Here is a 57,671-nt window from a genome sequence, read left to right as displayed (position 1 = left end):
AATACAATTTTTGAAGCCTTTTCTAGACAAAAGCTGCAACCATTAATTATTGGTGAATGCTCTGATATGCATGTATTAATGGAGATGGTTAAGGGGGGAATGGGGGTAACCATCGTACCAAAATCTGTATTAGAGGTCTATGGGAACAGTGGTCTCTACTCTACACCAATTAGGGATGCCAATTTAATCTCTTCTTTAGGCGTCATTTGGCTTGAAAATCATTTTGTCTCCGCCTCTGCTAAAAATTTTATAAAGTTAGTAAATGAATACCTATAGACATCCAAAAAAAGGAACTTAGGGCCGCTTCATAATCATATTCTTACTAAAAAAAACAGGATCACTAAAATAATCAGTGATCCTTCGAATTGATCTATTATCAAATACTTGCTTCTGCCGAATGCTGTGGACCCGAGCACTTTTAGATTTTAAGATTAATAAACTTTGGGCTCTGATATTTTTTTACCTGAAACATATCTTTCTTTAATATTTCTATCATCACCAGTATAGATAAATTTTTGTAATCTTTCTTCTACCGTAAATGTTCTAAAAGCAGGGATATTACGATCGTCAATGACAAGAGCGTCAAACTCATAATCTTCTTCAAAACTTCCTACTTTTCCAAAGAATTTACCCCCGCCTTTTGTTGCCAGATAAAATAAATCCGCAGTGCTTAAAGGCTTATCAACTCTATTGCTTTCAATCCATTTGATATTTGCAGCCTGTGCACTACTGGTAATGACGTTCATCATTGATAAACTGTGCCCACCTGATATATCGCTTGCAAGTCCCACAGACACACCTCTTGAAACCAGTCTTCTTATTGGTGCAATACCACTTGATAAATTAAAGTTTGAATTAGGACTATGTGCAACATATAAATCTTTTTTTGCCATAAGTTCAATTTCATCCTCATCAACTAAAATGCAGTGTGCCATTATAGTAGGTACATCTCCAAATAAACCAGCGCCATTATATATTTCAGCGTAATTTTTATACTCAGGATGTAATGATCTTACAAAACTAATTTCACCATAATTCTCACATAAATGAGACTGTACAGGAACATTATATTTTTCAGCTAACTCTCCTAGCCCTTTCAGAAGTTCAAAGCTACAGCTAGGAACAAATCTAGGTGTAACAATTGGCTTTACCAATTCATATTTGTCGGCATATTCTTCTAAGATTTCTTCAGTGTCATTAAGCGAAGCTTCTGTCGTTTCCGTCAAATAATCTGGTGAATTTCTGTTCATATTCACCTTTCCAACATAGGCTCCAAGACCTGAATCTGCGAATAGATCCATCAATAATTTTGTTGTATTTTTATGAATTGTTGCGAAAACACAGGACCTGGTAGTACCGAACCTCCACAGTTCCCTTATTAAGGAAGAATATACCTTTCTAGCATAATGAACATCCGAATATTTCGATTCCTCCGGGAATGTATATGCTTCTAGCCATGGCATTAATTCTTTATCAAGACCTAATCCTAGGTTAGCAAACTGTGGTGCATGTAAATGAAGATCAACAAAACCAGGTATGATTAAAGAATCACCATAGTCTTCTATCCTTATATTCCTATATTTTTCTGTAAGTTCTTTATAAACACCTTTAATACTTTTTCCATGTACCACAATATATCCATCTTCCATTATTTCATATTTGCCGAATTCCTTAGTAAAAATAATATTGCCTTTAACAGCAAAAATTTCTCCCATTAAAAATTCCCCTTTCTAAATTCCCCATTTAAACTTAAAAACGGGTGCTGAACATAAAAAGACTACAAGAATAAACTAAAGCTAATACAACTTAGCTTCAGATTATTCTTGTAGTCAGGTAGTTTACGGCAACCCGGTAGAGACAATTAGACCAAATTTCTAATTGTATACAAGAAAATAGATTTCTTCATTTCAAGAATCTGAGCCGCCTGGATAATTCAGGCGGCTTTTATTCCATTTATTTGAACATAAAATAAATAAGGAAGATCGCAAAGAATAGGTACATGATTGGATTAATTTCCTTGGTTCTTCCCTTCACAATCATGGTGATCGGGTAGAAAATAAAGCCAACGGCAATACCAGTTGCAATGCTGTAAGTAAGCGGCATAGTAATCATGGTTAAAAATGCAGGAACGGCAATTTCGAATTTTTTCCAGTCTATTTCTCCAAGCGATGATGCCATTAATATTCCGACGATAATCAATGCCGGTGCCGTAACAGGTGTTGTAATAACGGATAAAAGCGGGAAGAAAAAGAGTGAAAGAATAAAGCATCCAGCTGTGACCAATGAAGCAAATCCTGTCTTCGCTCCCGATGCTACCCCTGCAGATGATTCAATATAAGAAGTAGTTGTTGAAGTACCCAGCACCGCACCTGCCATTGTGGCAATGGAGTCTGCCAACAACGCTTTGCCGGCATTTGGAAGTTTGTTATCCTTCATTAAGCCCGCTTGGTTGGCAACTGCGACAAGGGTTCCTGCATTATCAAAGAAGTCAACGAATAAGAAAGTAAGAACAATCCCCAGCATGGCGGTTGACCAGAATGAAGGGTCGCCAAAGGCCGAAAATACGGCGCCAAAGGTTGGTTTAATATCTGGCACACCGCCAACCACATGATGCGGAAGGGAAATTTGCCCGAAAATCATTCCAACAACAGCTGTTATAATCATTCCGAAGAATACTGCTGCTTTAACTCCTCTAGTCATCATAATAACCGTAATGAGAATTCCAAAAATCGTTAAAAGTGCAGTCGGGCTGGTTATCTTCCCTAAACCGACCAGCGTAGCGTCATTTTTAACAATAATGCCCGATCCCTGCAAGCCGATAAAGGTAATAAATAAACCAATCCCCGCTCCAACAGCATGCTTTAATTCAACCGGAATCGCGTTGATGATTTTTTCACGAATGCCGGTAAGTGTTAAGAGAAAGAAGAACACACCAGAAATCAATACCGCACCTAGGGCGTGCTGCCAAGGAATGCCGCTTCCCAAAACAACGGTATAGGCAAAGAAAGCATTTAACCCCATCCCCGGTGCCAGCGCTAATGGGTACTTACCGAGCAGTCCCATCACAATCGAGCCAACAGCAGATGCAATTGCCGTAGCCACGAAGACAGCACCATAATCCATTCTTAACGCATCCGGAAAATCCTTAATACTTGCTAAGGAAAGTGTCAGTGGATTGACTACTAAAATATACGCCATCGCTAAAAAAGTGGTTAAGCCGCCAATGAATTCTTGACGATAACTAGTCCCCAATTTTTCAAACTCATAATAACTCTTCATCCCATTTCCCCCTGAAAATTTTTTTCTACTAAAAAAACTCCCCGGCAGCTACCAGTGCGTTTGACTATGGTTCTGTAAATATATTGGAGTGAGTCCCTTCCCATTTAACACTTTGCTCGTAGTCAAGCCCTTTAAGGCGGCTTGGTAGAAACTTTTGGGCCATATCCCCAATATTATACGTTTGATATCTTATCAATGAATCATGTCAGCATCAGGAAAAAGGACGAATATTTTTTGAATTATTTCGGGAAATGTTCTTATTTGCTCCCACTCAATTTTTTCCAGCAGCATGCTCGTATGGTCATACACTATCCGCTAGACGTGAGGGACTTCGTATCCATACGAGATGCAATTGTTTCAAGCACTTCCCAAGATAACACTTAGGATGGATATTTTATCAAATACTTGCTTCTGCCGAATGATCCGGCTTGAGATCTTCTAATATATCAATACTCTTTTGTTCCTCCCTTTTGTTTAAAAATAGATTGAGCCCAATAGCGGTAAAACTACCTATTACGATTCCGTTTTGGAAAATTAAGCGTAATCCCTCTGGTAATTTAGCAAATGCGTCAGGGACAACTGCTGCACCCAGACCAATTCCTACCGAAACAGCTATAATCAGTAGATTTTCATTTTTATGAAAATCGACCCGGGAAAGCATTTTGACCCCAGAAGAAATCACCATACCAAACATCGCAATCATTGCTCCTCCAAGAACAGGATTTGGAATGATGGTTGTAAGCGCTGCCACTTTTGGCACCAATCCTAATATCATCAGGATCACACCAGCGGCAATGACTACATTCAGTGTTTTAATTCTCGTTAGGGCAACCAACCCAACATTTTGGGAAAATGAGGTGTATGGAAAGGAGTTAAAGATTCCTCCAAGAACACCAGCCAAACCTTCCGCCCTCAGTCCTTTTTTGATGTCTTCCGATTCCAGTTTCCTATCGCAGACTTCCCCCAATGCCAGGAATACACCTGTGGATTCGATCATGCTTACAATGGCGACAAGAGTCATGGAAAGAATTGCGGTTACATGGAAAGTGGGAACCCCGAAGTAAAAGGGCTGCACCATGTGAAACCAGGAAGCCTCCCCAACTGGCGACAAATTCACCATTCCCAGACCCGCAGCTGCCAGAGTACCTATAATCATGGATAGCAGAACAGAAACTGCCTTTATGTAGCCTGAACTGTATCGGTTGATTACTATTATCAGGACTAGTGTCAATGCTGCCAGTAATAAATTTCGCGGATTCCCAAAATCAGGTGCCCCTGCTCCACCTGCAACGTTGTTCATCGCCACAGGAATAAGTGATATCCCAATGATCGTTACAACAGCTCCTGTTACGACAGGCGGAAAAAACCTCATTACCTTACTCATAAATTGAGCAAGTATCATAACTATGATCCCGGAGACGATAATGGCACCATAAATGGCGCTAATGCCTTGAAGTTTTCCAATGGCAATCATCGGCCCGACGGCAGTAAAAGTACACCCCAATATAACTGGAAGCTTGATTCCGAAATTCCTTCCTCCAACCACTTGAAGCAATGATGCAATTCCGCAGGTGAACAAGTCGATGGAGATAAGGTAAGCCAATTGCTCCGCGGTCATGCCCACTGCAGGTCCTACAATAAGGGGAACGATTACGGCCCCAGCATACATGGCCAATACATGCTGAAGACCTAAAGTTCCTAGTTTCCATGGAGTTAACTTTTCCACTAATTCTCCTCCCTTGGTAAAAAAATTTCTTTGATCATTGTGACCATTTCCATATCATAGGATTTTAATCCTAAAATTTTTTCTATTTGCGGCATTCCCCCTTTCAAAAAATATAGTTCCGTTTTTTACAAGTCCAAAAGATGCCGTCTAAAATAGCCCCTTCTTGAATGGACGAGGCAACAAACAAGCTTACGGTAAGGTTAAACAAAGGTTTGCGAAAAGCATTGTAGCAGTTATTGAGAAGGTATTTCTGAAATAGCTTTAGAAAGATTCATAGAAGCAAACAATAATTATAAACGTAGTCATCTAATGAAATTTTCCTTTATTTCAGTAAATGGTAGATGCAATGGTCCGGCGAGGATTCTTCATAAAGGATATAATTCTGGTAAATATATTTTTACAAGTTAAAGATAGTGGATATGTATTTATTTGAATATTAGCAATTTTTGTACACCCTTACCAATATTTAATTTGTATGTTTACTATATGACTAACCTAATAATTACTCTTTATTTGTTGTTTTTTTTAAAATCAGTTAATTATTCTTATCACTTTTTATTTTTGTTATAGTCAAACTATTCTAATTTTAGTATCAGGGCATTTACCGTTTGAGCAAAGGTCAATATGAGAGGAATAAAGTTAAATAGTGACCTGCAGAAATATTTAATTAGGTGGAAATAAGAACCCCCGATTCAAATAGGAGAAGCAGTTGAAAAGGTTATGAAGTTTGCCCGCTTTGGAGAATTGGAGGAAATAAAGCTTGAACAAGCTTATGGAAGATATTTATGCGAGGATTTAATCGCAGACCATGATGTACCTCATTTTGATCGTTCTGGGTATGACGGTTTTGCGATTTGTTCAAAGGATTCACTGATTCACTAGCAGCTAGCAGTCACGAACCTGTTGTTTTTGAAGTCATTGAAGAAATCGGTGCTGGTTATGTTGGAACAAAAAAAGTGAAACCATTTCAAGCAGTCCGTATTATGACAGGTGCACAAATGCCAGATCTTTGTGATACTGTTGTCTTACTTGAGTTAACAAGGGAATTTGAGCAAGACGAAAAAAAACACATGGCCATCGATCGTTCATATCAAGCGGGTGACAATGTAACTTTTAGTGGAGAAGATGTAAAAAAAGGAACTATACTAGGCACTTGCCTTTTTTTAGCTCGAAAATGATATTTCATTAAAAGAATGATTCAGCGGTTATGAGTCTCTCATAATTAACACTGCCACAAATTAAGAAAAAAAACAGTGTGAAAAATAGATGAGTTACTATTTTTTCACACTGTCTACATTATTAAAATCATATTACTCTTAATGTTTAGTAAGGAGTTTTTGCACCGAGATATCTAGTCTTCCAATAGGTAGATGTCATATCTGAGATTGTTACACCTGTTGAGGCTGCGCTGATAAATTTGTTGTTTCCTAAATAGATGCCTACATGGGATGGTCCGAGTTTATAGGTTTGAAAGAAAACAAGATCTCCTACGCTTGGCGAAGCCACTGGTGTGGTTGCATCCCATTGTGTTGCAGCAGTCCGTGGTAAGGAGATGCCGACTTTATTAAACACATATACAGTAAAGCCACTGCAATCGAAACCTGCTGGAGTGTTTCCTCCCCATTTATACGGCGAACCAAGATATTTCTTAGCCTCTTCGATCACTCCCTGAACGAGAGAAGCTGATGACGTTGCAGGTTTTTGAGCTGCTTCAGTAGCAGGTGCTGGCTTTTGAACCGGTGCTGCTGGTGTACTGGATGTTGCCGGTGCTTTTTCCTGCGCTGCTGGTGTGCTGGATGTTACCGGCGCTTTTTCCGTCGCTGCTGGTGCACTTGGTGTTACCGGCACTTTTTCTGTCGCTGCTGGTGCACTTGGTGTTACCGGCGCTTTTTCTGTCGCTGCTGGTGCACTTGGTGTTACCGGCGCTTTTTCTGTCGCTGCTGGTGCACTTGGTGTTACCGGTGCCTTTTCCTGCGCTGCTGGTGCACTTGGCGTTACCGGCGCTTTTTCCTGCGTAGCTGGTGTTCTGGATGTTGCCGGTGCTTGTCCGGTTGTTGCTCCAGAAGTTACTGCAGAATTCTCTTCAGCTTTTGGATTAGAAACTCCCTCAGTGGTACCCGTTTCCGGTACTCTTGATGTTGCCTCTGTGCTTTGTGATGATCCTGCATTTGAAGCGGCAGGAGCGCTCGGAGTTGATCCAGCACTTGAAGCTGATGCTATATTTCCAGTTGTAACTGATTCTGATTTCGCAACGGTCGCGGGATTTTCCACACCACTAACCTTTAACGTCTGTCCAGCATAAATCATGTCAGAGGATAACTGGTTTATTGCTTTAAGCTGGGACACTGATAGATTAAACCGGGCTCCGATGACTGAAAGAGAATCTCCTTTTTGAACTTTATAAGAAGAATCATTTGAATTTGTTGCTACAATTTTTAATGACTGTCCAATTCGAATAAAACTTGATGTCATGCCATTCAACCGTTTTAGTTCCTCTACGGTTGTACCATTATCCTTAGCAATTTTCCAAAGACTATCTCCTCGTTTGACTGTGTATGTAAGTGATAGTTTCTGATTGACATAGATGGTATCACTTGAAAGAGAATTCCATTCTTTTAATTGGTTAATAGATACATGATTCGAACTGGCAATTTTCCAAAGGCTGTCACCAGGACGAACCGTATATGCGGGTTCTTGTGCACTTGCTGTGGCCCCAAAAGCAGTAAGGACGAGCCCAGCTGTTGCAGCTGCTGTTACTAGATTTTTCTTCACTGTTTTACTTCCTACCTTTCATTATTTTGCTCCAATAAGACATAATAATGAAATGACCAACAAAATAACATCCACCAAAAGTGGTAGTTCGTTTTTAATCTACTAATATGCATACAAAATTGGTAGAATCTATACTTTTTATTACAAATAGTATTTTAATAATTTCGCAGGGAAAATAATGAAATCAAGGAAATTCTATGTCCGCAGTTTTCCGTCTGTAATATACTTGTAATCATTTTGTAATATTTAATCATATGACAAAATGTGACAACAACCGTTTTCATCAAAGTCAGCTTGTTATTCCTAGGAAGGGATGACTGGTATGGAATACTCTGATTTCTACCAAATTTATCCATACTAATCATTACAAACAAAAAAACTCTAATAGTATTTGATACTGTTAGAGCTTTTTCATCTTAATGTTCTACAGATAAGGATCCGGTTTTATTTTAAGTACTTATAAAATATTTTTTCTAACTGCATTGGAAGACATAATCATCGTAACTAACCTAATTTCTTTTATCTTTAATTGCTTTTCTCTAGAAGGAAGTCGTCTGGATTCAATTCAGGCCCTAACTCATTTTTTAGATATTCTTCATACAATTTATGTAGATATTGTTCTTTACCTAGTTTTGATAATTCACTGTTAACCCAGTCCTTCAATTCCTTATTGCCTTCTTTCACCGCAGGAGCCCAAGGGGTGGGTTCAATTTGTTCTGGAAGTACATGGAACTCTGGATTTTGACGTGCCCAGTAGTAAAGCACCACGTTATCTTGCAAGTATGCATCTGCACGGCCATCTTTTAATGCTTGAAAAGCCTCCGTGTTCATCTCAAATTTAGTTAGCTGAGCGCTTGGGATGTTTTTTGTCAAATATAAGTCCCCTAGTGATCCTTTAACCACCACAACCTTCTTACCAGCTAGGTCCTTCACCGACTTAATACCGCTGTCTTTTCTTGTTAATACTTGAGCTGCTGTTTGAAAGTGCGGGTCGGTAAAATCTACCACTTCCTCACGTTCTTTCGTTACCGACATTGTCGCAAGAATGATATCTACTTTATTGGATTGAAGATAAGGAACTCGATTGGGACCCGATACCGGAACCAACTCGATTTTGGACTCATCCCCTAGTAAATCCTTTGCAAAGCGCTTGGCCAGTTCGATTTCAAATCCAACTGTTTCACCTTTTTCGTTAACCGAACCAAATGGGGGAAAATCAGTCTTTACTCCGACGATTAATTTACCTCGATCCTTGATCTTTTGAATCTCACTGCTCGCTTCTGCCTTAGATGCTTCTTTTTTATTTCCATCGCCTGTCGTTTCGGTAGAACCGCAACCTGCTAACAAAATGAATACCATAATACTAAAGAATACTAATGTTCCAAATTTTTTCATCCTAATTCTCTCCCTCTCTCTACTTCTAAATAGAAAAATTGATCTAAAAATTGTTTTGCTCTCTTTGTTTTCGGTGATGAGAAGAATACCTCTGGCTCCCCTACTTCGCTAATTCTTCCCTGATCCATAAAGACAATTTTATCGGCAATAGCTCTCGCAAATCCCATCTCATGTGTAACCATTAGCATGGTCATGCCTTCTTCTGCTAAAGATAGGATCACTTCCAGAACTTCTTTCACCATTTCCGGGTCTAAAGCAGCCGTCACTTCATCAAATAACATGACTTCGGGATTCATACAAAGAGCCCGAACAATAGCAATCCGTTGCTGCTGTCCGCCGGAAAGCTGACTTGGATAGACATCTTTTTTCTCTAGGAGTCCCACTCTTTTTAATAATCGTTCTGCTTGAGCAATGGCTTCGGCCTTAGCCCGTTTTTGAACCTGAATGGGTCCCAACAAAATATTCTCCATGACGGTCATGTGGGGAAACAAGTGATAGCTTTGAAAGACCATTCCAATCCGCTGCCTCATTTCCTTCCAAGGTGCAGAGTTTGTCCCTAGCTCTAGATTATGAAAATGGACCGAACCTGATTGAAACTCTTCTATCCCGTTTAAGCAACGCAACAAGGTACTTTTTCCACAGCCACTTGGACCGATAATCACCACCACCTCCCCTTTCTTAACCTGAAGGTTGATATTTGTTAATACTTGATGTTTCCCAAAAGATTTTGTTAAATTATTTAATTTCAAAAGGGGTTCCTGCACACCATTTCCTCCTTTAGGCATAACGCCATTTCCTCTCTAACTTTTTTGACCATAAGGACAATGGGTAACATATTAAGAAATAAAGAATAAATAGAGTCGTATACATCAGGACTGATTGACCCGTTCGTTCAATGATCTGCTGCCCAACCTTGATCATTTCAATCACACCAATTAGTACAGACAAGGATGTTGATTTAATGATTCTTGTAAAAATGTTCATTACAGGCGGTACCATCCTTCTTAAAGCTTGCGGAATAAGAATGAACCGATATAGTTGATAGCTGCTTAAACCAATACTATTTCCTGCCTCCGTCTGCCCCTTGGGAAGGGACTGAACGGCTCCTCTTACAATTTCCCCCACCTCTGCAATTCCCCAAAGAGAAAGAGCCAGGACAGCAGCGAAAATACTCGAGACCTCTACTCCCCACAAAATGGGAAGTCCAAAGTAAAAGAAAAACATGAAGACAAGAACGGGAATAGCACGGAATATTTCAATATATCCCCGAGTTATGATTCTTAGCCACCGAAAAGGAATGGTTCGCAAAATCCCAAAAAGAAGCCCTCCTAAACTGCTAAACAATAAAGAATACACAGCAACTAATAGCGTTTGCTTAACACCTTGCCAAAGTAACGGGAGAGACTCCAGATACGCACTAAGCTCGAAGTTGTCCATAACTCATTTTCCTTTCCAAAATAGATAACAAGCCGGATAGAGGCAAAATGAGCAACAGGTAAAATGCTGCTAATAAGGTAAACATCTCAAACGTTTTATAATAAGTTGCAATTAAGTCCGTTGTCGTATAGAGAAGTTCAGGCACAGCAACGGCAGAAACAATAGAAGTTTCCTTCAATAAAAAAATACAATTCCCAACCAGGGCCGTAATAGATATATTGATTGTTTGAGGAAATAGGACAAAGCGAAATAACTGCCATTTTGATAAACCGATAGATAAACCCGACTCTACTTGACTCTTATGGATTGCTTCTAACCCTGAACGAAACACTTCCGTCATATATCCTCCACCAAGAAATGTCATAGCTAAAATAGCTGTCGATATCCCCGAAAGCTTTACTCCAAATGCAGGAAGAGCGAAGTAAAGAAAGAATAGTTGAATTAACAATGGGGTATTTCTAGCAAGTTCAACATACAGCTGGATACCTCTTTTTACCCATCGGTTCCCATAGAAATAAAACATCGTGCTTACACTTCCGACTAATATTGAAGTGAGAATGACAGTGAAACCAATTTTCAGGGTTACCCATGCTCCCTCTATAAAACGAGGCACTTGTTCTAGCATGAATGTCGTATCAAACATCAACTTAATTGTCACCCTTTCTTTTTAAATGAAGTAGTCAATGAACCGCAAAATAGTAAAATACGAATCTAAAAAACAGAAAAGGCCCTTCTTTGCCATAATAAATAGAATACATATCTACTCATTATGAGAAATAAGGGCCTTCAGTGGACTGATTGGCAAATTCTTATCCATATTTTTACACAAAGCGATTATATAACCAACTATTCCTACCTGTCAACTGTGATTTATAAAAAAAGAAATCTAACATAATCTAGCCTTCATTTAATGCCTTTTGTACAGCTGCATAAGCATGGATATAGGTCGTATCAAACAGAGGGACCCCTAGGACATCCTCGTCTTTTATTAATAATGTAATTTCCGTACAACCTAGAATAATCCCTTCGGCTCCTTGATTATTTAACTTTCTAATTACTTCTTTATACTTTTCTCTGGATGTATCGTGGATCTGTCCGATACATAATTCATTATAGATGATATCATTCATTACCATTTGATCTTCTTTTTCTGGAACTAAAATGTCCAGTCCATAATAATCTCTTAATCTTCCAAGATAAAAATCATTCGTCATCGTAACAGATGTCCCCAGGAAGCCCGCCTTCTTTATACCAGCCGCCACAATTTGCTTGGCCGTTTCATCAAGGATATGAAGAAATGGGACATGAACTGCATCCATTATTTGGTCCGCAACCTTGTGCATCGTATTAGAACAAAGCATGATAAAATCACAACCAGATTTCTCCAACAACTGGGCCTTCTCTGACAAAATGGCCCCAATTTTATCCCATTGCTCTTTTTCTTTATACTTTAGAATCTCTTCCCTATCTACACTATACAAAATTAATTCTACCTGAGCATATCTTCCTTTTTGAACTTTCGCCAACCTATTCATAATCCGATAATACTCTAATGTAGATTCCCAACTTAATCCACCGATCATGCCTATTTTCTTCATCATTTAGCCTCTCATCTATAATTCCGGGGACACTATAAGAAAATGCGTGTGGAATAATCGCATTACTTTCCAATCAAATGACTTGTTCCACGCCGCCCACTAACCATTAAAAATTGACAAAAATTTCTTGGCCGGGTTGTAGAGTTTCTACATCTTCAATTTCAACCGTTTCAGGATATTTGAGACCTAAACCTGTATTGAGACACACAACATGCTCATCTGCTTGTATCCAGCCTTGTTCACGTAAGCTCTTAGCAGCGGCAAAGGTTGCTGCTCCTTCTGGACAAATGAAGTTTCCTTCTAATGAGGCTACTAGCTTTTGCGCCTTTAATAATTCCTCTTCTGAAATGGCAATTGCACATCCTTCAGTTGCATAAATCCCTTCTAGGACTAAGAAATCACCTAAAGCTTTAGGGACATTGATACCAAATGCACATGTCTTCGAATTCTCAAAGAATTTGGATTCCTTTTCACCTTTTTTCCATGCTTCTACAATTGGTGCACAACCCTCTGCCTGAACGGCTACTAATCGAGGGAGTTTCCCCTCCACTATCCATCCTAATTGTTGTAACTCAAGAATGGCTTTATATATTCCAATGATACCTACTCCGCCACCCGTTGGATACAAAATAACATCTGGTACCTTCCATCCAAATTGTTCGACAATCTCGTAGCCCATCGTCTTTTTACCCTCAATACGATAGGGCTCTTTCAGTGTAGAAGCGTCATATACTCCATGGTTTTGAACTAAATTGCCAACGACCTTACCTGCATCACTAATCAAACCGTTGATTAAATGCAAGTCGCCGCCAGCAATATACACCTCTTTACGAGTAATTTGCGGGGCATCTAAAGGCATCACAATCGTAGCTTTAATATTTGCTTTTGCGGCATATAACGCCCAAGCTGCACCTGCGTTGCCATTTGTTGGCATAGCTAATTGTTTAACACCTAATTCTTTGGCCTTTGAAATACCAACACTGGCACCCCGAGTTTTAAAAGAACCTGTTGGAATGACACCTTCATCTTTTATGTATAAATTAGTTAACCCGTACTCCGCACCTAGAGATGGGAGTTTCTCAAACGGTGTCATTCCCTCGCCGAGCGTTACGACATTCTCCTCGTCATGAACAGGCAGCAACTCATGATAACGCCATAAGCTATTGGGGCGATTGGCAATTTCCTCACGTGACACATTTTCTTTTACTTTCTCTAAGTCATAGCGCACTAATAGCGGTGAACCACAGGTACATAATTGATTTATTTCTTTCTCATCGTACGTTTCGCCGCATTTTGGGCACTCTAAATGAGAAATATAGCTGAAAACGCTCATTTCTTCTCCTCCTAAAAATAAAAGACCACAATCCTTCACCTTTTAAAAGGTGAAGAATTGTAGTCTTTGGTAGTCCAATCGACAAATATATTATTAAACTAATTAATATAATAGTCTCACTTATCCGATAAGTCAACTATGAATTAAAAAAATCATAGTTGTTGCCGATAGGAATTATTACAGGAGTAAATCCGACAATTTCCCGCAAAATAATTAATAATAGAGGTTATTTTATTGATGATCAGGTTCTCAATTTACACTATTTAAAGTCTAACTCGATAAAAGTAAAGTTATAATTTATTATTGTAAATGTATTACGTTACTTACCTTTTTTTGCAAAAAAATAGGTGGTGATACGCTGGTGAGAATTTGTAATCACTAAACAGCATCCATGGTTATTTCCTGCAAAAAGTAAAACCATTAATAAAATGGAAGGAAGTTGGATTGTATGGGCGTTCAAAACATTTTTGTGAATTTGCCAGTTAAAAACCTGGAACGAACAATGGAGTTTTTTTCAAAGGTAGGTTTTGAGTTCAATCCCCAGTTCACCAATGAATCAGCCGCTTGCATGGTAATTGGCCAGAATATCTATGCCATGCTTTTAGTTGAGCAGTATTTTAAATCTTTTACAAAAAGGGAAATTCCCGATACGGAAAAAAATTCAGCAGCTATTGTCGCTTTGTCCGTTGAAAGCAGGCAAGAGGTGGATGAAATCGCAGACAAGGCATTGGCAGCCGGAGCAACACTTACAAACGATCCTCAGGACCATGGCTTCATGTACTCACGAAGCTTCGCCGACCTTGACGGCCATCTATGGGAAGTATTTTTCATGGAAGCATCCCATGTAGAAAATAGTTGATTTTCTAAATCAACCCTACAAAAAATATTAAGTACTTATAAACTAAAAGGCACAATTCCGTAACAAGAATTGTGCCTTTTAGTTATATTAAAGGTTAGTTTATTGAATAGTAGTGAAGAAAAACGTTTTTAGATATCTAGAAAACACTTGATCAAGGGTGGTATACATGCCCGGCACATCCTGTTCAAGGCATTATAGGTTATCCGCACCTGTTTAACCAAGCAGTTATTAAACATGTTGTCATCTTTTCTGTACCAGTCCAAGTGCCCACATCTGAAATTTAGCCTCCCGCTTACTTCTTCTTATGCACTCATCCCAACCCATGTTGAAGATCCTCATCAATCAGATACTCAAAGCAATCCAGCAAACTTCCGCCGGATATCACGCACTTTGTTTAGTGCTCTACTCACGACTCTTGTATAAATATCGTTCCTTTAGATAATAGCAGCGCTAAACGAAAAGAATAATTTTTTCTGTCAGGATGTGTTTGTTATAGTAAATATAGAACAGTTCTGTTATACTAAGTATAGAACAAAGAAGGATGGAGATGTTTGAATGGTGATCCTAGATCCCGAATCCAATATTCCGTTATATATGCAGCTTCGAACTCAAATAATTGAATCTATTGTACGCGGAAATTTATCAAAGGGTGATACACTACCTTCTGTTCGAGGGTTAGCTGGTGATTTAGGCATTAACATGCACACTGTCAATAAAAGCTATCATGAACTTGAGGCCAAGGGAATCATTGAAATTGTTCCAAAAAAAGGAGCAGTTATTATTGCAGATATAGAGAAAGGACCTTCAAAAACACAGCGTGAGGACATTACTGAAGAGTTAAGACCCGCCATAGCTGAAGCGCTCGTACATGGCATGAAGGAAGAAGATCTGTATCAGTTAATTTCAGATATTATTTTAAAAATGAAGGAGGTGTGATCAAATGGAATTTGCGATATTATTTATTACCATAATTTTCATAAGTGTGTTTCAAATTTTTATTCCATTTATCGCAAAACGGACAGTTGTTTTTGGGGTTTCAATCCCTTATGAGCAAATAAAGAATCCTAAAGTGATGAAGTACAAGAAGATTTATACCATTATTACATCAATTATGGCACTCATTGTTTTGGGGGGATTTTTCTTTTGGAATCAGGGACAGAACGTGAATGAGACGCAACTGGCTCTGGCAGGTATAATGATCCCATTTATTTTGCTGCTTGTTGGTTTAGCATTATATTTATATTTTCACTTTACAATATCAAAGTTAAAAAAGTCCCAAAATTGGTACCGGGAAGTGAAACAGGTTTATTATGCTGACCTGGCTATTCGTTCAAAGGATGAGATGCTTGCCCCCTTTGCTCATCTCATGCCCATCATCATTTCAGCAGGTTTGGTCATTTTAACAGTGAATGTATATGACCATTTGCCCAGCCAAATTCCAACACATTGGGGACCTAATGGTCAAGCAGATGTGTATAGTAATAAAAGCTGGATGACTGTGCTTGGCCTGCCCATCATTTTAATCATTATGCAACTAATGTTCTTTGCCATAAACCTTTTTACAAAGAAATCAGGCATTAAAATAAATCCCGGTAATGCTACGTCATCAAAATTACGTCAGCTTCGTCTTCGTAAATACACAAGCTGGTTCTTATTTGTTGTTAATATATTAATCTCTCTGCTTTTTGCCATTTTACAGCTAAATCTTATTTATGAAAACGTAGTTAATGAAACCTTTATGATGATTTTACCTTTAGGTTTCATGGTCATCACCCTGGCAGGGACAATTTGGTTAGCAGTGAAAGTTGGCAGCGTGGACTCAGACTTTGATGGCAAGCCAATCATTGAAAATACTAATAAAGTTGATGGAATAGATGAAGATAAATATTGGAAAGGCGGGCTATTCTATTACAACCGCAACGATCCTTCTGTATTTGTAGAGAAACGGTTTGGCATTGGCTATACATTAAATTTTGCTAATCCGATCGGATATTTAATTATCATTCTTCCAATTGTTTTGATTAGCATTCTTCCGTTCCTTTTCAATAAATAAAACTCCCACCCCATTTTGTGGAATAAAAAAAGAAATTATTAAGGAGGCAAAGAAATTGATCTCACAAATAAACTGGCTTTTGGTCGCTCCAATCATTGTCATTCAGGTTATCTTAATGATTATTGCGTTGGTCGATCTCTTTAAAACCGAGAAGATAAATGGACCAAAATGGCTGTGGGTACTTATTATTCTTTTTATCAATATTCTTGGTCCCATTTTGTATTTTATCATAGGAAAAAAGCATGCATAAACTATGCTCCTAAAAAGGTGTGAGAAAGATGAAGCTGATGGAAGTAAGTTCATTAACTAAGTCATTTGGCAAGCATGTGGCCGTTAACAATTTGTCTTTTTCAATCGAGGAAGGACACTGTGTAGCACTGCTCGGCCCAAATGGCGCAGGAAAGACGACAACGATGGAAATGCTCGCAAGCCTGCAAAAACCAACAAACGGATCGGTCTCGTTTTTAGGCGTTGAAAAAGGGGATTACCGGGAATCTATCGGCTACCTGCCCCAGCATCCGGTCTTTTTCTCTTGGATGAATGCCATGGAGTACCTCGTGTTTATGGGTGAACTTTCCGGACTGTCTAAGGCCAAGGCCTCGACGCGTGCTGATGAGTTACTTGAACTGTTGGGAATTGCCGATGCTAGAAAGCGCAAAATCGGCGGGTACTCAGGGGGGATGAAGCAGCGTCTTGGAATCGCACAGGCACTGATTCATGAACCAAAATTGCTAATGCTGGATGAACCGGTTTCAGCACTTGACCCGGTCGGACGCAGGGAAATGCTTGAATTGATGAAAATGCTGAAAGAAACAACGACGATTCTATTTTCGACTCATATCCTTCATGATGCTGAGGAGGTTTGTGATGATATCATTATGATCCATAAAGGTGAGCTAGCCATCACAGGCTCTCTTTCAGAACTGCGCCGAAGGCATCAGGAAGATGTCATTATCATTTCAGCGGATGGAAATCTGGATGAATGGCCCCGAAGCATCGAGAATTGGAATGTGGTCTCTAAAGTGATCGTAAATAATGCTACTATTAAAATTTATGTAAAAAATGCCGAAGTCGCAAGAAACCAGCTTTTAGTTGAAATAGCCGAAAGGCAGCTGCCAATCACGAGCTTCACAGTGGGGCAAACCAGCCTTGAGGATCTGTTCATGAAGGTGGTGGGAAAATGAACAAGTGGTTCGTTCTTTTTCGGAAAGAATGGCTGGAGATGAGCCGCAATTATAAAGTGATCTGGATTCCACTCGTTTTTGTGTTGTTTGGACTCCTGCAGCCGGTAACAAGTTACTATATGCCGGAAATCTTGAAAAATGCAAGTAACCTGCCGAAAGGGGCCGTCATTAAAATCCCGCTGCCTTCTAGCGGAGAGGTCCTCGCACAAACTTTAGGACAGTTTAACCAGATGGGGATTCTCGTTCTTGTTCTTGCCTTTATGGGCATAGTTTCCTCTGAACAGAGAAGCGGGATGATGAAAGCGATCCTGGTAAAACCTGTCGGCTATTCGTCGTATATCACCGCTAAATGGATGAGTGCGGTACTGCTTAGCGGCGGAGCAATCTTCCTTGGCATGCTGGCTTCATGGTATTATACAATACTATTAATTGGTGACTTCCCATTTATGAATATAGTTAAGGGGATCGGTCTCTATTTCATATGGATACTGTTTTTAATAACATTCACTGTTTGTCTTAGCAGCTTTTTGAAAAGCAGCGGGCTTGTGGCAGCATTTACACTGTTATTGAGTATTCTTTTGACACTTTTAACATCGCTTCTCAAGAAATGGATGGAATGGAGCCCAGCCCAGCTGACAAATGCCGCCACTTCCCTATTTACAGAAGGGAAGATAGAGGGCCCATTCTTACTCCCGCTTCTGATGACCGTCATTCTTACCGCCCTTTTCTTATATCTCGCAGCCACCCGTAAATCAAGTGTATAACGGCTCGGATAACCTTTTCAAAAAATAAACGGCTGCTCTAGGAAATGAAAGATTAAAAAATTAGGTTGTCCTCACATTTAGGGCAACCTTTCGCATCTCATTTACTTATGATCCGGTTCACCGTAATGTATCTAAATTAGGATTTATTTTAGAAATTAATAAAGACTTATTTACAGACAATCACTTCACGAGTAAATGACCCTTTTTTAACAATTGCGCGGTCAATCATAGAAAACCCCGCATTAATGAGGACTTCATCGATAAATTCAACCGTCACTACTACGACTTTCTTAGCAATCCTGCGTGCACATTGGAGGATTTCGAACTGCTCATCAGGCGATATGACAGAACACAAATTGTAGGGTAAATCGATAATCGCTACATCATATTGATTGGTGACATGTCGGATATCTGCCAATTTCACTTCTCCAGAAAGCCCAAAATGTGCGATATTCTCTCTAGCTCCATTAAGAATTAGAGGATTTCTATCGCTCCCAACTATATCAATTCCCATCGATAACGCCTCTACTAGTACGGTCCCAATCCCACAGCAAGGGTCAATGGCCTTTATCCCGCTTGGGTCTGGAATGGCAATATTGACAATCGCTCTTGCCACACGTGTGTTAAGCGCGGTGGAATAACTATGCGGTTTCTGTTGATGCCGAAACCAAACAGACTCACTTTCCATATATTCGCCGAAAACCCATCTTCCGTTTATATTCATAACACCAAATAATCGCTTCGGATGATGAAGATCAGCCTCACCTTGAATATATAATCCGATTTCCTTCTCAATTGCCCGTCGGTATTCAATGCCTTTCTCTTGATTTTTGGCCTGCCCGCCAGTTTTTACATAATACACTTTAAATGTTTCCCCAGTTACTTGTAGGGCTGCTACTTGTTCGATGAGATGTTGAAGACTGTGCCCCCCATAAATGACAGCAAGTCTTTCCTTAATAAACGGACTCCGACTTGGGTCAATTTTCACGTGGGATTCTAAGATGTTTGCTTGTGACTCCTTCCCAAATAATGAGCGCATTTCCAAAGCACACAATGGACGTTCATCCTCATAACAGGCGTAAGTATATATAAAGGTCGTTAGTTCTTCGTGTCTACGATCCACTCGTTCCCATCCTTCAATCTATCCAATAATAAAAGGCAATAAGTATGCTTTTATTTAACAGTACTATCGCCTTTCTTAATAAAGTTTTACCTAAAAAACACTTTGTCTATATTGTACTTCGACTTGAGTTCATTAATGATATACGTTTCGTATATTTCTCTATTTACAGGGTCTTCAATCACACAAACTTCAATCTTAGTGACTTCATCTCTATGCATTTTGATTGGAGATACCGTATCCTCAAAATGCTTTTTAATTCTTGGTCTCAACTTCCTTGCTTTACCAACGAATAATAGTTCTTGTTTATTGTTATAGAACATAAAAATACCGCCCTTATCTCTAGCGATAAGATGAAAATCAATAAACCCATATATATTACTCAATTCAGGATTATTCTGTTTGGTAATGGTCACACTTGGCTTTGGAATAGTTATGTTGATCACTATATGCACTTCCTCTTTTTATATCTCTTAAGATGTTATCATAACCGGAATTAAATTACCTCATTTACTATGGTACGGTTCACCTCACCTAAATAAGTGGCGGTTTTTGGAAAAAACAAGAAGACACCCATAATGGGTGCCATTTAAATTTTAACTCTCTTAAAAAACTTGATGTAAATTGTTTGCTGTTTATTTGTGTAAGGAAACTATTAATGAGGCGTTTGTTCCTTAAATATAATGACAGGGTTTCATCTGTGCGTTCCCATGGGAAAATTCCAGTGGTATAGATTCTTTTTATTTCAGCATTTTCCCAATTCTTTCGTATTCTTTTCTAATTATTAAAACCTTTTATTACTTATACGAATAAAACCCTTGTCCCGTCTTCTTACCCAGTTTGCCAGCCTCGACCATCCGTCTCAGCAGAGGGCAAGGTCGATATTTGGAATCATTAAAACCCTCATATAGGCTCTCTAATGTAAATAGAAGGACATCTAATCCGACATTATCGGCTAATTTAAGTGGACCAATGGGATGATTTGCTCCTAATTCCAATCCTCGATCTACTTGTTCTGGATCATTCCCTTCCATGACCAAATAAGCTGCTTCATTCAGCATCGGAACTAGCACACGGTTTACAGTAAACCCAGGAAAATCCTTGGCGATAATAGTGGTTTTACCCATTTTTTCTCCAAAAACCTTTACTTTTTGCAAAGTTTCTTCTGAAGTACTTAGTGAATAAACCAATTCAAGCAACTTCATGACAGGAACGGGACTGAAAAAATGCAGTCCAACCACTTTATCTGGACGTTCGGTTACCCCACCTATGGCTGCAATGGACAATGAAGATGTGTTGCTGGCTAGAATGGCTTCTTTATTAATCACTTGGTCCAACTCCCGGAAAACAGCCTGCTTAAGGGCTAACTTTTCTGGTACTGCTTCAATAACTAAATTCGCCTCTTTTCCAGCCTCAAGTTTAGTCGAACTTTGAATCTTATCCCAAACATTAGCTGCTTCCTCTTCTTTCCATGTTCCTTTTTTAATAAGGGATGATACTGTTTTTTTCATCCTGTCCATACCTAGTTGCAAATCTGATTCCGATCTTTCCACCACAGTTACATTAAAACCTGCTTTTGCTGAAACAAGGGCAATGCCACTACCCATCAAACCTGAACCTATCACAAGTATTTTTTCCATTGTTATATCCCTTTCTAATCTCGTTCCATAATTATGGTTGTACCCTGTCCACTACCCACAAAGATCGTAGACTTCTCTAAAATTCACCAATTGCACTTCTTGCGGCTGCAACAATATAGACCTCTCTCATGTTTTAAACTCCTCGAATTTCATATTGTCATCGTTCATAATACTTTTATGGTAATTACTTTAGAAAGTGGTAAACATTTCAACGGTGGAGCATTATTTTTGTATTTCTATTTATATTGTTAAAAAACATGCCAAGGGTAAGATTGAAAAATCCCTTGACATGTTTTTTAAATACCAAACTTGTGGATAACAAATTTAATTGTTATCGCGCAAGTTCAGCTCGAAGCAGTTTTGTGGCTTCATAATCTACTTCAAGCCCTTCCGGGTCATTGAGTGGATCGCCAATAATTACGACCCCGTAATCTTTTTTTGCTCCTTCAATGGTCACGTATTCGTCGCGAACGTCGTTTTTGACCTTTTCAGGATCTCGTTCCAATGGATTGCCCCATCCACCGCCAGAATTTACAATATAACGGAAAAGTGAACTGGACTTTGTATGCCAAACCGGATTTTTTGCGAAGTAAAAATATTCACCATTCATGTCCAATGTTTTTGTGTCCTGATCTAATAAACCGGCAATCGGTGTTGAGTTGCGGTAGGCCCCTTGGTTCAAATCATAGAGCTGCTCTGGTTTGCTGATATTCAACTGGTCAGGACCCCACATCCATACGGCACCGGAACTACCATCCTTTCCACCATTTACACCAAACCCGCTTGGCCGTTTGAAATGCAATGGCATGGAGTAATGCTCTGCTTCAGTCAGCCAATAGGTGTCTTTCAAAACACTGGCTCCGCCCCGATGTTGCCCCGCTCCTGCGGTATCCGCAACATATTCTTTTCTCAAAACGATAGCCGGTATCTCCATTTCAATAGACTCAATTGCAGGATCCAGACTGTTACACAATGGAACGACACTATAACTGTCACCATCTCCAGCTTTTGTTGCGCCCCAAGCGCCATGTTCACCGCCGCATTGGGCCGACGTTACCCATGGTGTCCCATCGGGCCAACGCCCGTTGGCATTGTGGATATTAAGAGAAAACACATCGCCCGATACAGCGTTTTCCCCCAGTACATCCTTCAACGCACGGTAAATTGAATGAAGTATTAAAGCTGAAGCCTCAAAATACATCATGATGGCTCCATCGGGTGGCATAGCGCTAACGATAGTAGCGTCAGGCAAGACAAGGTCGATATTGCGCATTCCCCCGGAAGTGAAGCGGGAATTAGAATCGAGCAAAAATTGGAGAGCTACGGCGACTGCACATTTCGCATCCAAATACCCACAATTGATGGAAGTGCGAGCTTGACGCGAGGAACCACTCAAATCCACTTCCATTCTGCCGCCTTTAACCGTTATTTTAGTCCTTACACGAAATTCTTCAGAATCATCCATTCCATCACAATCGATATAATCTTCCCCTTCATAAACGCCATCCGCAATGTTTTCGATTGCTCTTTGCATGGATTCAGCAGAAATATCGACGGCGTATTGAATAGCGCCTAAATAGGCTTCCAAACCGTAGCGGTCGATGGTTTCGATAATCAACTTTTCTCCTAACTTTAAATTCTCGTAAATTGACATCATATCCGGTTTCATCGTGCTGCCGAACCGGGCATTATCAAAAATTAAATTCCACGATTGTTTACAAGGTTTATCTTTGTGATATAACAATTGAGGGCTTATAACCAACCCATTTTCATAAACGTTTTTCTTTGTTCCACTGAAACCGGCAGGAACCACTCCACCCATATCCAACATATGGGCCTGTAAGTTGACAAAACTCACTAACTGGTTCTTTCCATTCACCTTATAAAAAATAGGGCGGATAAAACATAGATCATTGACATGTGTCCCGATCCGGTACGGATCATTAGCAATCAATACATCCCCTGGTTCCAAATTATCTCGACCGTATTCTTCCACCGTGTTTCGGATGGCTTCAGGCATTGTTCCACTAAACAAAATTAAGCTGTTACTGCACGCCGGCATTGGGTAGTCCTGCTCAGGTGACCCCGAGATGGTTGCGGCAAAATCAAACCAATCGCGCAGAATCACCGAAAAAGCCGTTGTTAGTAATCCGGAACACATATGTTCAACGATATAGCGCAGTTTGGTGGAAATAACCATTGCTGTGAAGCGGTCACAACCATATCTTTCTTCAAATTGGGCATCTGAAAGATCACGTATTAATATACTTCTTTGCATCAAACTCTCAGCCATCTTGATTCCTCCCTAGAAATTCAGATTTCACGACGGATTATTGCAATCATTCAAATTACAAATTTGTAACCTTTGTAATGGTAATTTCACCGTATTTCCCTACTTCCGCTTTCTGATCGCTCTGAACAAATATTGTAGACATTGACTCGCGGATAATAGCGGGACCATGGACGACATCTCCATATAATAATTCATTCCTCGAATATATATTCGCTGTGATTGGCTCATCGGTTATATAATGTAGCTCTACTTGACTTTCAGGGATTAATGGGCTAGATGTCCTTGACGGTAACACCGGGTAACTCACCTTTTCTGTTGGAATGACAATCTGTAGTCTGAATGTTGCCCCGACCACTGGTAAACTTTCAAAGCGGTTGCCCCAAGCTTGTTCGTAAGCATCATGAAAATTGGAAATCATCGTATGAATGGTATCACTTGTAATTTCGCCATCTGGGATATTTACAAAAGGTGTTTCCCATGTTTGCCCGGTCAGGTGGCCGTCAAAGGTACGGACGATTCTGATCTTACTCAAATCGTGTGAGACTTTTGAAACTAATTTTTCTTCCATTGTCTTATATAGGTTGTTAATTTTTTCGGCTGCCTCTTCATTAAGGGGTAAATAAACGGAACAATTGTCACTGAAGACAAGATCCGAGCTCAATAAGCCAAGCGCCGAAAATAAACCGTGATAGGGAGGAACCACAACGCTCTTGGCGCCGACCTGGTTCAACACAGCAGGCAATAACATCGGGCCGGCGGCACCGTATGCAATCAGACTATAATCACGTGGATCGATGGCGTGTTTAATGGAGATATTCACAATCCCTTCGCTGATTTCGCTTAAGCCTAAGTTGTAGGCGTACTTGATGCGTTTGTCCAAATCAAGATTCGTTTCCAACGATTCAAATGCCCTTTGTGCCAAATCATGATCTAGGTGAATCCGTCCTCCTAACGGAGAATCGGCGCTAAGGATTCCAATCATTAGGCAAGCGTCAGACATGGTCGGCTTAGTTCCCCCTCTCCCATAACAGGCAGGACCCGGGAGGCTTCCGGCGCTTTCAGGACCGACCTTTAGCTCACCTGTAGAGGGGTCAATTTTAATAATACTCCCACCGCCTGCCCCAATACTGTGAATCTCATTCGTCAAAGTATTCACAATTAAGTCATGTTCCAGCTGAAAATCCGTTGTTACCGTCGGTTTTCCGTTTTTAACGATACTAATATCGGTAGATGTTCCTCCAATATCTGCGCAGATAATATTATCTTGTCCAATCAAACTGCCAAAATAGGCGCTTGAAACCGTTCCCCCGGCTGGACCGGAAAAGACAATTTTATGTGGTCGCTCCAATGCAAAATCGGAAGGGGATAGATTCGCTGCGCAGTCGGCAAAATTAATTTCTCCCTTAAAACCCTTATCCCGCAATCCACTGATAAGATCTTGCGAGTACTTGCCATAAACAATTTTCATCATAACGTCAATGACGGTTGTTGATGAACGGGCAAACTCCTTTGCAAGAGGCGATGTTTCAGATGAAATGGAACATGGAATATCCCCTAATACCTCCTTAACTAGCTTCAATAAACGCTTCTCATGTTGAGGATTGACGTAGCTGTTAATTAAACAGATCGCTACACCTTCAACGTTGGATTTTTTCAAGACTTCAAGTTGTTCACGGGCTTGTTCCTCATCTAAAGGGATAAAGACTTCGCCGTTGCTTTTAATACGTTCACGAATTCCACGCCGTAAATAACGAGGAACCAACGGTCTGGAAGCATCCCCAAATGACCTTCTCCAATGAGGATCCGTCTGAGCTTCAAGTGGCCGCATAGCGCGCCCACCATCCAAAATATCCCGATGCCCCAGAGTGGTTAAAAAGGCAACTTTAGGTAGATTGCGTGTCAAAACAGCATTTAGTCCAGTTGTGGCAGAATGGTTAAATACTTCCATATCCTTCAACCCCACCAATTCTGACCCCTCAATTACAGGCAGTTCCCTTTTTTCAGGGTTTGTAGGAACCTTTACTGCCGTTATTTTGCCGTCTTTTACAGCGATTACATCAGTGAAAGTTCCCCCAACATCGATTCCAATCATTCCACTCATACTTCCAGCTCCTCCCATTCTTTCATTCTTAAATTTCAAGGTTTATGCAACATTCCCATTTAGCAGGATGTAAGATTCAAAGTGATTCTGTCAATGTCCTTATCGAACCAAATAAAGCCCACTTTTCCCTTTTGATTGAGCACAGGCAGGTCTGGCACTTTTCCACTTTCCACCAGCCACCCTCACTTAAAACAGGATAGGCTTTAATATCTGTCCCATTACATTCCGGGCAATTCCCCTTTACCGGCTTTTTTTCAACATACAAATATGGTTCTGTTGGTCTTAATACAGGTTGCATTTGTTTTCACCTCGTAAAGTTTATAGTTTTAATAAGCGAGTTGAATCTTTGTGAATTTTAAAATCACGTATTTTTCTCTAAAAATACCTTTATTCAATTAATAGTAAGCGTTTTCCTTCAATTTAAATATAAAATAGATGACACAATTTATTTAACTTTCTCTCTAAGAGGGAGAGTTACAACAACTGATCCAGGACCTACACTAATACTTTTGGAGTTCTCAGACCATATTTCAAGTTCTACTAGAGAATCTTCCTTTTCTCTCCATTTCTTCTTAACGGTACCTTTTGTCACCACCGTTTCTCCTACGGTGTTAAATACTTTCATACGGAAGCCTTTTAGACTCTTTATCGTACCGGCCAGACCAATATAATTACGAATCGTTTTCTCCCACATCCCTTGAAGAAATATGACATTTGCGTACATGTCAGGAGCACCGGTCTGCCGAGCGTGCTCCGAATTGTGGTGAATGGAATTGAAATCCCGATTGGCACCTGCGGCCATAACAAGTCTGGCAATGGTTAGTGGAAATTCCTCCGATGAAATATCATCTCCTACTGCAACATCTTCCCAATACCGTTGATCGATTTTTTCCATAATTTTTCCTTCCATTTATGAGTAATTTAACTAATTAGTCCACCGGAAAGTAGTGATACGTACTTATACGAACAACCGCTACTAACTCTTCTTTTTCGTTTTGAACTTTTGTTTCCCAAACCATAAATGCTCCGCGGCCTACCTTGGTTTCTTTTGGGGTACAAGAGAGCAGCACATCACCTGTTCGACAAAGCCGGTCGCCCACCAAAATCGGTTTGATATAATCCACTTCAATATCTGTAGCGAAATAACAGGGGGTTTTCGGTGCAAGATCTGTTTCAACTTGCAACAATGGGCTCTCCACTGCCGGAGCATTTCGATCTGCCTTATTGAAAACATGCATGCCTGGTTTCCAATAGGGTTGCATCAACCATGTTAAGAGGCTGCTATAAGGAGCAATGACATCGGAATAACCGAAATCCTTCGCAACGGATTGATCGTAATGCAGTGCGCAATTAAACTCAAGAGGTTCTAAGAAACGGCGGATTGCGCCGAGTTCAACAGCGTCTGCCCCCCATTGATACTGCCCTTCACTGAAATTCGTCCCTATTGCTTCTATCATCGGCTGCCAAGCCTTTTTCCAATCTGACATACTTCTTTAATCCTTTCTCTATTGAATCAATTTGTGATGTGGGAAAAATTATTGATTCCTTTTCATTCACTCTAGGTAAGTTGGGTTTGGCTCACCATTTTGCGCAATAGATTTTTATTATATTTACCATTTGCATTTTTAGGTATTTCGTCTACGAACATGATTTGATCTGGCAACCACCACTTTGGAAACTTTGGAGTAAGCCACTTGATTAATTCTTCTTTTATAATTGTTTTATTTTGCTCGTTTTTCAGTAAAACGAAGGCCAATGGCCGCTCTAGCCACTTTTCGTGAGGAACCGCGACGACGCAAGCTTCTAAAACAGATGGATGGGCCATTAATTCATTCTCGAGCTGAACAGAAGATATCCATTCTCCTCCGCTTTTAATCACATCTTTGTTTCGGTCCACAATCCGTATCGATCCTTGTTTATTAATTGTGGCAATATCCCCGCTTCTCCACCATCCATCAACAAACGCGGACAAAGACCTTTCGTCATTATAATACTCACTGGTAATCCAAGGCCCGCGTACTAGAAGTTCCCCCATATGTTCATCATCCCATGGGAGTTCTTCGCCCGATTCGTTCACAATTTTGATTTCCAATCCAGGTATTAACATCCCCTGTCTGGAACGAATTTCGTTCTTCTCCTGGTCACTTAGTTCATTTTCGTCACGTCTAATCCGTGTAAATGTAACCATTGGAGACGTTTCCGTAGCACCATAGCCTTGAACAATTTGTACTCCATATTTATAGAAAAACTTTTCAATTACAGCTTTAGGTACAGCCTGTCCTCCGAGTTGAATGCTGCGTAAACTAGACAAATTATAAGGTTCCTTCTCTAGGATATTCAACATTTCAACACCCAGGGTTACCGCACCTGCCGCATAAGTTATTTTCTCTGATTCTATTAGTCTCAATAAATCATTAGCTTTGGGTCGTTCACCCGGCAGCACCAGTTTAGCTCCCGTAGCAATAGCAGCATAAGGTAAACCCCAAGCATTCACGTGGAACATTGGGACAATAGGTAAAATATGATCATGCTCTGATATTCCCATCACATCAGTTTGGCATAATGCTGACGCATGGAGGTAAATACTCCTTTGGGTGTATGCAACTCCTTTTGGAAGTCCTGTAGTCGCCGATGTGTAGCAAATGGTAGCAGGAGTATTCTCATCCAACTCTTCAAAACAGAATTTAGAATCTGTTTGGGTAAGTAGTTCTTCATAGCAGTACAGCGGTGAGAGAGTCGTTTTTGGTATAGCATCACCCAAAATTACATAAGCTTCTACTTTTGGCAATTTGTGGGCTATAGCTTCTATTGTTGGAAGTAAATCCTTGTCAAAAAATAAAACCTTATCTTCAGCATGGTTAATGGAATGAACAATTTCCTGCTCACCGTAGCGAATGTTGACTGTATGCAATACAGCCCCATAGCATGGAATCCCAAAATATAATTCAAGATGCCTATGATTATTCCATGCAAAGGACGCTATTTTTTCCCCTTTTTGTATACCCAAAGACTTTAAAGTATTGGCTAATCGCCGGACACGGTCATAAAATTGGGCATAATTGTATCGAAATAAGGAACCATCTGCTTCCCTTGATACAATTTCATTGTCGGAAAAATATCGAGCAGACCTTTCTAATAATGTCTTTAAATTCAGTTGATATGAATTCATGTTACCTCCTTTTCCCGTTTAGCCTCTCTATCCCTTTTAACGAAAAATACGATGCTATAAGTTTTTTAAAACATATATACTTGTTAAATAACGTGTATCCGCTTGCAATCTCTTTTGGTAAATCCATATTCACCCCTTTTTAATTTTTCTCTATTTCAACTCTTAAGAAAATTCTAATATAATAGATAATAAAGATAAAGTTAACGTTTCCTACATATTTGTAAGCTAAAATTACATAAAGATGCTTCAAAAAAAATAAATTCCTTCCACATTGAACAATAATCAAAGTTAATAACCTACGTTAATTAATTTATATAAACTTATTTAACATTGAAATTAATAATAGATAATAAATGAGAGAGGTAAATAAAATGAATATTGAGCAACTTGAATATGTTATTGAGGTAGCCAAAAAAGGAACGATTTCTAAAGCTGCTGAGAGCTTACATGTATCACATTCTGCTATAAGTCAGGCAATTTCAAACCTCGAAACAGAACTTGGAATACCTATTTTTAAACGCTCCCGCTCTGGAAGCATTTGCACAGAGGCAGGGCAAACAGTACTAAAATTGTCCTATGAAATTATAAATAAAATAATGGAGCTAAAGGAATTAGGAAAACAAACACACCAGATAAAAGGCAGTTTATCTATAGCTGCTTCTCCTATTTTTTTCTCTACGTTTCTTCCTGAAGCTTTGAACACTTTTAAAATGGATTATCCTCATGTACAAGTTGAAATTAATGAAAATGAAACTGAAGCTATAATAGAGAGCGTGAAAAATTATCAAATTGATCTTGGCTTAATTTTTGGATCAGACGAAACACTTAGAAACGTATCTCAACATTTGAAATCACGCTCAATTTATCAACCTAAATATAGGGTTACTGTTAGTAAAAAGTCGCCTTTAGCTAACAACGATGTAATCTCTCCCGAAGAAATGCTTAAGTACCCTCTAATTATTCGAAATGAAAAATTCGCCCATGCAGTATGGAAAGATATATTTTCAAAATACGGGCAGGGTGAGATATTATTTTATTCAAACAATGATGATGTAATGAAAAATGTAATTGCGAAAAACTTAGCGGTCGGTTACTTTACAGATTTAATGGAACAAGATCCAGTGGTATTGAGTGGAGACATTTGCCTAATTCCTTATGGGGACGATATAAACTTGCCAAAACTTCATTTGATTTGCATACAAGGAAAAAATAAATACTCTTCTGTTATAGAAAGGGAGTTCGTTAAATACACAACAATGCAATTGAATCCATATAGATCGAAAACATTGGAGTGATAGGGGAAAATACAATAGAAGTATTAGGGGGATTGTCTTTTGAAAATTAGGATTTAATATAATAACTATTTAGTTTCCTGTAATACGATAGGACTTCATCCTATCAAATAATAAAAGGCAATAGGTATGCTTTTATTTAACAGTACCTATCGCCTCTCTTGATAAAGTTTTATCTAAAAAACACCTTGTCCATATTGTACTTCGATTTGAGTTCATTAATGATATACGTTTCATATATTTCTCTATGGACAGGGTCTTCAATCACACAAACCTCAATTTTAGTGACTTCATCTCTATGCATTTTAATTGGGGATACCGTATCTTCAAAATGCTTTTTAATTCTTGGTCTCAACTTCCTAGCTTTACCAACGAATAGTAGTTCTTGTTTATTGTTATAGAACATAAAAATACCGCCCTTATCTCTAGGGATAAGATGAAAATCAGTAAACCCATAAATATTACTTAACTCAGGATTATTCTGTTTGGTAATGGTCACGCTTGGTTCTGGAATAGTTATGTTGATCACTACATTCACTTCCTCTTTTTATATCTCTTAAGATGTTATCATAACCGGAATTAATTTACCTTATTTACTTATGGTACGGTTCCCTTGGATTTCAAAAACCTGTCCATCCACTTCTCTTTAAATAAGAATTGTTGTCCTTAATTAAGTAACCAGCGAAAGTAAAATAAGCGGAGTTTTTTCCGTTAAATGCAGAATGGAGCTCGTTTCGGGGTAAATAAGGGAAGTTTTTCCGGTTATGCAAAGCAAAACCCTTCATTTTCACGTTTTTCTAGTCAATAGACGAAATTTTTACGTCTATTTAAGCTATTTTTAATATTATTTACTAATTAAGCGAAATTTTTACGTCTATTTATCTAATCGGGTACTTAACATGATCCCCCAAACGATATGAGCGGATCCTCTTGATCCCAGATGCAGGAATCAACATTTTTTTATCGACTAGTTGGGTAAGTACTTTTTTTACCGTCTTATCACACAGCTTCAAATACTCCTCGACTTCTTTTGGGGATACGTCTTCTCCTTTTCGAATCGCTAGCCGAAGCACTTCCTTTTCGACTAAGGACAGAGAAGTCTGGTCCAGTTCATCACCCAGCCATTGGCCTATCACTTGCTGAACAATCTGTTGACATTGGCGTGGCTTTTCTTTAACTTGATCATAAGAAAATCGGATCACGGTCCATCCGTCAATCACTAACTGGTTTTGACGCTCAAGGTTGTCGGAAAATTGCCATCTGCTTATGTTCTTTAAGTGAGGGCCATACCCGTCGACCTCAAAGCAAATCCGGATGGCGGGACGAATATAAGCAAAATCCAAATACCGTTTGCCATCCTTGAAATCATTGACTTCATATTCTGGGTGAAGATACTTGAAATGGTAAAATAAAGGCCACCATACTTGCTTCAAAAACAACATTTCAGCCTGGTTGTGGCCATCTTGTAACCGCCTCAACCGTTCACCGGTTCTTACCTGTAAGTGAGCATTCAAAAAGGCCTGATATTCTTCTTCAAATCCCATAGAATCCCCTCCTCTAATCCAATGGTCAAATCTTTTATTTATTTGAACTTCGGACTGATTTTTATAATTAATGATTGTTAATGTGAGTGAAAAAAAGAGGTTTAATGTGTCTTCAATTATTAAAGAAAGTATACTGCAAATAAAGACTTGCGGAGTAGCTAATATAAAAAGAATATTTAGAGAAGAATTTGAGGATAGAACTATTTTCAGTTTAATAGAACTCCTATATTTGTCAATCTGTTTTTTTATATTTCGACAATACCATTCTTATCTTTTCTACTTCCGTTAAGAAAACTTATTATGTCCTAACTGGAAGTCCATTTTCAGTTGGGACAGCTTTTTCCCGTTTTCTTATTATGCTAACGCCCCCATAGTCAAAGAGGAAATTTATAGGAATATATGGTTCCGAGTTTCTAAGTTTTAGGTAAACCCCAAGTAATGGATTTGACTGAGATTTGCTATCATTATTTTGAAGCATACTATACTAAGCACTGTGACTAAATTAACGTTAAAGATGAAAAAGGGTTGGTGTATGATGAAAAAGCAGCTTCCACCTGGCCAATTTGAAACAGAAAAATGGCCAATACTGCACGCAGGGGATGTTCCCGAGTTTAATGAAATCACATGGAATTTCAGACTTTTTGGTGAGGTGAAGGAAGAAAGGTTCTTATCCTATAAGGAAATCATGGAGCTTCCAAAGACCATATCAAATGTTAACATGCATTGTGTGACCACCTGGTCTAAGTTTGATACCACTTTTGAAGGAATTGCACTTAGAGAGTTTTTGAAATTTGTTGAACTTAATGAAGGTGTAAAATACATTAAAATTTACGGTTACTACAATGGGGACAGATTTGGTTATTCTGCCAATCTGCCGCTAGAGCCTTTATTAGGGGACGATTCTTTGTTTGTATACCGTTGGAAGGATAAAAATCATGATTGGCAAGATATTGATTCAAAACATGGTTATCCACTAAGGTTTATTCCACCAGAAGTATTTTATTTATGGAAAGGTTCAAAGTGGGTTTCAGGGATTGAGTTTATGAAAGTAGACGAGGCTGGTTTTTGGGAAGAGCTTGGCTATTCGATGACAGCAAACCCATTTAAAGAAGAGCGGTACCGTTAACACAGATTCGTCTTGGAGGGTAAGAATACATTGTTGGTAAGGCACGATCGCTTTTTTTATTTGCTAACGATGCAGTCTAGTTGAATAAATTAATTCTTCGAGAAATGTTGATTAAGGAGGATTTGAAAATGAAATTTACTATACGTATTTTCTTTAGCGAGAACTTTAATAATTCAATATTTGAAAGTGAGCTAAAAAAATCCTTAGAGCAAATTAGTGTATCTGTTACAAGTATTAATTTTAATCAATCTGAAGAAAATTACGTACATAATAAAAGGAATATTATTGAGATAAATGTTGAAATTAAAGGGGATTTTATCGATTACAGAACCGTTTTCGGTTGTGTATTTTTAGTATTAGATGAACTTTCTTTAAAATTATCTGGATTAGATATAAATGAATAATAGACTTCCCTAAGTGCTTTTATATATCTAAATTTCCCCTAAGGAGGAAATTATGAAAGAATTTATTATTTCCTATATAGACGTTAATGAAATGGGTGTCCATAAAAAGGAGATCCTTGTTGTGGGCGAAGACTTTCAATCATGCTATGAAGAGAATATTCAAATATATCCAAACATGGTAGGTATTGTTCAGCAATTTAATGAAGAACACGAAACCATAAATTTCCTCCACGCTAACAATATTCAAATAGAAAAAGTTACTGACGAACTCTTCGAGGAAGATGAGAAAAAAAGAGAAGTTTATGATGGATGATATCTATCCACATTTCAGACTGAAGTGTTGACCATTTTGTCAAAGCTGGGGTCCTTATTTCCACATGCGAAGATATATGGTTCTTGCCGACTAAAGCTAATATTCTACGCTAAAATAATTTTTGGAAAGAAAAGCCCTGAATTTTCTACTCTAAGCAGAAAATTCAGGGCTTTATTTTTAATGTTAAGTTAACTTCTACCTTTTCAGTTATAGTTATTAGATATCTGTTTACCTTAGCAAAAATACAATAAATCAAAAGCTTTCACAACGGTTTGCTTCTGTACCTTCTCGAACTGTATGGAAACAGTTTTCTTCTGAAGTCCTACCACTCGCCACTGTACGTAATCCGTTAGCTTCAAAAGGGCATTTGCCATATCGCTTAACCAGAATGAGCGGCTTCGAATACTGGGGAGAATTCGGGCATACATATATAGCGGAAATGCATTATGACTTGGGGGGATGAGATAAAATGAATAGCGATGACGTTTCTAAAGAAAGAGAGAATCAAGGCAACAAAAAAAATGAACAACTTGAGGAATTTCGTGTTCAGAATACAGGAAAACCCCTTACGACGAGTGCGGGATTAAAGGTATCTAACAATAGCGGGATGTTGAAGGCGGGACCTCGAGGCCCTGCACTGTTGCAGGACTTTCTGTTTTTTGATAAGCTGATGCATTTTGACCGAGAACGTACTCCAGAACGTGTCGCCCATGCTCGAGGGTTCGGTGTTCACGGGAAATTCCAGGTTTATCAGTCGATGAAGCCTTATACCAAGGCGGGATTCTTGCAGAATCCAAGTGCAAGTACGCCCGTATTCGTCCGCTTTTCAACAAATCATGGCGGTCGCGGGTCCATGGATACCTCGCGCGATTTGCGAGGCTTCGCAGTGAAATTTTATACTGACGAGGGCAATTTCGACCTATTATCATTAAATTTACCCGTGTTCTTCGTAAATGATGCGCAGAAATTCGTCGATTCACATCATGCTGCCAATCCGGATCCACGCACAGATATGCCGACAGCTTCAGCAGCACAAGACAACTTTTGGGACTTTGTAGCAAATAACCAGGAGTCGGCGCATTTTATCATGTGGCTTATGTCGGATCGGACGCTGCCAAGAAGTTGGAGGATGATGGAGGGTTATGCGATTAATACATACCGGTTCATCAATGACCAAGGAACCTCTACATTTGTACGTTTTCAATGGAAGCCAGTCCTCGGCATACATTCGCTTCTCCAAGAAGAATCCCTCATCATCGGCGGGTTGGATCCCGATTTTCACCGGCGAGATATCTATGAGGCGATTCAACGCGGGATATATCCCGAGTACGAATTTGGGGTGCAAATGATTGAAGAAGAAAAAGAACACGCTTACGAATTTGATGTTCTCGATCCGACGAAGCTCTGGCCAGAAGAAGTCGTTCCTGTTCATTACATCGGAAAGCTGACACTGAACCGTAATGTCGACAACTTTTTTGCGGAAACCGAGCAATCCGTTTTTGATCCGACCAACGTGGTTCCGGGCATCGGTTTTTCAAACGATCCTATATTACAAGGCCGACTTATCGCTTATCGCGATACTCAGATGTATCGATTGGGTGGTCCGAACATCAATGAAATACCTATCAATCGACCGCTTTGTCCTTTTCACAACTACCAACGAGAAGGGGCTCATCGCCAACGCATCGATATTGACCAGGTTAACTACTATCAAAACTCTCTAGCGGCCAATACACCTAGTCCAACACCTGCCGAGGAGGGCGGGTATGAATTCTATCCCGAAAAGATAAAAGGCTTAGCCACCAATGCCATAAGCGACACGTTTAATGACTATTTTTCCCAAGCACGTCTGTTCTGGAATAGTTTGTCTGACGTTGAAAAGAACCATATAGTACAGTCATTCATTTTTCAACTCACAAAAGTGAAGAGCGAATCTGTTCGTCAACAAGTCGTCGACATGTTCGGACAAGTGGACCATACATTGGCTTCCACCATTGCTTCGAACATCAGCGTACGACCACCATCAACCAAGCAAGTTTCCGTTTCTGCGTCCTCTCCCGCTCTAAGTCAAGCCAATACACCGCATCTCCCCTATACCATGAGGGTTGGCGTTCTGATTGGCAACGGGTTTCTCGATCAAGAGGTCATCTCAGTGGTGGACACGCTCGTCGAACATGGAGTCTTCGTGGAGTTTGTCAGCGATCGATTGGGTACGGTTACAGGAGCACAAGGGACGACCATCACGTTGGACCAAACTTTCTCCGCGACGAACCATGTTCTTTATGATTCTCTATATGTTGTAGGTGGACGCGCGCAAAATCAAGCTGCCTATGACTGGTATGTGAAAGACTTTATCCACGGGACATACAAGTATTACAAACCGATTGGCGTGGCGACCACAGGAGAAGCGTACATGCAGCCCCCGAAAAACGGAGAGCTTGAGGGTGTCGTCTTTGCTTCGGGCACTAACAACTTCGGGGAAGCGTTTGTCAAAGCAATTGCGATGCAACGATTTTGGAACAGGAAGTAAAAGGGGCTGTCTTATAGGACAGCTTGCTTACTTGCAAAATATGAAAGAGGGTATTGGTAACCAAATATTTTGATGAGCTAGATTTCCTGCTGTATCATACTGAATCAAATCGCCTCAATTTTTCTGTTTTATGTATAAAAGCTTGAGTTCAGCGTTTTGCTATCGCGTGCCAGCGGGCAGTCTAACTGCCCCTTTTTATTCATGCAATTTAGTTTTAAAAAACCAGTTGTGAAAAACTTGAGTTAAGTAATCAGTTATCCAAATTGTTATAAAACTCCAATACCAAGTCCATTTTTTATATTTAATTAATTTTGTATATTTCACTGCAATTATTTCAAAGATGACTATTACAGAAGTACTAATAAAGCAATGCAGGATTTTTAAAAGGTTAGAGTTATTTTTTGGATAGAATAAACTAAATAAAGCGCACAGTCCAGGATATATAAAGTATTCAAATGAAAAAGTAGCTTTATATGCTTTTTTGAAAAATAAACGATATGGATAGGAAATTAAATTTTTTTCTACTACTAGTAATCCAAAAATCCATGTTAGTGCTTGTTTGAATAAAAATACAACGAGTGATTCTCGAATTTTATTTTTCGGTGTAAATTTTATTAATAACAATGACACAATTATCCAGGATGAAATTTCAATAGTTTTCTCTGCTTTGTATTTCATTTAATATCCTCCTTTCATAATAGTTTTTACCTTTAGAATTGATTAATTCCATTTTTGTTTAATCATTGCCTTTTACAGGAACATGAATGGAGTACCCAAGTATCACAGGACCAATCGTTAAAATACAGAAGGTGCTAAAAACAAAACGGCCGACTTATTAGTGGCTAGTGTTATGAGACAACATAATTACAAACAAGTTTGTGAAGAAATGTACTTGAATAAACGGGGCTTATGTTAAAGATGGGATGGCTCCGGCGATCCCCTTTCTTATTGTGCTAAAACAAAGCAGGTTAGTTGAGACTTAGTTGTAATTTTTAATAGAAAATCGAAGGAATGTTTCCCTTGAATTAAAAAAACACTCTAAATTCCTTATTTTTAAGAATTTAGAGTGTTTTTTTATGTGTTGCTTTTCGAAAAAAATTTCCGGGTATCTTCACGTATTTGTTTGGGCAAGACACGATTAAGTTCTTCATTTAACCATGAAAGTGTTTTACTACGTAAATCATCACGCATTTTTTCTTCCGCAGAGAGCATTACTAAATTGATGGTACAAAAAGAGGGAGCTGAACAGCAGCCTTCTCTATATAAATAACCATTTTCTTTAATATTTTTACATTGAAAAATAGGCTTAGACCCTTCAACTGCTTCAACAACATCCCAAAAGGAAATATCTTCTGGGGACTTAGATAACCTATATCCTCCCTTTACACCAGGGACAGAACTTACAATTCCTGCCTTAGATAATTTACCAAACACTTTTGATAGAAATGTCTCAGAAAGTCCTTGGAACTCTGCCAAATCCTTTATCCCAACACTTTCTTGGGAAGGAACATCAATTAAATAAACCAGACAATGTAAGGCGTATTCAACTCCAACACTATATTGCATATATCTCACCTACTTTTGATTAGGGATTATTAAATTGTATCTTAGGAGTATTTATAGTTCTAGTCAAATAATAGAAATCTCTTTTTGGAAAGTTTTTTTTATTTGACAAAAATAATTATAGCGTATATTATAGACAATGTTAATCGTCGATTAGATTAGTCCACAATTAAAACCTATTAGGAGAAAATAAATTGGAACAAAGGTATGGAACTACAAAATAATCAAACTAATAGAGGTGGAACAATGAATATTTTACAGTTAATGGCTCATCCTGATTACAACAATCAAAAAAGAGCAGCAAACCGTTTAGCAGATGTTGGATTAAAAACTTTACAAGAAAAATTAAACGGTCAAGGAACAATCGATGTATTAAATGTTTACGATCCAAATAATTTGATCCCGCAAGTTACTGCTGACACTTTAAATTTTACTAATCCTAAAGAAATGTCTGCTGAACGATTAAAAAATCATGAAGCACAATATAAATTAATTAAACAATGGAAGTCAGCAGATTATATTTATATTTACATGCCTTTGCATAATTGGAATGTCCCTGCAAAGTTTAAAGACTATCTGGATAATATTCTAACAGCAGGAGAAACATTCAAATACACCGAAACTGGTTCAGTTGGATTAATGTCAGACGAAACTACCAAGGTCACATTAATTCTCACGAGCGGAGGTGAATATGATACTAATTATCGATATGTAAATTTAGATATTGCTCCACAATATATGCGCGGAGTACTGCACATGATGGGAATTAACCAAATGAAATTAATACGTGCTCAAGGCTTAGACATGTCTTCTAACAACAAAGAAGAAATAATAAAATCAACTGAAAAAGAATTAGTAGATTATATAACTCACAATCTTTCTAATCTAGAAAAATCAGCGGCCTTTTGAATTAAAGGGAAAGGTATTAACGATCATCTTATAGTGTCCATATCAGATTTTGACAAAGGGCATCCAAATGAACTTGTTTGGATGCTTTTACATTTGTTGCTTTTATAGCATAAATAAAATCCATCTAAAGAAATATTGCTCTCCCCTTGGTATTTGTGGAGGAATATTATCGTACTTATTTACCATACTAATCCCTTCGAATAAAGGAAATAATCTCAATATATACTGCCGTCATTTCTTCTGGGGTTTTATTTAGACCATTTTGAACCCATTGTTCAATTAATCCTAAAAAAGCAGACGTAATAAAGGATAAAAAGTATTCCATTGGAACCTTTAACGTTGCAGTGAAGCTTTCATTTTTTTCTAGATTTATACGCACCTTTTCAGAAAAAGCATCTCTAAAACGAAGATGAAAACCTGCTCTGCCATGATCACTTAAAAATATCCTTAATATTGGCGAATGCAATTCAATAGCGCTAAATAATGCAGCCGCTAAATGCTCTTGTTCTTTTTCAAATGTATGAGTAGAGGAATAGCAGGATTGCAATTCATCAATATGATTACCTATATCAGCAAACAACTGGTGCTCCATCTGTTCCAGCAAATCGAATTTATCTATAAAGTGCAAGTAAAATGTCCCGCGATTGATTTGTGCTATTTTTGAAATGTCCCCTATCGTTATCGATTCAAATGGCTTATTCTCTAAGATTTGCAGGAATGACTTTTGAATAAGCTCTTTTGTTTTACGATTTTTCTCTAAATAAATACTCATACCATCACCTTCTTTTTAAAAATTCAACAACCTCTAAACTTTTGTTGATTGCTTTGACTTACCTCCAGATTATAAAATAATGACGAACTACTAAACAACCTGTTGAAATTTCAGAAGAGGTGAATATATTGAGATTGTTTAAAGAAAAATTAGCATGGGCTGCTCCCATTGCTGTTATTTTAATTATTGCTTTATTCTCGGTAAACTTATTCGTCCAAGGAGATCCACAAGCAAAGAATCTCCCAGTTGCACTTATAGTGAATGATGAAGGTGAACATGTAGAGACTGTAAAAACAGCCGTTGAACAAATGAGTAAAAGTGTCGATGGTAAAGCACCTATTGTAGCGTTTACGAATGAGCAAGAAGCAAATATTGAAAAGTTATTTAAAGATAAAAAATACTATGCAGCATTAGTAATCCCTGAAGGTTATAATAATTCCTTGCAAAACGCTGTGAAGAACAACTCTCCAGCAACCTTACAAATCTATATTAACCAGGGCTTTAACATGACGGGTGCAAACTATGCGAAGACTGCTTTAAGCTCTTTAGTCGCGCAATTAAGCAGCCAGTATTCTTCGAGTTTAATAGAGCAGATGAGTGATCATAAAATGAATGCAGATCAAGCTCCTTTGCTAGCAAATCCTATTGTCTCAGAAGAAAAAATATTCAATAAGGTCACTGCCTCAACTGCAAACGGCAGTGCACCTATCTTAATGGCAATGCCTGCTTGGGTTGGTGCCCTGATCGGTGGTTTCATTTTATTTTTAGCAACATCTAACATCTTAAAAAAAGAATTATTAACTCGCAAACAAACATTACGCCTAATGGGCAGCCAAGCTTTATTTGGGATTATCATCGCCCTATTCTCAGGCTTTACCGTCGCAACATTAGGCTTAATTGCTGGAGTAAATATGCCTAGCTACTTCTTAGTTGGTTCGTTCGTATCCTTTGCCGCTTTCTGTTTCTTCTTATTAGTATTAGCGGTTACTGCATGGATTGGCAAACCTGCCATTACCTTATTCATGGTTGTTATGCTGTTAGGTATGGGTGTGATCATGATGCCAAAAGAAATGCTTCCAGATTTCTTTGTAACATTCGTTCGTCCTTGGATTCCGATTCGCTTTGCAGGTGATGGTTTACGTGAAATTTTCTACTTCGGCAGCGGCTTCTACACTGGCCAATCCTTTAACATCATTTTAGGAATTGGGATTGTCGGGTTATTGATTTATGTTCTGTCTATTTTTAAGCCAGCAAATGCACAAAAAACTAATGCTTAAATAATAATTGGCAATTATGCACACCACTAATATCTGGAAAGTTCACCTATGTTCTATCCAATTAGAACCGCCACTTTAAGCGTCTTACACTAAAGTATGAAAAAAGCCAACCCCAAGTAAAAAAGATGAAATTTATCTGATTTAGATAGATTTCATCTTTTTTTGCTGCTATGCACAACATATAGGAAAAACCCCATTTGCTTGTGATACGGTTCACCACACCCGCTTAACCAGCAGTTTTTTTACAAATCAGTTTGTGGTAAGTCCTCAATTGACTACAAATAAAATTTAAGAGAGAATATACAAAGAATGCATGAAAGAAAGGAGGATTTCAGTGGAACATCGCTCACTAATTCTGCTTGGATTACTCATGGGACAAAGTCAGCATGGCTATCAAATTAATGAATTTATCGAAAGAAACTTAAGTACAGTTACAGATATGAAAAAGCCTACTGCCTATGCAACTCTGGATAAACTAAATCAAAAGGGTCTTATAGATATTCAATTAGAGCAAGAAGGAAATAGACCCACCCGAAAAGTGTACACTATAAATGAAAATGGCCGAAACTATTTTTATAAATTATTATTGGATAATCTATCTTCTGCAGAAAGTGTTAATTACCAAGGAGATATTGGGCTAATGTTTATTGATTTTCTCCCGATGGATAAAGCAATACCAGCCTTGCAAGAACGATTAATGAAAAACAAGAAGTTAATAGAACTATTTAGCCAAACCCCGACACATGGAACACGAATCGGTGTTAATCTTGCCGTCGAACATAAAATTACAATGTTAGAAGCAGAAGTTACCTTTCTTGAAAAAACCATTCAACATCTTCTTCATTCGGATTAACTTTTTAATCAGATGATTCACAGGAACCCACCGAGGGTTCCTTTTTTATTTAAATTTCAAAAAATGACCATATTTTAACTATATAATCACGATTGACTATTCAGCATATAACTAATATACTTTTATTAGTCACCCGTGACTAATACTATCTACAATAAAGGAGTGTCATACATTGTTTCTTGCTTTAAAAGAGTTAAAGCATGGTAAATTACGGTTTCTAATGATTGGGATTATAACTGTCCTGATTGCTTGGCTAGTCTTTATCCTATCTGGACTAGGCAATGGCCTTTCAACGCTAAGTGCAGCAACCTTTAAAAATATGGATGCCGATTATGTGACATTTGAAGAAGGCTCAAGAGCCTCCATGAGCCGGTCCCTATTAAATGAATCACTGGCAGCCGAACTGGAGAAAGCAGATGATGTTTCTGCGGCAACGGGAATGGGTGCAACGATGGGAACCGTCCTAAATCAATCTTCCTCTGCTGATAAAGAAAAAGTAGACGTCGCCATTCTAGGAATAACTCCTGGTAACTTTCTGGAACCAGATGTGATAGAGGGAAAGCCTCTTCAAGCAAATGATCCATTAGAGGTTATCGCCAATGATACATTAAAGAAAAAGGGCTTTAAAATCGGTGATACCCTTAAGATAGAAGGATCATTAGAAAAAATGAAAATTGTTGGGTTTGTAGAAAATGAAACCTACAATCATTTACCTGCCATTTTTACTACCATAGATAAATGGCGCACGATTCAATTTGCAGCGCCAGGATCTGATAAAGGAATTAAGAATCCTGTAAATGCTATTATGCTTCAAGGGAAAAATATTGATTCTGAAAAGCTAAATACGTTATTCAAGAATACAGAAACCGTAACCAAGAGCACTGCCGTCCAGGGAATGCCTGGTTATAAAGAAGAAAATGGCACCATTATGATGATGCTCGCATTCCTTTTGGCCATCTCAACATTTGTGCTGGGTGTATTCTTTTATGTCCTTACCCTGCAAAAATCAAATCAATTTGGGATATTGAAAGCTATTGGCGCCAGCAACCGGTTCCTTGGGAAGGCCATTGTAGCCCAGGTATTTCTCATATCATTTGTTAGTATCGTAGCGGGAATCTTATTAACCTATGGGACAGCCCTTATTCTTCCGGATGGAATGCCATTTTCACTCGATATTAAACTAGTGATCATATACTCTCTTATTTTGCTTGTCATCTCCATTTTAAGTTCTGTGGTATCGGTACGAAAAATCACCAAAATAGACCCGCTTCAAGCGATTGGGAGGCTGGAATAATGTCAGGAATACAATTTAAAAATGTCTCTAAACTGTACCAACAGGGTGAAAATCAAGTTCTGGCCCTTGATGATGTTTCGCTAACGGTGGAACAAGGTGAGTTTATTGCTGTCATTGGCCCTTCAGGCTCGGGTAAGAGTACCTTTCTCGCAATTGCAGGCGCCTTGCTCCAATCATCGCACGGCGAGGTTAATCTTAACGGAAAGAGACTCAATCAATTAAACCCTAAGGATTTAGCGAGATTGCGGTTGGAGGAAATAGGATTTATTTTACAAACAAGTAATCTAGTACCCTATTTAAATGTAATGGAACAATTACTAGTAGTGAAAAAAATGGCAGGTAAAGTGACAAAAGAAGATAAGGATTACGCAAAAGAATTATTAGAAAATCTCGGTTTAGCAGCAAAATTAAAAAAATTACCTGATCAGTTGTCAGGCGGCGAACGCCAGCGTACGGCCATTGCCCGCGCATTTATCAACAATCCCTCCATTATTCTAGCAGATGAACCAACAGCAAGTCTGGATTCGAAAAGGGCACATGAAGTAGTTCAACTGATTGCCAGAGAAACAAAAGCAAGGAACAAAGCAGCCATTATGGTAACCCATGATGAACGATTGCTGGAATATTGTGACCAAGTCTATCGAATGGAAGATGGCCGACTTAAACTAGACCAATCTTTTAAAATGAAGACAGTCTCTTCTAGAGGATGATTAAAAAAATAGCCCAAGTGGATAACCAAGGAGGAATAACCAATGATTATCGTGACCAATAGAATTAAAACGAAATTAGGCTTTGCGGCAAAAATGGCGCCAATGTTCACACGACCAGGTGCCTTGCAAACAATGAATGGTTTCGTAAAAGTCGAAGTACTCATTACAAAAAATCTTTCAGACTATGATGAACTGAATGTCAATATGTATTGGAACACAATGGAAGACTTTACCCATTGGAAAAACAGCGCTGCATTCAAAGAAGCCCATTCAGGTCCAACAAACTCAGAACAAGAATCACCTATCTTGGGGAGCAAAATCATCATTTCTGAAGTTGCTTCCACTTTAGAATCATAGGAAGCAGTAACAAGGGTGCCTGGCACCACCCGAATCTATTTTTAAGCCAGTACGTGTACAAACTGCAAAATAACAATCTTGTGCGCGGCCAACAAGACTAAACCGTGAAAAAGCCAACCGATACGGTTGGCCTTTCACACTTTCAGCACAAATCTTTTGTAATAATCTCAATAATCTCCACATCTATTTATACTTTAAGTTATATTTCAATTTTTTTTACCAAAAGTGACACATGTGTCACTTTGTAATTCGTCATAAAATAATAAAGGAGATGAAAACATGGGTAATAAATCGTCGAGTTCCACTTGGGCAATCACATTGTTCTGTTTCGGGGTATTAATGGCAGCCCTCGATAACGGGATCATAAGCGCTGCGCTAACAACTATAAACAGTTCGTTCGATGTTTCTGCCAACTGGGGTGCCTGGGGTGTAACGATTTATACGCTCGGCTTAGCTATTAGTATTCCGATTGTAGGGAAAATTTCCGATCGCTATGGCCGAAAGAAACTATTTATCGTAGAAATAGCCCTATTTGGACTCGGTTCCTTGCTGGTAGCGCTGAGCCCAAACTTTGGATTTTATTTAGCATCTCGTTTCATTCAAGCAATGGGCGGCGGCGGTATCTTCATCATCGGCAGCTCCCATGTTTTAAGTACATTCCCAGCTGAGAAACAAGGGAAAGCCCTTGGAATGTTAGGGGCGATGAACGGGGTCGGGGCTATTCTAGGGCCAAACCTTGGTAGTTTGATTTTGGATATAACAGAAAACTGGCATTTCCTCTTCCTGATTAATGTGCCAATTGCAGTCATATTAGTTATTTTGGGAGTCTTGAAAATCGAGGAAACGAAGGAGCCTTCTGTTGGAAAACTAGATTTAATTGGAACGATTCTTCTATCATTAGCCGTTCTGAGTATAATGTACGGCCTAACAAACATTGAAGGGGTGTCTTTACTAGACAGCCTGGCAGCGCCTGATGTTTATGGCTTCTTATTAGCAGGAATTGTCTTATTTGCAGGATTAATCTTTTATGACCGATCTCTAGAAAGTCGTAATGGGGATCCGATTTTACCAGTCGGCCTGCTTGTCCGCCCTACCTACTTAGTTACATTATTAATTGGGGCGTTATCCGGTGCCTTACTGGCAGGAATGATTTATATTCCTTCCTTTTCAGAGCAAGTATTAGGAATAGCTGCCGAAACCTCAGGTTATTGGATGACACCATTGGCATTAGCATCTGGTTTCGGGGCGGCTTTTGGCGGGATTCTTGTTGATAAAAAAGGACCGATTCTTGCCGTGTTCCTATCTGGTCTGATCACGGCGATTGGTTTTGTGCTATTCCCAACGTGGATTGATGTGAAATGGCAATTTATCATTTCTTCCTGTATCGCCGGTCTTGGGATGGGGATTCTTTTAGGGGCGCCATTGAATATTTTAGCAACCGAGCGTCTTGAAAAGGATAAAGGGTCCGCACTAGCGGGACTTTCCCTCTCGCGGCAAATTGGGATGACGATTGCCCCAGCTATTTATGCTGGATTTATTGTCCGCGGGTTTAACCAGCTGCCAAGCCTATTCCAAACTGATTTCGGGGGAATTTTACAGAAGAGGATGGAAAAAGCGGATTTAAGCCCTGAGGCGATGCAAGAACTCCAGCAGGTAGTCAGCACCATGTCTGCCAGCCATCCTTCATCTGACACGGACTACACAAAGATATTGGAGCAAATCCAAGATCCGACGTTAAAAGAGGTCATCCAATCAAGTGTAGACCAGATTACCTTAATGGCTGCACAAGATGGCTATGGCGGATTATTCTATTCAACCGTCGTGATTGCAGCAATTGTTGTGTTATTAGCCATTATATTAAAACCGATTCGCAGCAGAGCCCTGCAGCAAAAAGCTTGATTATATGAAGCAGAAAAAGCTTAAGACTGTAGTCAAACTCGATTTTCCGAGGTTGGCTGCAGTCTTTTTTATTACTTGTGAAACGGTTCAGCGTAATAAATATAAATTAAAAAGAGTGCCTTATGCTTGTTCCTTCATTAAATTTTTCTTTTCATAACTTTTCATATTCATAGTAATAAACAAAGAAACGCCGCCCAATAAGATAAACGTAACCGCAGAAACGGCAAATATACTAGCTAAGCCAAGCCATTTCCCAAGGAGCGATCCGATTACGGGGGCAAGAAGGCTTGATGCACTTTGAACGGCTGTTGAAAAAGCGCTGACTCTCCCCAGCATATTCGATGGGGTTTCGGTCGCTACAATAAAACCATATGGAACAAATAGAGCAGTACCAACACAACCGATCATGGCAAAAACAATCATCCAAAATAGAATGTTCCCATGAACAAGACCATAACAGCCCAATCCAACTAAAAGCATGAATACTCCAGATAGGATCCTGCCTAGGGACATAAGCCTCAGCGGATTTTTTCTCCAACTTTTATATGTGCTGCATAAGAAAGATCCTGTGACCGAACCCGCTCCAAGTGCACCGCTGATGAATCCATAACCTGTTTTATCTAGCCCCAAGTACAAGGATAAAGGAGCAAAGAAACTATCATAAAGAAAGATGATAAATAGGGAAATGGATGTAATGGAAATAGCTGATAATAAAAGTCTGTTCGATCGAATAAGCGAAAAGCCTTCTTTAAACTCCACCCAGTAGGAAGTTTTGGAAGCAGAATTTTCTTGTCCCCCCTTTTCTAAGGCTGGAAGATTGAAAATCAACATCAATGCCATGCCATACATGATTCCTTCTATCAAAAATATCATTTGTGGGTTTGTCATAACCAGCAGCCCCCCACCGAGTAAGGGGGCAACAATCTTTGTCACATTCAAGACCATCTGACTAAGGGAAGAAGCTTCTGCCATGTACTCATCAGGAACCACTTTTCGAGTAGAAGATTGCCGAGCAGGTTCAAAAACAGAAGCCAAAGATGATTTCAGGAAAATAAGAGCAAGTAGTGCCCATATGTTCAGTGCAACAAAGATACCCAAAATCACCATGACACGCAACAAAGTAGAAACCATCATGACCTTCTTTTGATCCCATCGGTCAATCCAAACTGACGACAATGGTCCAATGACAATATAAGGGAGAAACATGACGATGACGGAGGCTGCGTTTGCCCGTAAGTCTAATCCCCACTGAAAGGAAATGAGGGCATTAATTGCAAATAAATCAAGCCAGGTTCCAAAACTTGAACATACCTGAACGGTAAACAACAATCGAAAATCTTTTCGTTTTAATAAGAAAAAGGTTTGTGAGTTTTTCAAAAAAACATCCCTTTCTTACCTGAATTTTTTCGGTAAGAAAAGGATAGCAATGAAATGTCAGAGGAATATCAGAGGGATTTATTTAATAATTGTTCAATCTTTACTGTTAATCCTGGAAAATCGTACTTTTCCGAGAAACTTTTCCATTTACTTTTATAATCGTGTGGAAGATCGATAGTTAAATGATTGCTTAGTAAAATGATATCTCTTACTCCATTTATAATATGGGGAACAAACTTAGAAGACAGTAAGATCATGAAACCTTCATCCATTTGTTGAAGGGCCCGTTTCTCATATCCTTCCATCCATTTTATAAACCCCTTTAACATTAGATACCTCCCCTTTTCCCGCAAATAAGGATATTTTTCAAAGAGTTGATCACCTTCTGCCACATGGGTTTCAACGGAATGAAAGCTTCTTGTTAACAATTCAGTTTTCATCTCTTGAATCTTCAAGTACGTTACTATACTTTCGTGAGCTGCCCCCTGATCAATTTGCGAACGCACTGAATTGATTTTCTTTATTGCATTTTCAAAATGACCCTTTTCGATGTTTATGCCGATCATGCCCAATTCTTCTAATTCAAGCTGTTGTTGGGATGGAATTATTTTTAACCGCAAAGCCTTTTGAACATATGCATAGGTTTCATCAATATTAAATTGGATCATCCAATAAATATGCAGGAGATAGAACAATTTTTGTGAAAGAGGAATATCCGAGTTGGTCACAAACCATTGAAAATCTCCCTGTACAAAATGAAGGTATATTTTCTTATGTACTTCAATGGGAAGATCTAATGCTTCATGTTGCATCAGATTGGTTTTTAACCCGTTTGCTTGCCCGTAAAGAATGTATTTATTATATAAGACATCCATACTTTCTCTAAACTCTTTATCATGATATAGAGGATTCTCCTGCTGATTTTGTTTCAGGGTTAATCGATACCCAACACCTCGAACTGTTTCTATTAAGAAATCATCTAATAAAGATAACTTTTTTCGCAACCGGTACACATGATCGTCAATCGTACGGTCTGTAGGATCTTCCATCGCCCAAACCTTATCTAGTAAGATTTGCCTTGATAGTGTTTGATTCCTATTTTCATATAAACATTTAAGAAGGTGGTATTCTTTAGGCAATCGTATTTTCTCATGATTAAATAAGACGGAATAATCATTTAGATCGAACTGGAGGTTCTTCATAACTTTCCTCTTTAATAAGATTTGGTAGATAGTTTATTTCAACTTTCTTATTTTTATTTCTTCATTTGACCCCGTTTCCCCTTTATTAACTGACCCTATGAAACTCCTTACCTTTTCAATAAGAATTCTAGTCCTTAAAAACCAGCGAAAGTAGCGGAGATTTTTCGGTTAAATGCAGAATAGAGCTCGTTTTGGGGTAAATAAGGGGAGGCTTTCCGATTATGCAAAGCAAAATCCCCCATTTTCACGTTTTTCTAGTAAATAGGCGGAATTTCTCCTTCTATTTAAGCTATTTTTAATGATAATTACTAATTAAGCGAAATTTTTCCGTTTATTATCTGATAGGATGCTTAACATGTTCCCCCAACTGATAAGTGAAGATACTTGAAATGATAAAATATAGTCCACCATACTTGCTTCAAAAACAACATTTCTGCCTGGTTGTGACCTTCTAGTAGGCGCCGCAACCGTTCACCGGTTCTTGCTTGCAAGTGAGCATCCAAAAAGGCCTTGTATTCTTTCTTCAAATCCCATAGAATTTCCCTCCTCTAATCCAATGATCATATCTTTTATTTATTTATTTGAACTTCGGACAGATTTTTAAATGTAAAGATTGTTAATACGAGTGAAAAAAAGAGGTTTAATGGACTTCCATAATTGGAGAATGAATAAGGCAAATAAAGACATACGGAGTAACCAATATTAAAAGAATATATAAGAAGAATTGGATCGGGTTCAGATGAGTAAAAGAGTGCCAGGAACCACCCTAATCTTGTCGAGGAGAATTCGACAAATTGCGGGTGGTTCCTGGCACTTAAACTAATAAAGAAAAAGGGAGAAAGTAGTCAACATTTACACACGAAATACCGGTTGATTAATGCAAATAAAGGTAATGGAAAGGTCGATGAATGACGACTCTTTTGTGCCAGCCTCTATTTTTTGTGAATCTTAGTATTTATTTAATCTAAAAACTAAGGTCTTCCCCATTAGTTGCAATCACTTTCTTGTACCAATCAAATGATTTTTTCTTTGTTCTTTTTAATGTTCCATTTCCATCGTCGTCCATATCTACATAGATAAAACCATATCGCTTTTTCATTTCTCCCGTGCCTGCTGATACTAAATCAATGCAGCCCCATGGTGTATAGCCCATTAAGTCAACACCGTCTAACGTAACCGCCTTTTTCATTTCCTCGATATGATCGCGGAAATATCGGATCCGATAATCATCCTCCACAAATCCATTTTCATCCTGTTTATCAATGGTTCCCATTCCGTTTTCAACAATAAAGAGAGGTTTTTGATAACGGTCATATAGTTCAGATAAGGTGTATCTTAGCCCAATAGGATCAATCGCCCAACCCCACTCTGTTTTTTCGACGAAAGGATTTACATCCCCCATTTGTCCGCCGGTATCGGTATTCTGAACAATTTCAGTATGGTATACACTGCTGCGGTAATAACTAAATGATAAAAAGTCCGAAGGATACGCCCTGATTATCTCGTCATCCCCTGCTTCTTTATTGATCGTTACCCCCATCTCTTTGAAGAAGCGGTCTGAGTAAGATGGATAATATCCCCTCATCATAACATCAGAATAAATCAAAGCACCTCTTCGATAATCCAATGCTCCAAATACATTTTCCGGCTTACAATCCTTCGGGTAAATGCAGCTTAATGCCACCATACAGCCAATCTTTGCATCAGGAATGATCTCGTGGCAAAGCTTATTGGCATGGGCACTCGCAACAAACATATGATGCTTTGCCTGATAACGTACCTGCGCGTCAGCCTCCCTGGTGCCCATAAAGGCGTAACCATTTAATACATTGATTTCATTAATGGTGATCCAATACTTCACTAAATCTTTATATCGAGTAAAGACTTCTTTGCACATTCTTAAAAAACAATCAATCGTCTCACGGCCGCCCCAGCCATTAAAATGTTCCGCCAAATAAGAAGGAGTTTCAAAATGATAAAGAGTGACTAATGGTTCAATATTATATTTTTTGCACTCTTTAAAAACATCTTCGTAAAATTTTAACCCTTCTTCATTTGGCTGTTCCCCTTCAATTCCACCCTTAGGGAAAATACGGGACCAACTAAGAGATAGCCGGAAACACTTAAAACCCATTTCTCCCAAAAGGGCAATATCCTCTTTGTAATGGTGGTAAAAATCAACCGCTTTATGGCTTGGATAGTAAACATTTTCATCAATATAGCCGGATGCGCCTTCAGGTATGGTATCAATTTTCGGGTCTCCAGTAGGTCGGCGGTTTACCATTGTTTTTGTCCCATCTTTTAACTTAATGGTAATCTTTCTGGGACGGTCTGCAGAACCATTTGTTATGAAGTCACTTGTTGCAAGCCCTCTTCCGCCTTCATTGTATCCACCTTCATATTGGTTTGCAGCGGTAGCCCCACCCCATAAAAAATTTTCCGGGAATGTTTTTTTCATGAAAGTTCATTTCCTTTCTAAAATTAAGACTATGTGTTTTAGATATCTCCTTACGATCATTATAAGAATTAGTATACGAAAGATATGGAATGAAAAAAGCCCAAAATAGGTTGGGCAGTTAGAGAATGATGACATTTTTTCAGCTGTAATTTACTTTTTCAACAAGGTTTAACTTTTAATTGTCCTGTTAAAAGAGGATTCTTTTTTAATCCTTTTTGATAATTTTGTGCAAATCGATGATTTCTCTGGCCAAATCTTTAAGGGTCATCGAAGTCATTAAATGGTCTTGGGCATGAACCATAATAAGAGGAAGATCGAATTTTGCTCCGCCTGCTTCTTTTTGGATTAATTCAGTTTGAAAATGATGTGCTTCGTTGAATGCAGCATCTGATTCGTTTAATTTCGCTTCCGCTTCATCAAATTTTCCTTCTTTAGCTACATACATCGCTTCCATCGCCAAGCTTCTGGCATTGCCGGCATGAAGGATTAATTGAAATGCAATATTGTAAAGTTCTTCTTTATTCATGGTGGTATTATTCATGTTTAACAGCCTTTCAATTGATTTACTTGGAAAGGAACATTCCCCTCTCCTGCAATTTGGGGTCAATATGAAATCTCAAAAGCGCATGACCCTTATTGTCATTTGAGAATGGAAAGAGACAGGCACTAGTCAAACTAATGCCCAGTCACTTTATTACGCAATTTTTTCTTTCGTTTTACCTGCTTTCATTGCATCTTCTTCTCTTTTCTTCGCGTTATCATATATTTTGAAGAATGGAAGATAGATTAAGAATGAAATAGCAATGTTAACTACATTCATGATGGCACCTGAAATATGTCCGCCGCTGGCAAGATATCCTGAGATAATTGGCGGCATGGTCCAAGGTACTGCAATACCGACTGGTTTTGCGACCAAGCCCATATCCATTCCAAGGAAAGTGACGATAACGGTAACGATTGAAGTGACAACGAATGGTATGATCATGATTGGGTTTAACACAATTGGCATACCAAAGATTAATGGCTCGTTAATGTTAAAGATACTTGGAGCAAAGGCCAAACGACCAAGACTCTTCATTTGTTGAGATTTAGCAAACAATACCATTGAAAGAACCAGACCAAATGTTACGCCCGTTCCACCAATGTGGATGAAGTTATCCCAGAATTGTTGTGTAACAATGTGTGGCAGCGGTTGATGAGCTTGATAGGCTGTCATATTGTCACCCATAGCACCAAACCAAATTGGTTCCATTACACTTTTAACGATGTTTGTACCGTGTAACCCAGTAGACCATAGTATCGTTACGAATAATTCGGCAACAATCGTTCCTCCTAGTGTAAGGCCTACTAATTTTAGCGGGTCACCTAATAGGGTCGTAACTAAGCCGTTGATACTTTCATATGGAGTCATTTCAACTAGTAAACGTATAACCCAAACCACTAAAAGAACAATAAATCCAGGAATTAATGCAGCAAATGATCTACCAACACTTGGCGGTACACCTTCTGGCATTTTTATCACAATATCTTTTTTGACGACCCAACGATAAATTTCAGTTGATATAATGGCAAAAAGTAACGCAACAAACAAACCTTTACTGCTTAAGAAAGCTTTTGAAATAGCACCAGTTACCAAAACTCCTTCTTCCGCTCCAGCTGGAGTAAATGAGAAACTAAATGGTGTCGTTAATAAGAAAGCGGCAACTGAAATAGTAGCAGCACTCATCGCGTCAAGCTTATAGCTTTCTGCTAATCGATAAGCTACCGCAAAGGCTGCAATAAGTGACATGATATTGAAAGTTGCATCTACTGGATAACTTAATTTAGCAGCCCATGTTGGACCAAAAATAGAAGCCATCCAATCTGCATAACCAGGAATTGGCAAGTTAGCAATGATTAAGAAAAATGAACCAATAACAATGAATGGCATTGTCGCAATAAGTCCATCACGAAGAGACAATAAGTGCCTTTGCGCACCAATTTTTGCTGCAACAGGCATAACTTTTTCTTCAAGAATGCTGTTGAATTTACCCATTTTATTTTTCTCCCTTTATTATTTATTTGTTATTTACTAAATTTACTGCTGTTTTAAGAACTTCAGGACCATTGCATGTACCATAGTGAACCGGATTGATTGCATCGACCGGGATGCCTTTTTCTACGCCTAACTCTTTCATTTTTGGAAGCAGGAAGCGAACTTGTGGTCCTAAAAGAAGGACATCAGCGTTATCAATGTGCAGGTTAACCTGATTAGCTGGAACCGCCCAGATTTTCCCTTCCAAACCTTGTTCTTCGGCTGCCTTTTCCATCTTCGTCACAAGAAGGCTTGTACTCATCCCTGCTGCACAACATAATAAAATATTCATCGATTTATTCCTCCTAAATATCAATAAAAGTTATTTAAAAAAACAATTAGCCAATTAATCTAAACTATTTAATATGGCAACTGTTTAAGAGTGATTTAATCACTTTCTGTTTATAGTTTATGTTGAAAGCGTTTAATTTTACAGAAAGGATTTTTCCGTTACGTAACGGAAAAAGGGATGGACACTAAAATGAAATTTTGTAATGTAAACCTATGATCCTCTGAAAATATGCCCATACCCATAAAAGGGGTACTCCTTTTGGAATACCCCCGTTCATTATCTATTTAATTGCTTCTTCGTTACTATCAATTTCATATCAGTTAAGATTCATTTAAAATCTTTATAATTTCTTCAGCTGATTTACTCTTTAGGATTTTTTGGACCGTTGCACTGTTTTCAATTAATGCAATGAGCCTTTTATACATTTTTTCCAGATCACCCTCGGGACCTTTTCTTATATTTAGCAAGCAGATAAATTGAACCATATGTTTATCTGTCCATTCGATAGGCTTCTTTAATGTGCACACGGTCCAAAATGTTTCCTCTGTTTCCGGTGTAAGTGGATGAGGGATGGCCACAAGATTTCCAAAGCTGGTTGGAGCGAGCGCCTCCCTTTCCAGCACTGAATTCACATAATCCTCGGAGACGAGGTTTTGTTTGTATAATTCTTCACACATAAAACGGATGACGCTTTCCTTATCCTCAAAGTCTTTATGAATAAAAACTTTGGACTCCTCTATATAGCTCCGTTCCTCATTCTCTTTTACAGACGATAAGCCCTCTCGGATATGGGCAATATCCCCTTCTCCCAAAAAGGTATTAACAACTTGTACGGGAACACCTAAATCTTCTTTTATGGGAATCGTACTAATAATAAAATCAAGAGAGGATAGGTCGTATTCTTTTAATTGATAATAATTGGTTGTAGCCACTATATCGATTTCATCTTTAAATTCATTTTGTAAACGATAAAATAAAAGCCTTGCACTCCCCACACCAGAAGCACACACCACAATGACCCGTTTGACAGTTTTCTGCCTGGTCTTCATTCTTTCTAATGCCACGCCTATATGTAAGGCAATATAGGCAATTTCGTGTTCTCCTACCTCAATCCCCAAATATTCGCCGATACATCTGCTGGCAATGGCTGCCCCCTCAAAGGCGGTAGGATATTTCCTTTTAATTTCATCTAATAATGGATTACGAATGTTCATATTATAACGCAGCCTGTTCATTGCCGGCCGAATGTGCAAAGTCAGCGCTTGAATGAATTCAGAGTCGTCATGAAAATCCAAATTTAATTTGGTCTTCAATCTTTCCAGCATGCAATGAATGATGGTATTTAACTCATCAAATTTACTAAATTCATTTAACGTATTCTTATGAATTAATTTGGTCCCCAACAAATGAACAATAATATAATTAATCTCAGGTTTTGGAAATTTTAAGCCGGTAAACTCCTCTACTTCTTTGACAATTTCATTGGCTACTATTTTTTCAAAGGGGTATTTTCCTTCTAAATCATGTTCGAGGTTTTCAATGACAAACCCTTCTTCAATTCGCTTGCATCCAATGGTGATATGGGTTGCTAAATTTTCGAGGGCTATGTCTGATATCTCAATTTTGTATTGATTCACTTTTTTTATGATGATTTCTTTTATTTTTTTAAATAGATTTTCGTCCAATAGTTGAAATGAATGACTGTCAATGTTTAAGTTGCTATTCCGGGTTAAAATATAATTTGAAAAGCAAAGCCGTTTCATATATTCATCGCCTTCGACCTGTGTGCCATAATGCGGTCTGGAAACTAACTTCAAATGATAATGCTCCAATATTTCACGGACTGCTTTTAAGTCATTTTGAAGCTTTGGCTTGGAAACAAATAGTTCTTCCTCAAGGCTTTCTAATTTTATCGGTTCCTTTTCTAATAAAAATCTTTTTAATATATACAAAATCCGATTTTCCTGTTCAGAAAAATGAGATTGATTTTCATCTATCCCATCATTCACATTAGCATTAAACTCCCTTTCAAATCCTTCAAAGTCCAATATATGTAATAGATATCCTTTTCCTCGAACCGATTCTATCGTGATTCCAAACGTAGAACATTGTGATTGAAGTTCTTTGATTTCAGTGCGAATGGTTCTGTCACTCACACCAAGTTCTTTTGCGATCCATTCGGCTGTAACAGGTTCTTTTTCTTTCATTAAAGACAACACGATGTCTTTTTGCCGTTTCGAAACCATTTAACTACTACTCACCTTTCTAAATGAGCTGATCGAACAAAATTATTAGTTATTTTTTAGTTTGTTCACAACCTATGCCATTAACTCCAAATTAAATATAACCGATACTTAAGAAGGATTGCTAGAATTGTTATTTTAAAAACAGGCAGGATTCAGCTTTCTACAAATAACGGAACGATTAGGGCACAAAGATGAAGCCACTACAACAAAAACTGTATATTTTCATGCGATAAAAAAATGAAGAGAGAGGCTTCTCAAAAGTTCAATGAACTAGATCTCGGCAGGCGGCAGGGCAGTATCGGGACTATAACGAGTATAGCCCAATGTCGCTATTTCTCGTCGAAATTGTGTTGGCTTTACCATTTTTTTAAAATCCCTAGCTATCCCAGCTAAAATGGCGATTTCCCCCAAAATCCCTCTTTAAAATTCTTCAATTCATAGGAAATTATAAAAGCGTTTGGAGAGAGTTTATTCATCATATCCATGACTTTTTGTTCATACCGCCTTTTCGCAAGTACCTGTATGACCATACGATCCCCTCGTTTGTCAGCAGCCCTCCAGGAGGTGACTCCATATCCTTGCTTTTGAATGAAGGCAAGCAGCTTCGTATCAAGAGAAGGAACAATGGCTTGTACCGTCACATACCCCAGGGCCAGATACTCCTCAATCTTACCCCCGAGATACACACCGATCCCCCAGCCAATGCAGTAGCCCATCATGTTGATTGGATTTTTTAGATTTTCTAGAAAAACAGTTAATCCCAACAAATAAATATAGACCTCAAGCATCGAGACAATGGAAGCAAGAACTTTTCGCCCCTTCAGTACAAGCATCATCCGAAGCGTAAAAAAGGCCATATAGAAAATATTAAAAGCGATAATATTGATGATGATTGGCTCAAGCTTAAACAAATGGACACCCCCGAAACTTGGCTCCGCTCACAAACCAAAAAATATCTATAATTTAAAGGTATGTGAGGAGTTGTCCCAGACATGACAGGAAATATAAAATTGAATACTGCTTGTACTTAAAATACTTCCTTTGTCACATTTGTTTTTGTTGACTTAACATGTCAAAAAGGGGGTCTGAACCCCCGATCAGATAATGAAAATTGACCGCCGCAGCAATCATCCTCAGCCATACAATAAATGAATCCCCCCACTTTATGAATATTCCAACCATTTAAGATAATTTACCAATAATAAAAAACCTTAAAGAATGTTTCCGTCCTATTTTTGGAACAATACAAATTGATTCTATTAACGAATAAGGAGGTTAATTAAATGGATAATCAAAAATTAGCCGATCATGAATCATTGGATTTACATGAAGTTATTAATTTCAAAACCCTTTGCTTAGCGAAATCAAAACTAATGCAAGGATTGGTATTTGATCATGATTTGCGAGCATTAATGCAAAAAGATGTTGAACAATCCATGCAAGCGCTTGGGGAATTACAGGCAATTTATCAACGTGCACCTTTTGAAGCTCCTGTTCCTCAAAACAGGCCAACACCAATAATCAATTGAAAAGGAGGCAAATTCATTGAACCATGACTATTTAGACCCAATAAACTCATTACACGTACCAGAACTCGCAGATACCACATTTGCGATGGATTTACTTCTTCGTGCCAAAGAAGGTGTTCGCAATATTGCTGTCGCTTTAACGGAGTCCGCATCACCAGATGTTAGAACGGTCTTACGAAACCAGTTAATGCAAGGGATTGCCATGCACCAAGAAATTACAGAACTAATGATTAATAAAAAATGGTTCCATCCATACGAACTAAGTGAACAGTATAAACTAGATCAACTTTCAGCCAACAATACTTTGATGATTGGCAAAATGAATCTATTCCCTGTTGAGACCAATAGAAAAGGGATGTTTGACCGGACACCTGATGATCACTAACACTGGAGGCTGTAACCAATGAAGGCAGTAACGTATCAAGGTATTAAAAATGTTGTAGTCAAAGAAGTTCCAGATCCAAAGATTGAAAAACCAGATGACATGATTATTAAAGTAACGAGTACAGCTATATGTGGGTCTGATTTACATTTAATTCATGGCATGATTCCTAACCTGCAGGAAAACTATGTTATTGGTCATGAACCAATGGGAATCGTCGAAGAAGTTGGCCCAGGAGTGACTAAAGTAAAAAAGGGAGATCGAGTCATTATTCCTTTTAATATAGCATGCGGTGAATGCCAGTACTGTAAAAACCATTTGGAAAGCCAATGTGATAAATCAAATGATAATGGTGATATGGGTGCCTATTTCGGATATTCTGGTACGACGGGGGGCTATCCAGGTGGGCAAGCTGAATATTTAAGAGTGCCATTTGCCAACTTTACTCATTTCAAAATTCCAGAGACTTGTGAAGAACCAGATGAAAAGTTAGCAGTTATTGCCGATGCGATGACTACTGGTTTTTGGACTGTTGACAATGCAGG

At 38.6% G+C, this 57,671-nt stretch carries 54 protein-coding genes, 1 pseudogene and 2 riboswitches (2 of these 57 running past the window's edge); of the genes and pseudogenes, 23 read left to right on the top strand and 32 right to left on the bottom strand.

Going from position 1 to position 57,671, the window contains the following annotated elements:
* A protein-coding gene (locus ACZ5AE_RS03335) for a LysR family transcriptional regulator (RefSeq protein WP_464569460.1) crosses the window boundary here: on the top strand, positions 1 to 276 show its end. It extends 594 nt beyond the left edge of the window; only the last 276 of its 870 coding nucleotides appear in the window; its start codon lies beyond the left edge, outside the window; the stop codon is at positions 274 to 276.
* A 155-nt stretch (positions 277 to 431) separates the two neighbouring features.
* Here the strand turns inward: ACZ5AE_RS03335 and guaD are convergent, their stop codons facing one another.
* The 3 genes from guaD to ACZ5AE_RS03320 all read right to left on the bottom strand — a co-directional run bounded on the left by guaD (position 432) and on the right by ACZ5AE_RS03320 (position 5,005).
* Positions 432 to 1,715, bottom strand: a complete 1,284-nt coding sequence (guaD, locus tag ACZ5AE_RS03330; protein ID WP_464569458.1) for a guanine deaminase — start codon at positions 1,713 to 1,715, stop codon at positions 432 to 434.
* Positions 1,716 to 1,806: 91 nt separating this feature from the next.
* Positions 1,807 to 1,908: riboswitch (purine riboswitch) on the bottom strand.
* Positions 1,909 to 1,953: 45 nt separating this feature from the next.
* The gene (locus ACZ5AE_RS03325; RefSeq protein ID WP_464569456.1) at positions 1,954 to 3,279 is read right to left on the bottom strand and encodes an NCS2 family permease; all 1,326 of its coding nucleotides are present in this window, start codon (positions 3,277 to 3,279) and stop codon (positions 1,954 to 1,956) included.
* 99 nt (positions 3,280 to 3,378) lie between these two features.
* A riboswitch (purine riboswitch) is annotated at positions 3,379 to 3,480 on the bottom strand.
* A gap of 196 nt (positions 3,481 to 3,676) precedes the next feature.
* Positions 3,677 to 5,005: a nucleobase:cation symporter-2 family protein gene (locus ACZ5AE_RS03320; RefSeq protein WP_464569454.1), complete on the bottom strand. Its 1,329-nt coding sequence runs from the start codon at positions 5,003 to 5,005 to the stop codon at positions 3,677 to 3,679.
* 720 nt (positions 5,006 to 5,725) lie between these two features.
* Between ACZ5AE_RS03320 and ACZ5AE_RS03315 the strand changes: the two are divergent.
* Positions 5,726 to 6,153: pseudogene (locus ACZ5AE_RS03315) on the top strand (molybdopterin molybdenumtransferase MoeA); the annotation flags it as partial.
* A 175-nt stretch (positions 6,154 to 6,328) separates the two neighbouring features.
* On the opposite strand, the gene ACZ5AE_RS03310 reads toward ACZ5AE_RS03315, so the two are convergent.
* From ACZ5AE_RS03310 to ACZ5AE_RS03280, 7 genes are all read right to left on the bottom strand, one after another.
* On the bottom strand, positions 6,329 to 7,777 hold the full coding sequence (locus tag ACZ5AE_RS03310; RefSeq protein ID WP_464569452.1) for a C40 family peptidase: 1,449 nt from the start codon (positions 7,775 to 7,777) through the stop codon (positions 6,329 to 6,331).
* A 525-nt stretch (positions 7,778 to 8,302) separates the two neighbouring features.
* On the bottom strand, positions 8,303 to 9,172 hold the full coding sequence (locus tag ACZ5AE_RS03305; RefSeq protein WP_464569449.1) for a transporter substrate-binding domain-containing protein: 870 nt from the start codon (positions 9,170 to 9,172) through the stop codon (positions 8,303 to 8,305).
* Positions 9,169 to 9,957 carry an amino acid ABC transporter ATP-binding protein gene (locus tag ACZ5AE_RS03300; RefSeq protein WP_464569447.1) on the bottom strand — a complete coding sequence of 263 codons (789 nt, stop codon included), beginning with the start codon at positions 9,955 to 9,957 and terminating at the stop codon, positions 9,169 to 9,171. Before ACZ5AE_RS03300 ends, ACZ5AE_RS03305 begins: the two co-directional genes overlap by 4 nt.
* The gene (locus ACZ5AE_RS03295) at positions 9,950 to 10,609 is read right to left on the bottom strand and encodes an amino acid ABC transporter permease (RefSeq protein ID WP_464569445.1); all 660 of its coding nucleotides are present in this window, start codon (positions 10,607 to 10,609) and stop codon (positions 9,950 to 9,952) included. Before ACZ5AE_RS03295 ends, ACZ5AE_RS03300 begins: the two co-directional genes overlap by 8 nt.
* Positions 10,590 to 11,252 carry an amino acid ABC transporter permease gene (locus ACZ5AE_RS03290; protein ID WP_464569443.1) on the bottom strand — a complete coding sequence of 221 codons (663 nt, stop codon included), beginning with the start codon at positions 11,250 to 11,252 and terminating at the stop codon, positions 10,590 to 10,592. Before ACZ5AE_RS03290 ends, ACZ5AE_RS03295 begins: the two co-directional genes overlap by 20 nt.
* Before the next feature lie 253 nt (positions 11,253 to 11,505).
* Positions 11,506 to 12,210, bottom strand: coding sequence for an aspartate/glutamate racemase family protein (locus tag ACZ5AE_RS03285; protein WP_464569441.1), 705 nt, complete (start codon positions 12,208 to 12,210; stop codon positions 11,506 to 11,508).
* 103 nt (positions 12,211 to 12,313) lie between these two features.
* The gene (locus ACZ5AE_RS03280) at positions 12,314 to 13,540 is read right to left on the bottom strand and encodes a threonine synthase (protein ID WP_464569439.1); all 1,227 of its coding nucleotides are present in this window, start codon (positions 13,538 to 13,540) and stop codon (positions 12,314 to 12,316) included.
* 448 nt (positions 13,541 to 13,988) lie between these two features.
* On the opposite strand from ACZ5AE_RS03280, the gene ACZ5AE_RS03275 reads away from it, so the two are divergent.
* The 6 genes from ACZ5AE_RS03275 (at position 13,989) to ACZ5AE_RS03250 (ending at position 18,400) form a co-directional block, all read left to right on the top strand.
* A complete protein-coding gene (locus tag ACZ5AE_RS03275) occupies positions 13,989 to 14,399 on the top strand; it encodes a VOC family protein (protein ID WP_464569437.1) in 411 nt (136 codons plus the stop codon).
* A gap of 555 nt (positions 14,400 to 14,954) precedes the next feature.
* Positions 14,955 to 15,335, top strand: a complete 381-nt coding sequence (locus tag ACZ5AE_RS03270) for a GntR family transcriptional regulator (protein ID WP_464569435.1) — start codon at positions 14,955 to 14,957, stop codon at positions 15,333 to 15,335.
* Between the two features lie 4 nt (positions 15,336 to 15,339).
* Positions 15,340 to 16,452, top strand: a complete 1,113-nt coding sequence (locus tag ACZ5AE_RS03265) for a DUF1648 domain-containing protein (RefSeq protein ID WP_464569433.1) — start codon at positions 15,340 to 15,342, stop codon at positions 16,450 to 16,452.
* A gap of 58 nt (positions 16,453 to 16,510) precedes the next feature.
* Positions 16,511 to 16,702 carry a PLDc N-terminal domain-containing protein gene (locus ACZ5AE_RS03260; RefSeq protein WP_464573528.1) on the top strand — a complete coding sequence of 64 codons (192 nt, stop codon included), beginning with the start codon at positions 16,511 to 16,513 and terminating at the stop codon, positions 16,700 to 16,702.
* A gap of 28 nt (positions 16,703 to 16,730) precedes the next feature.
* Positions 16,731 to 17,636 carry an ABC transporter ATP-binding protein gene (locus ACZ5AE_RS03255; protein ID WP_464569431.1) on the top strand — a complete coding sequence of 302 codons (906 nt, stop codon included), beginning with the start codon at positions 16,731 to 16,733 and terminating at the stop codon, positions 17,634 to 17,636.
* Entirely contained in the window at positions 17,633 to 18,400 is a 768-nt protein-coding gene (locus ACZ5AE_RS03250) for an ABC transporter permease (RefSeq protein WP_464569429.1), read from the top strand. Before ACZ5AE_RS03255 ends, ACZ5AE_RS03250 begins: the two co-directional genes overlap by 4 nt.
* Positions 18,401 to 18,566: 166 nt before the next feature.
* Here the strand turns inward: ACZ5AE_RS03250 and ACZ5AE_RS03245 are convergent, their stop codons facing one another.
* The 9 genes from ACZ5AE_RS03245 to ACZ5AE_RS03205 form a co-directional block, all read right to left on the bottom strand.
* On the bottom strand, positions 18,567 to 19,523 hold the full coding sequence (locus ACZ5AE_RS03245) for a TRM11 family SAM-dependent methyltransferase (protein WP_464569427.1): 957 nt from the start codon (positions 19,521 to 19,523) through the stop codon (positions 18,567 to 18,569).
* A gap of 86 nt (positions 19,524 to 19,609) precedes the next feature.
* Positions 19,610 to 19,966, bottom strand: a complete 357-nt coding sequence (locus ACZ5AE_RS03240) for a nucleotide excision repair endonuclease (protein WP_464569425.1) — start codon at positions 19,964 to 19,966, stop codon at positions 19,610 to 19,612.
* Between the two features lie 351 nt (positions 19,967 to 20,317).
* On the bottom strand, positions 20,318 to 21,160 hold the full coding sequence (locus ACZ5AE_RS03235; protein ID WP_464569423.1) for a 3-hydroxyacyl-CoA dehydrogenase family protein: 843 nt from the start codon (positions 21,158 to 21,160) through the stop codon (positions 20,318 to 20,320).
* A gap of 331 nt (positions 21,161 to 21,491) precedes the next feature.
* A complete protein-coding gene (locus ACZ5AE_RS03230) occupies positions 21,492 to 23,453 on the bottom strand; it encodes a hydantoinase B/oxoprolinase family protein (protein WP_464569421.1) in 1,962 nt (653 codons plus the stop codon).
* A gap of 55 nt (positions 23,454 to 23,508) precedes the next feature.
* Entirely contained in the window at positions 23,509 to 25,554 is a 2,046-nt protein-coding gene (locus ACZ5AE_RS03225; RefSeq protein WP_464569419.1) for a hydantoinase/oxoprolinase family protein, read from the bottom strand.
* A gap of 76 nt (positions 25,555 to 25,630) precedes the next feature.
* Complete coding sequence (locus ACZ5AE_RS03220; protein WP_464569417.1) at positions 25,631 to 25,852, bottom strand: hypothetical protein; 222 nt, start codon at positions 25,850 to 25,852, stop codon at positions 25,631 to 25,633.
* A gap of 147 nt (positions 25,853 to 25,999) precedes the next feature.
* Positions 26,000 to 26,449, bottom strand: coding sequence for a hotdog family protein (locus ACZ5AE_RS03215; RefSeq protein WP_464569414.1), 450 nt, complete (start codon positions 26,447 to 26,449; stop codon positions 26,000 to 26,002).
* Positions 26,450 to 26,483: 34 nt separating this feature from the next.
* The gene (locus tag ACZ5AE_RS03210; RefSeq protein ID WP_464569412.1) at positions 26,484 to 27,041 is read right to left on the bottom strand and encodes an FAS1-like dehydratase domain-containing protein; all 558 of its coding nucleotides are present in this window, start codon (positions 27,039 to 27,041) and stop codon (positions 26,484 to 26,486) included.
* A gap of 71 nt (positions 27,042 to 27,112) precedes the next feature.
* Positions 27,113 to 28,723, bottom strand: a complete 1,611-nt coding sequence (locus ACZ5AE_RS03205) for a long-chain fatty acid--CoA ligase (RefSeq protein ID WP_464569409.1) — start codon at positions 28,721 to 28,723, stop codon at positions 27,113 to 27,115.
* A gap of 371 nt (positions 28,724 to 29,094) precedes the next feature.
* Between ACZ5AE_RS03205 and ACZ5AE_RS03200 the strand changes: the two genes are divergently transcribed.
* Positions 29,095 to 30,018 carry a LysR family transcriptional regulator gene (locus ACZ5AE_RS03200; protein WP_464569405.1) on the top strand — a complete coding sequence of 308 codons (924 nt, stop codon included), beginning with the start codon at positions 29,095 to 29,097 and terminating at the stop codon, positions 30,016 to 30,018.
* Between the two features lie 169 nt (positions 30,019 to 30,187).
* Here the strand turns inward: ACZ5AE_RS03200 and ACZ5AE_RS03195 are convergent, their stop codons facing one another.
* Positions 30,188 to 30,544, bottom strand: a complete 357-nt coding sequence (locus tag ACZ5AE_RS03195; protein WP_464569402.1) for a nucleotide excision repair endonuclease — start codon at positions 30,542 to 30,544, stop codon at positions 30,188 to 30,190.
* A 349-nt stretch (positions 30,545 to 30,893) separates the two neighbouring features.
* On the bottom strand, positions 30,894 to 31,559 hold the full coding sequence (locus tag ACZ5AE_RS03190) for a DNA-binding response regulator (protein WP_464569398.1): 666 nt from the start codon (positions 31,557 to 31,559) through the stop codon (positions 30,894 to 30,896).
* A gap of 535 nt (positions 31,560 to 32,094) precedes the next feature.
* Here ACZ5AE_RS03190 and ACZ5AE_RS03185 point away from each other — a divergent pair.
* From ACZ5AE_RS03185 to ACZ5AE_RS03170, 4 genes are all read left to right on the top strand, one after another.
* The gene (locus tag ACZ5AE_RS03185) at positions 32,095 to 32,685 is read left to right on the top strand and encodes a molybdopterin-dependent oxidoreductase (protein ID WP_464573527.1); all 591 of its coding nucleotides are present in this window, start codon (positions 32,095 to 32,097) and stop codon (positions 32,683 to 32,685) included.
* A 128-nt stretch (positions 32,686 to 32,813) separates the two neighbouring features.
* Positions 32,814 to 33,089 (top strand): hypothetical protein, encoded by a 276-nt coding sequence (locus tag ACZ5AE_RS03180; RefSeq protein ID WP_464569394.1) that lies wholly within the window; start codon positions 32,814 to 32,816, stop codon positions 33,087 to 33,089.
* A gap of 52 nt (positions 33,090 to 33,141) precedes the next feature.
* Positions 33,142 to 33,402 carry a hypothetical protein gene (locus ACZ5AE_RS03175; RefSeq protein WP_464569390.1) on the top strand — a complete coding sequence of 87 codons (261 nt, stop codon included), beginning with the start codon at positions 33,142 to 33,144 and terminating at the stop codon, positions 33,400 to 33,402.
* A 469-nt stretch (positions 33,403 to 33,871) separates the two neighbouring features.
* The gene (locus ACZ5AE_RS03170) at positions 33,872 to 35,932 is read left to right on the top strand and encodes a catalase (protein WP_464569388.1); all 2,061 of its coding nucleotides are present in this window, start codon (positions 33,872 to 33,874) and stop codon (positions 35,930 to 35,932) included.
* A gap of 195 nt (positions 35,933 to 36,127) precedes the next feature.
* Here the strand turns inward: ACZ5AE_RS03170 and ACZ5AE_RS03165 are convergent, their stop codons facing one another.
* Together ACZ5AE_RS03165 and ACZ5AE_RS03160 are read right to left on the bottom strand one after the other, a co-directional pair.
* Positions 36,128 to 36,610, bottom strand: coding sequence for a CBO0543 family protein (locus tag ACZ5AE_RS03165; RefSeq protein WP_464569385.1), 483 nt, complete (start codon positions 36,608 to 36,610; stop codon positions 36,128 to 36,130).
* Positions 36,611 to 37,006: 396 nt separating this feature from the next.
* Positions 37,007 to 37,498, bottom strand: a complete 492-nt coding sequence (locus tag ACZ5AE_RS03160) for an RrF2 family transcriptional regulator (protein WP_464569383.1) — start codon at positions 37,496 to 37,498, stop codon at positions 37,007 to 37,009.
* 204 nt (positions 37,499 to 37,702) lie between these two features.
* Here ACZ5AE_RS03160 and ACZ5AE_RS03155 point away from each other — a divergent pair, with 204 nt between their 5' ends.
* Positions 37,703 to 38,404, top strand: coding sequence for an FMN-dependent NADH-azoreductase (locus ACZ5AE_RS03155; RefSeq protein ID WP_464569381.1), 702 nt, complete (start codon positions 37,703 to 37,705; stop codon positions 38,402 to 38,404).
* Between the two features lie 187 nt (positions 38,405 to 38,591).
* Here the strand turns inward: ACZ5AE_RS03155 and ACZ5AE_RS03150 are convergent, their stop codons facing one another.
* A complete protein-coding gene (locus ACZ5AE_RS03150; protein WP_464569379.1) occupies positions 38,592 to 39,176 on the bottom strand; it encodes a TetR/AcrR family transcriptional regulator in 585 nt (194 codons plus the stop codon).
* A gap of 128 nt (positions 39,177 to 39,304) precedes the next feature.
* Between ACZ5AE_RS03150 and ACZ5AE_RS03145 the strand changes: the two genes are divergently transcribed.
* The 6 genes from ACZ5AE_RS03145 (at position 39,305) to ACZ5AE_RS03120 (ending at position 45,566) form a co-directional block, all read left to right on the top strand.
* Complete coding sequence (locus ACZ5AE_RS03145; protein ID WP_464569375.1) at positions 39,305 to 40,453, top strand: YhgE/Pip domain-containing protein; 1,149 nt, start codon at positions 39,305 to 39,307, stop codon at positions 40,451 to 40,453.
* 334 nt (positions 40,454 to 40,787) lie between these two features.
* Positions 40,788 to 41,306, top strand: a complete 519-nt coding sequence (locus ACZ5AE_RS03140; protein ID WP_464569370.1) for a PadR family transcriptional regulator — start codon at positions 40,788 to 40,790, stop codon at positions 41,304 to 41,306.
* A 172-nt stretch (positions 41,307 to 41,478) separates the two neighbouring features.
* On the top strand, positions 41,479 to 42,600 hold the full coding sequence (locus ACZ5AE_RS03135) for an ABC transporter permease (RefSeq protein ID WP_464569368.1): 1,122 nt from the start codon (positions 41,479 to 41,481) through the stop codon (positions 42,598 to 42,600).
* Positions 42,600 to 43,310, top strand: coding sequence for an ABC transporter ATP-binding protein (locus tag ACZ5AE_RS03130; RefSeq protein WP_464569366.1), 711 nt, complete (start codon positions 42,600 to 42,602; stop codon positions 43,308 to 43,310). The genes ACZ5AE_RS03135 and ACZ5AE_RS03130 overlap by 1 nt, the downstream gene beginning before the upstream one ends.
* 42 nt (positions 43,311 to 43,352) lie before the next feature.
* Entirely contained in the window at positions 43,353 to 43,667 is a 315-nt protein-coding gene (locus tag ACZ5AE_RS03125; protein WP_464569364.1) for a heme oxygenase, read from the top strand.
* A gap of 279 nt (positions 43,668 to 43,946) precedes the next feature.
* A complete protein-coding gene (locus ACZ5AE_RS03120; RefSeq protein ID WP_464569362.1) occupies positions 43,947 to 45,566 on the top strand; it encodes an MFS transporter in 1,620 nt (539 codons plus the stop codon).
* Between the two features lie 120 nt (positions 45,567 to 45,686).
* Here the strand turns inward: ACZ5AE_RS03120 and ACZ5AE_RS03115 are convergent, their stop codons facing one another.
* The 8 genes from ACZ5AE_RS03115 to ACZ5AE_RS03080 form a co-directional block, all read right to left on the bottom strand.
* On the bottom strand, positions 45,687 to 46,943 hold the full coding sequence (locus tag ACZ5AE_RS03115; protein ID WP_464569360.1) for an MFS transporter: 1,257 nt from the start codon (positions 46,941 to 46,943) through the stop codon (positions 45,687 to 45,689).
* Between the two features lie 68 nt (positions 46,944 to 47,011).
* Positions 47,012 to 48,145, bottom strand: coding sequence for a winged helix-turn-helix domain-containing protein (locus tag ACZ5AE_RS03110; RefSeq protein ID WP_464569358.1), 1,134 nt, complete (start codon positions 48,143 to 48,145; stop codon positions 47,012 to 47,014).
* Positions 48,146 to 49,109: 964 nt separating this feature from the next.
* Positions 49,110 to 50,603 (bottom strand): family 1 glycosylhydrolase, encoded by a 1,494-nt coding sequence (locus ACZ5AE_RS03105; protein ID WP_464569356.1) that lies wholly within the window; start codon positions 50,601 to 50,603, stop codon positions 49,110 to 49,112.
* Between the two features lie 205 nt (positions 50,604 to 50,808).
* Positions 50,809 to 51,129: a PTS lactose/cellobiose transporter subunit IIA gene (locus ACZ5AE_RS03100; protein ID WP_464569354.1), complete on the bottom strand. Its 321-nt coding sequence runs from the start codon at positions 51,127 to 51,129 to the stop codon at positions 50,809 to 50,811.
* A gap of 168 nt (positions 51,130 to 51,297) precedes the next feature.
* On the bottom strand, positions 51,298 to 52,638 hold the full coding sequence (celB, locus tag ACZ5AE_RS03095; RefSeq protein ID WP_464569352.1) for a PTS cellobiose transporter subunit IIC: 1,341 nt from the start codon (positions 52,636 to 52,638) through the stop codon (positions 51,298 to 51,300).
* Positions 52,639 to 52,660: 22 nt separating this feature from the next.
* Positions 52,661 to 52,969, bottom strand: coding sequence for a PTS sugar transporter subunit IIB (locus ACZ5AE_RS03090; RefSeq protein ID WP_464569350.1), 309 nt, complete (start codon positions 52,967 to 52,969; stop codon positions 52,661 to 52,663).
* 320 nt (positions 52,970 to 53,289) lie between these two features.
* Positions 53,290 to 55,215: a BglG family transcription antiterminator gene (locus ACZ5AE_RS03085; RefSeq protein ID WP_464569348.1), complete on the bottom strand. Its 1,926-nt coding sequence runs from the start codon at positions 55,213 to 55,215 to the stop codon at positions 53,290 to 53,292.
* Positions 55,216 to 55,604: 389 nt separating this feature from the next.
* Positions 55,605 to 56,126, bottom strand: coding sequence for a DUF2179 domain-containing protein (locus ACZ5AE_RS03080; protein ID WP_464569346.1), 522 nt, complete (start codon positions 56,124 to 56,126; stop codon positions 55,605 to 55,607).
* A 372-nt stretch (positions 56,127 to 56,498) separates the two neighbouring features.
* Here ACZ5AE_RS03080 and ACZ5AE_RS03075 point away from each other — a divergent pair, with 372 nt between their 5' ends.
* The 3 genes in view from ACZ5AE_RS03075 to ACZ5AE_RS03065 are tightly spaced (at most 18 nt apart) and all read left to right on the top strand, a layout consistent with a single transcriptional unit that may run on beyond the window.
* The gene (locus ACZ5AE_RS03075; RefSeq protein ID WP_066255762.1) at positions 56,499 to 56,744 is read left to right on the top strand and encodes a spore gernimation protein GerQ; all 246 of its coding nucleotides are present in this window, start codon (positions 56,499 to 56,501) and stop codon (positions 56,742 to 56,744) included.
* Positions 56,745 to 56,760: 16 nt separating this feature from the next.
* Positions 56,761 to 57,129, top strand: coding sequence for a spore coat protein (locus tag ACZ5AE_RS03070; protein ID WP_464569343.1), 369 nt, complete (start codon positions 56,761 to 56,763; stop codon positions 57,127 to 57,129).
* Positions 57,130 to 57,147: 18 nt separating this feature from the next.
* Positions 57,148 to 57,671 carry the beginning of a zinc-dependent alcohol dehydrogenase gene (locus tag ACZ5AE_RS03065; RefSeq protein ID WP_464569341.1) on the top strand. 613 nt of this gene lie beyond the right edge of the window, so only the first 524 of its 1,137 coding nucleotides appear in the window; it begins with the start codon at positions 57,148 to 57,150; the stop codon falls past the right edge of the window.

Source organism: Neobacillus sp. S1227, from assembly GCF_055385255.1.
Note: the sequence above shows the minus strand (reverse complement) of the source record. Positions and strands in the feature narration are given on the sequence as shown.

Excerpts from the sequence above, each read along its gene's own strand:
- guaD (WP_464569458.1), bottom strand. The coding sequence starts at position 1,715 with ATGGGAGAAATTTTTGCTGTTAAAGGCAATATTATTTTTACTAAGGAA.
- ACZ5AE_RS03110 (WP_464569358.1), bottom strand. The coding sequence starts at position 48,145 with ATGAAGAACCTCCAGTTCGATCTAAATGATTATTCCGTCTTATTTAAT.
- ACZ5AE_RS03190 (WP_464569398.1), bottom strand. The coding sequence starts at position 31,559 with ATGGGATTTGAAGAAGAATATCAGGCCTTTTTGAATGCTCACTTACAG.
- ACZ5AE_RS03300 (WP_464569447.1), bottom strand. The coding sequence starts at position 9,957 with ATGCCTAAAGGAGGAAATGGTGTGCAGGAACCCCTTTTGAAATTAAAT.
- ACZ5AE_RS03185 (WP_464573527.1), top strand. The coding sequence starts at position 32,095 with ATGAAAAAGCAGCTTCCACCTGGCCAATTTGAAACAGAAAAATGGCCA.
- ACZ5AE_RS03105 (WP_464569356.1), bottom strand. The coding sequence starts at position 50,603 with ATGAAAAAAACATTCCCGGAAAATTTTTTATGGGGTGGGGCTACCGCT.
- ACZ5AE_RS03220 (WP_464569417.1), bottom strand. The coding sequence starts at position 25,852 with ATGCAACCTGTATTAAGACCAACAGAACCATATTTGTATGTTGAAAAA.
- ACZ5AE_RS03285 (WP_464569441.1), bottom strand. The coding sequence starts at position 12,210 with ATGATGAAGAAAATAGGCATGATCGGTGGATTAAGTTGGGAATCTACA.
- ACZ5AE_RS03200 (WP_464569405.1), top strand. The coding sequence starts at position 29,095 with ATGAATATTGAGCAACTTGAATATGTTATTGAGGTAGCCAAAAAAGGA.
- celB (WP_464569352.1), bottom strand. The coding sequence starts at position 52,638 with ATGGGTAAATTCAACAGCATTCTTGAAGAAAAAGTTATGCCTGTTGCA.
- ACZ5AE_RS03085 (WP_464569348.1), bottom strand. The coding sequence starts at position 55,215 with ATGGTTTCGAAACGGCAAAAAGACATCGTGTTGTCTTTAATGAAAGAA.
- ACZ5AE_RS03165 (WP_464569385.1), bottom strand. The coding sequence starts at position 36,610 with ATGAAATACAAAGCAGAGAAAACTATTGAAATTTCATCCTGGATAATT.
- ACZ5AE_RS03270 (WP_464569435.1), top strand. The coding sequence starts at position 14,955 with ATGGTGATCCTAGATCCCGAATCCAATATTCCGTTATATATGCAGCTT.
- ACZ5AE_RS03120 (WP_464569362.1), top strand. The coding sequence starts at position 43,947 with ATGGGTAATAAATCGTCGAGTTCCACTTGGGCAATCACATTGTTCTGT.
- ACZ5AE_RS03130 (WP_464569366.1), top strand. The coding sequence starts at position 42,600 with ATGTCAGGAATACAATTTAAAAATGTCTCTAAACTGTACCAACAGGGT.
- ACZ5AE_RS03275 (WP_464569437.1), top strand. The coding sequence starts at position 13,989 with ATGGGCGTTCAAAACATTTTTGTGAATTTGCCAGTTAAAAACCTGGAA.
- ACZ5AE_RS03160 (WP_464569383.1), bottom strand. The coding sequence starts at position 37,498 with ATGCAATATAGTGTTGGAGTTGAATACGCCTTACATTGTCTGGTTTAT.
- ACZ5AE_RS03280 (WP_464569439.1), bottom strand. The coding sequence starts at position 13,540 with ATGAGCGTTTTCAGCTATATTTCTCATTTAGAGTGCCCAAAATGCGGC.
- ACZ5AE_RS03150 (WP_464569379.1), bottom strand. The coding sequence starts at position 39,176 with ATGAGTATTTATTTAGAGAAAAATCGTAAAACAAAAGAGCTTATTCAA.
- ACZ5AE_RS03305 (WP_464569449.1), bottom strand. The coding sequence starts at position 9,172 with ATGAAAAAATTTGGAACATTAGTATTCTTTAGTATTATGGTATTCATT.
- ACZ5AE_RS03250 (WP_464569429.1), top strand. The coding sequence starts at position 17,633 with ATGAACAAGTGGTTCGTTCTTTTTCGGAAAGAATGGCTGGAGATGAGC.
- ACZ5AE_RS03235 (WP_464569423.1), bottom strand. The coding sequence starts at position 21,160 with ATGGAAAAAATACTTGTGATAGGTTCAGGTTTGATGGGTAGTGGCATT.
- ACZ5AE_RS03255 (WP_464569431.1), top strand. The coding sequence starts at position 16,731 with ATGAAGCTGATGGAAGTAAGTTCATTAACTAAGTCATTTGGCAAGCAT.
- ACZ5AE_RS03210 (WP_464569412.1), bottom strand. The coding sequence starts at position 27,041 with ATGTCAGATTGGAAAAAGGCTTGGCAGCCGATGATAGAAGCAATAGGG.
- ACZ5AE_RS03225 (WP_464569419.1), bottom strand. The coding sequence starts at position 25,554 with ATGAGTGGAATGATTGGAATCGATGTTGGGGGAACTTTCACTGATGTA.
- ACZ5AE_RS03175 (WP_464569390.1), top strand. The coding sequence starts at position 33,142 with ATGAAAGAATTTATTATTTCCTATATAGACGTTAATGAAATGGGTGTC.
- ACZ5AE_RS03100 (WP_464569354.1), bottom strand. The coding sequence starts at position 51,129 with ATGAATAAAGAAGAACTTTACAATATTGCATTTCAATTAATCCTTCAT.
- ACZ5AE_RS03180 (WP_464569394.1), top strand. The coding sequence starts at position 32,814 with ATGAAATTTACTATACGTATTTTCTTTAGCGAGAACTTTAATAATTCA.
- ACZ5AE_RS03265 (WP_464569433.1), top strand. The coding sequence starts at position 15,340 with ATGGAATTTGCGATATTATTTATTACCATAATTTTCATAAGTGTGTTT.
- ACZ5AE_RS03090 (WP_464569350.1), bottom strand. The coding sequence starts at position 52,969 with ATGAATATTTTATTATGTTGTGCAGCAGGGATGAGTACAAGCCTTCTT.
- ACZ5AE_RS03325 (WP_464569456.1), bottom strand. The coding sequence starts at position 3,279 with ATGAAGAGTTATTATGAGTTTGAAAAATTGGGGACTAGTTATCGTCAA.
- ACZ5AE_RS03125 (WP_464569364.1), top strand. The coding sequence starts at position 43,353 with ATGATTATCGTGACCAATAGAATTAAAACGAAATTAGGCTTTGCGGCA.
- ACZ5AE_RS03230 (WP_464569421.1), bottom strand. The coding sequence starts at position 23,453 with ATGGCTGAGAGTTTGATGCAAAGAAGTATATTAATACGTGATCTTTCA.
- ACZ5AE_RS03215 (WP_464569414.1), bottom strand. The coding sequence starts at position 26,449 with ATGGAAAAAATCGATCAACGGTATTGGGAAGATGTTGCAGTAGGAGAT.
- ACZ5AE_RS03075 (WP_066255762.1), top strand. The coding sequence starts at position 56,499 with ATGGATAATCAAAAATTAGCCGATCATGAATCATTGGATTTACATGAA.
- ACZ5AE_RS03295 (WP_464569445.1), bottom strand. The coding sequence starts at position 10,609 with ATGGACAACTTCGAGCTTAGTGCGTATCTGGAGTCTCTCCCGTTACTT.
- ACZ5AE_RS03290 (WP_464569443.1), bottom strand. The coding sequence starts at position 11,252 with ATGTTTGATACGACATTCATGCTAGAACAAGTGCCTCGTTTTATAGAG.
- ACZ5AE_RS03155 (WP_464569381.1), top strand. The coding sequence starts at position 37,703 with ATGGAACTACAAAATAATCAAACTAATAGAGGTGGAACAATGAATATT.
- ACZ5AE_RS03205 (WP_464569409.1), bottom strand. The coding sequence starts at position 28,723 with ATGAATTCATATCAACTGAATTTAAAGACATTATTAGAAAGGTCTGCT.
- ACZ5AE_RS03170 (WP_464569388.1), top strand. The coding sequence starts at position 33,872 with ATGAATAGCGATGACGTTTCTAAAGAAAGAGAGAATCAAGGCAACAAA.